Origin of the sequence: Blautia sp. HCP28S3_G10, from assembly GCF_052065235.1 — a bacterium.
Taxonomy (GTDB): Bacteria; Bacillota; Clostridia; order Lachnospirales; family Lachnospiraceae; genus Blautia_A.
In genome coordinates, this window is record NZ_JBQHUL010000028.1 from 1 (window position 1) to 49473 (window position 49473).

At 41.1% G+C, this 49473-nt stretch carries 44 protein-coding genes, 1 tRNA gene and 1 pseudogene; 36 read left to right on the forward strand and 10 right to left on the reverse strand.

Annotated features, from left to right (window positions below; genetic code table 11):
* Positions 1–169 precede the first annotated feature (169 nt).
* On the reverse strand, positions 170–718 hold the full coding sequence (locus tag ACTNB8_RS11505; protein ID WP_118696293.1) for a helix-turn-helix domain-containing protein: 549 nt from the start codon (positions 716–718) through the stop codon (positions 170–172).
* 395 nt (positions 719–1113) lie between these two features.
* Between ACTNB8_RS11505 and ACTNB8_RS11510 the strand changes: the two genes are divergently transcribed.
* The 6 genes from ACTNB8_RS11510 to ACTNB8_RS11535 all read left to right on the forward strand — a co-directional run bounded on the left by ACTNB8_RS11510 (position 1114) and on the right by ACTNB8_RS11535 (position 5034).
* Positions 1114–1299 (forward strand): AlpA family phage regulatory protein, encoded by a 186-nt coding sequence (locus tag ACTNB8_RS11510; RefSeq protein ID WP_015560978.1) that lies wholly within the window; start codon positions 1114–1116, stop codon positions 1297–1299.
* Between the two features lie 89 nt (positions 1300–1388).
* Entirely contained in the window at positions 1389–2576 is a 1188-nt protein-coding gene (locus ACTNB8_RS11515) for a tyrosine-type recombinase/integrase (RefSeq protein WP_441054796.1), read from the forward strand.
* Positions 2576–3367, forward strand: coding sequence for an ATP-binding protein (locus ACTNB8_RS11520; RefSeq protein WP_441054798.1), 792 nt, complete (start codon positions 2576–2578; stop codon positions 3365–3367). Before ACTNB8_RS11515 ends, ACTNB8_RS11520 begins: the two co-directional genes overlap by 1 nt.
* A gap of 188 nt (positions 3368–3555) precedes the next feature.
* Positions 3556–4356 (forward strand): hypothetical protein, encoded by an 801-nt coding sequence (locus ACTNB8_RS11525; protein WP_441054800.1) that lies wholly within the window; start codon positions 3556–3558, stop codon positions 4354–4356.
* A tRNA-OTHER gene (locus ACTNB8_RS11530) sits at positions 4342–4440 on the forward strand. The genes ACTNB8_RS11525 and ACTNB8_RS11530 overlap by 15 nt, the downstream gene beginning before the upstream one ends.
* A 42-nt stretch (positions 4441–4482) precedes the next feature.
* Entirely contained in the window at positions 4483–5034 is a 552-nt protein-coding gene (locus ACTNB8_RS11535) for a hypothetical protein (RefSeq protein ID WP_117860672.1), read from the forward strand.
* 703 nt (positions 5035–5737) lie between these two features.
* Here the strand turns inward: ACTNB8_RS11535 and ACTNB8_RS11540 are convergent.
* Positions 5738–5896 (reverse strand): annotated as a pseudogene (locus tag ACTNB8_RS11540) (helix-turn-helix domain-containing protein); the annotation flags it as partial.
* A 373-nt stretch (positions 5897–6269) separates the two neighbouring features.
* On the opposite strand from ACTNB8_RS11540, the gene ACTNB8_RS11545 reads away from it, so the two are divergent.
* From ACTNB8_RS11545 to ACTNB8_RS11555, 3 genes are all read left to right on the forward strand, one after another.
* Positions 6270–6518 carry a type II toxin-antitoxin system prevent-host-death family antitoxin gene (locus ACTNB8_RS11545; protein WP_021905858.1) on the forward strand — a complete coding sequence of 83 codons (249 nt, stop codon included), beginning with the start codon at positions 6270–6272 and terminating at the stop codon, positions 6516–6518.
* Between the two features lies 1 nt (position 6519).
* Entirely contained in the window at positions 6520–6819 is a 300-nt protein-coding gene (locus ACTNB8_RS11550) for a type II toxin-antitoxin system RelE/ParE family toxin (protein ID WP_441054803.1), read from the forward strand.
* Between the two features lie 348 nt (positions 6820–7167).
* Complete coding sequence (locus ACTNB8_RS11555; RefSeq protein ID WP_441054805.1) at positions 7168–7593, forward strand: MFS transporter; 426 nt, start codon at positions 7168–7170, stop codon at positions 7591–7593.
* Positions 7594–7729: 136 nt separating this feature from the next.
* On the opposite strand, the gene ACTNB8_RS11560 is transcribed toward ACTNB8_RS11555, so the two are convergent.
* Positions 7730–9112 (reverse strand): MATE family efflux transporter, encoded by a 1383-nt coding sequence (locus ACTNB8_RS11560; protein WP_441054807.1) that lies wholly within the window; start codon positions 9110–9112, stop codon positions 7730–7732.
* Positions 9113–9419: 307 nt separating this feature from the next.
* Positions 9420–10244 (reverse strand): putative hydro-lyase, encoded by an 825-nt coding sequence (locus ACTNB8_RS11565; protein WP_441054809.1) that lies wholly within the window; start codon positions 10242–10244, stop codon positions 9420–9422.
* Between the two features lie 184 nt (positions 10245–10428).
* Here ACTNB8_RS11565 and ACTNB8_RS11570 point away from each other — a divergent pair, with 184 nt between their 5' ends.
* The 15 genes from ACTNB8_RS11570 (at position 10429) to ACTNB8_RS11640 (ending at position 29649) form a co-directional block, all read left to right on the forward strand.
* Complete coding sequence (locus tag ACTNB8_RS11570; protein WP_441054811.1) at positions 10429–11253, forward strand: TrmH family RNA methyltransferase; 825 nt, start codon at positions 10429–10431, stop codon at positions 11251–11253.
* Between the two features lie 48 nt (positions 11254–11301).
* On the forward strand, positions 11302–12531 hold the full coding sequence (pepT, locus tag ACTNB8_RS11575) for a peptidase T (RefSeq protein ID WP_441054813.1): 1230 nt from the start codon (positions 11302–11304) through the stop codon (positions 12529–12531).
* Between the two features lie 172 nt (positions 12532–12703).
* Positions 12704–13765: a CDP-glucose 4,6-dehydratase gene (gene rfbG / locus ACTNB8_RS11580; protein ID WP_441054815.1), complete on the forward strand. Its 1062-nt coding sequence runs from the start codon at positions 12704–12706 to the stop codon at positions 13763–13765.
* A 322-nt stretch (positions 13766–14087) separates the two neighbouring features.
* Positions 14088–15428 carry a lipopolysaccharide biosynthesis protein RfbH gene (gene rfbH, locus ACTNB8_RS11585; RefSeq protein WP_441054817.1) on the forward strand — a complete coding sequence of 447 codons (1341 nt, stop codon included), beginning with the start codon at positions 14088–14090 and terminating at the stop codon, positions 15426–15428.
* Positions 15429–15456: 28 nt separating this feature from the next.
* Positions 15457–16773, forward strand: a complete 1317-nt coding sequence (locus ACTNB8_RS11590) for a phenylacetate--CoA ligase family protein (RefSeq protein ID WP_441054819.1) — start codon at positions 15457–15459, stop codon at positions 16771–16773.
* A 58-nt stretch (positions 16774–16831) separates the two neighbouring features.
* Positions 16832–17956: a lipopolysaccharide biosynthesis protein gene (locus tag ACTNB8_RS11595; protein ID WP_441054821.1), complete on the forward strand. Its 1125-nt coding sequence runs from the start codon at positions 16832–16834 to the stop codon at positions 17954–17956.
* Positions 17957–17974: 18 nt separating this feature from the next.
* Positions 17975–19342 carry a phenylacetate--CoA ligase family protein gene (locus ACTNB8_RS11600; RefSeq protein ID WP_441054823.1) on the forward strand — a complete coding sequence of 456 codons (1368 nt, stop codon included), beginning with the start codon at positions 17975–17977 and terminating at the stop codon, positions 19340–19342.
* Positions 19339–21180 carry a thiamine pyrophosphate-binding protein gene (locus tag ACTNB8_RS11605; RefSeq protein ID WP_441054825.1) on the forward strand — a complete coding sequence of 614 codons (1842 nt, stop codon included), beginning with the start codon at positions 19339–19341 and terminating at the stop codon, positions 21178–21180. Before ACTNB8_RS11600 ends, ACTNB8_RS11605 begins: the two co-directional genes overlap by 4 nt.
* A 12-nt stretch (positions 21181–21192) precedes the next feature.
* Positions 21193–22125, forward strand: a complete 933-nt coding sequence (locus ACTNB8_RS11610) for an NAD-dependent epimerase/dehydratase family protein (protein WP_441054827.1) — start codon at positions 21193–21195, stop codon at positions 22123–22125.
* Positions 22122–23105 (forward strand): glycosyltransferase family 2 protein, encoded by a 984-nt coding sequence (locus tag ACTNB8_RS11615; protein WP_441054829.1) that lies wholly within the window; start codon positions 22122–22124, stop codon positions 23103–23105. Before ACTNB8_RS11610 ends, ACTNB8_RS11615 begins: the two co-directional genes overlap by 4 nt.
* Positions 23102–24949, forward strand: a complete 1848-nt coding sequence (locus tag ACTNB8_RS11620; RefSeq protein WP_441054832.1) for a glycosyltransferase 87 family protein — start codon at positions 23102–23104, stop codon at positions 24947–24949. Before ACTNB8_RS11615 ends, ACTNB8_RS11620 begins: the two co-directional genes overlap by 4 nt.
* Positions 24950–25134: 185 nt before the next feature.
* Positions 25135–25662, forward strand: coding sequence for a ribosome hibernation-promoting factor, HPF/YfiA family (hpf, locus tag ACTNB8_RS11625; RefSeq protein ID WP_441054834.1), 528 nt, complete (start codon positions 25135–25137; stop codon positions 25660–25662).
* Positions 25663–25723: 61 nt separating this feature from the next.
* Entirely contained in the window at positions 25724–26935 is a 1212-nt protein-coding gene (locus tag ACTNB8_RS11630) for a GNAT family N-acetyltransferase (RefSeq protein WP_441054836.1), read from the forward strand.
* Positions 26936–27147: 212 nt separating this feature from the next.
* On the forward strand, positions 27148–28197 hold the full coding sequence (locus tag ACTNB8_RS11635) for a DnaJ C-terminal domain-containing protein (protein ID WP_441054838.1): 1050 nt from the start codon (positions 27148–27150) through the stop codon (positions 28195–28197).
* Positions 28198–28464: 267 nt separating this feature from the next.
* The gene (locus tag ACTNB8_RS11640) at positions 28465–29649 is read left to right on the forward strand and encodes a CDP-alcohol phosphatidyltransferase family protein (protein ID WP_441054840.1); all 1185 of its coding nucleotides are present in this window, start codon (positions 28465–28467) and stop codon (positions 29647–29649) included.
* A 1-nt stretch (position 29650) separates the two neighbouring features.
* On the opposite strand, the gene ACTNB8_RS11645 is transcribed toward ACTNB8_RS11640, so the two are convergent.
* Both ACTNB8_RS11645 and ACTNB8_RS11650 read right to left on the reverse strand, forming a co-directional pair.
* Entirely contained in the window at positions 29651–31156 is a 1506-nt protein-coding gene (locus ACTNB8_RS11645) for an ATP-binding protein (RefSeq protein ID WP_441054842.1), read from the reverse strand.
* Positions 31153–32562: a vWA domain-containing protein gene (locus tag ACTNB8_RS11650; protein WP_441054844.1), complete on the reverse strand. Its 1410-nt coding sequence runs from the start codon at positions 32560–32562 to the stop codon at positions 31153–31155. The genes ACTNB8_RS11645 and ACTNB8_RS11650 overlap by 4 nt, the downstream gene beginning before the upstream one ends.
* Before the next feature lie 246 nt (positions 32563–32808).
* Here ACTNB8_RS11650 and upp point away from each other — a divergent pair, with 246 nt between their 5' ends.
* The 4 genes from upp to ACTNB8_RS11670 all read left to right on the forward strand — a co-directional run bounded on the left by upp (position 32809) and on the right by ACTNB8_RS11670 (position 36335).
* Entirely contained in the window at positions 32809–33438 is a 630-nt protein-coding gene (upp, locus tag ACTNB8_RS11655; protein ID WP_296156460.1) for a uracil phosphoribosyltransferase, read from the forward strand.
* Between the two features lie 26 nt (positions 33439–33464).
* Positions 33465–34097: an endonuclease III domain-containing protein gene (locus tag ACTNB8_RS11660; RefSeq protein ID WP_296156458.1), complete on the forward strand. Its 633-nt coding sequence runs from the start codon at positions 33465–33467 to the stop codon at positions 34095–34097.
* Positions 34098–34194: 97 nt separating this feature from the next.
* The gene (locus ACTNB8_RS11665; RefSeq protein ID WP_441054847.1) at positions 34195–35115 is read left to right on the forward strand and encodes a ketopantoate reductase family protein; all 921 of its coding nucleotides are present in this window, start codon (positions 34195–34197) and stop codon (positions 35113–35115) included.
* Positions 35112–36335, forward strand: a complete 1224-nt coding sequence (locus ACTNB8_RS11670; RefSeq protein WP_441054849.1) for an endonuclease Q family protein — start codon at positions 35112–35114, stop codon at positions 36333–36335. Before ACTNB8_RS11665 ends, ACTNB8_RS11670 begins: the two co-directional genes overlap by 4 nt.
* A 324-nt stretch (positions 36336–36659) precedes the next feature.
* Here the strand turns inward: ACTNB8_RS11670 and ACTNB8_RS11675 are convergent, their stop codons facing one another.
* Genes ACTNB8_RS11675 through ACTNB8_RS11690 form a run of 4 tightly spaced genes read right to left on the reverse strand, consistent with a single transcriptional unit; the run spans position 36660 to position 41907 of the window.
* Positions 36660–37838 (reverse strand): thiolase family protein, encoded by a 1179-nt coding sequence (locus ACTNB8_RS11675; protein WP_441054851.1) that lies wholly within the window; start codon positions 37836–37838, stop codon positions 36660–36662.
* Between the two features lie 50 nt (positions 37839–37888).
* Positions 37889–38632: a 3-oxoacyl-ACP reductase FabG gene (gene fabG / locus ACTNB8_RS11680; protein WP_441054853.1), complete on the reverse strand. Its 744-nt coding sequence runs from the start codon at positions 38630–38632 to the stop codon at positions 37889–37891.
* A gap of 40 nt (positions 38633–38672) precedes the next feature.
* Complete coding sequence (locus ACTNB8_RS11685; RefSeq protein ID WP_441054855.1) at positions 38673–40256, reverse strand: acyl CoA:acetate/3-ketoacid CoA transferase; 1584 nt, start codon at positions 40254–40256, stop codon at positions 38673–38675.
* 46 nt (positions 40257–40302) lie between these two features.
* The gene (locus ACTNB8_RS11690) at positions 40303–41907 is read right to left on the reverse strand and encodes a class I adenylate-forming enzyme family protein (protein WP_441054857.1); all 1605 of its coding nucleotides are present in this window, start codon (positions 41905–41907) and stop codon (positions 40303–40305) included.
* Positions 41908–42179: 272 nt separating this feature from the next.
* Between ACTNB8_RS11690 and ACTNB8_RS11695 the strand changes: the two genes are divergently transcribed.
* From ACTNB8_RS11695 to ACTNB8_RS11730, 8 genes are all read left to right on the forward strand, one after another.
* Positions 42180–42938, forward strand: a complete 759-nt coding sequence (locus ACTNB8_RS11695; RefSeq protein WP_441054859.1) for an SDR family oxidoreductase — start codon at positions 42180–42182, stop codon at positions 42936–42938.
* 15 nt (positions 42939–42953) lie between these two features.
* The gene (locus ACTNB8_RS11700) at positions 42954–43829 is read left to right on the forward strand and encodes a branched-chain amino acid ABC transporter permease (RefSeq protein WP_296156418.1); all 876 of its coding nucleotides are present in this window, start codon (positions 42954–42956) and stop codon (positions 43827–43829) included.
* Positions 43830–43834: 5 nt separating this feature from the next.
* Complete coding sequence (locus ACTNB8_RS11705; RefSeq protein ID WP_441054862.1) at positions 43835–44845, forward strand: branched-chain amino acid ABC transporter permease; 1011 nt, start codon at positions 43835–43837, stop codon at positions 44843–44845.
* A 4-nt stretch (positions 44846–44849) separates the two neighbouring features.
* A complete protein-coding gene (locus tag ACTNB8_RS11710; protein ID WP_441054864.1) occupies positions 44850–45578 on the forward strand; it encodes an ABC transporter ATP-binding protein in 729 nt (242 codons plus the stop codon).
* Entirely contained in the window at positions 45578–46297 is a 720-nt protein-coding gene (locus tag ACTNB8_RS11715; RefSeq protein WP_441054866.1) for an ABC transporter ATP-binding protein, read from the forward strand. The genes ACTNB8_RS11710 and ACTNB8_RS11715 overlap by 1 nt, the downstream gene beginning before the upstream one ends.
* Before the next feature lie 64 nt (positions 46298–46361).
* Entirely contained in the window at positions 46362–47624 is a 1263-nt protein-coding gene (locus ACTNB8_RS11720) for an ABC transporter substrate-binding protein (RefSeq protein ID WP_441054868.1), read from the forward strand.
* A gap of 172 nt (positions 47625–47796) precedes the next feature.
* Positions 47797–48813 (forward strand): LacI family DNA-binding transcriptional regulator, encoded by a 1017-nt coding sequence (locus ACTNB8_RS11725; RefSeq protein WP_441054870.1) that lies wholly within the window; start codon positions 47797–47799, stop codon positions 48811–48813.
* Between the two features lie 37 nt (positions 48814–48850).
* Positions 48851–49324 carry an acyl-CoA thioesterase gene (locus ACTNB8_RS11730; RefSeq protein ID WP_441054872.1) on the forward strand — a complete coding sequence of 158 codons (474 nt, stop codon included), beginning with the start codon at positions 48851–48853 and terminating at the stop codon, positions 49322–49324.
* Positions 49325–49473 lie beyond the last annotated feature (149 nt).

Here is a 49473-nt window from a genome sequence, read left to right on the forward strand (position 1 = left end):
GCCATAACTTATCCTCCGTAATTGTAGTGAAATAGTCTAAATATCTTTCGCCTACAATTATAGAGGGAAACAGAGTGTTAGGAAATCCGCAGGAATATTTGGCGCTTACTGTTTTTTGTCTTGTGGTACTAAAATGGTACTAAAGTGAGCTGTGCGTGAATAGTTTCATTTACGCCTGAGGCCATGTTATTTTCCACTCAAAATATTCATTAGGAGAAATCTCTCCACTATTTAATTTCGTTTTCATTTCACACCATTCCGAAAGGAAATCATTTACCAATCCATATTCAAAAGTTAATGCGACAGGTGAACCTGTACTGTCATAATCATCTTCGTTGTAAGTTGGTCTGGCAGCCTCGGAAGATTTTGCAGGTGTCATTGCAGTCAGATGAATCAGGTTGCCGGGAGCTGTGTACTCTGGGAATCTTGTACCTTTTCCACGTGCCGGGAGAGATGTGGCACTTTCTTCAAGCCAGAAAAGTGTTTCAATGATATCTTCAGCAGCACCAAGGCTGTAATCAGAGATTGCCTTGTAATTGCAGCGCAAAGCATCAGCAAGCTTTAGAATCATATCTTCACCGGGAATGCGGGCACCGGTTTCATACTGGGATATGCGGACAGACATATTTTTGCCTTCAAAGCCAAGTGCACCGCCAAGCTCATCCATTGTCATTTTACGGAATACCCGTATTTTCTTTATTCGTTCACCAATTGTCATAGTGTAGTCACCTCCGTTTATCTGTCCCTGATGGACTGTTAAAGACAGTATAACACGGAAAAAATGAAAATGGAAGTTTTTCTATACAAGAACATTAGAAAAATTTCTTGACAATTCAATACCACACGGTATAGAATAATATTAATTCAATTATCTATACGATATGGTATTGAAAAATAGTTAAATGAGCGGTACCAGAAATCTAACAGGCATTTGCCATGACATTCATAGGAATCGAGCGAATGTAGACACTCCCCCAAGCGGACCGAGTACCTCGAGCAGGAGCGGGCGGTATTACAGGAGATTATCTCAGGTAAGGAGGCTGGTAGTGACATCAGCAGAACTGGTATGGAGAAACGCCAAAACAAATATTTAAAGGAAAGGTGGTGAAAGGCATGAACGAAAAGTTTTTAGAAGTAGGAGATGTGATGCAGATTCTTGGAATTTCAAGATCAGCAGCATACAAGCTTATGAGACAGATCAATAGTGAACTTGAAAAGAAGGGTTACATTGTTATCCGTGGAAAAGTAAGCAGAAAATATTTTGAAGAACGCATTTATGGTATGAGTGATGCAGGATAAGCAACAGGTAAGAAGATTGTGACAGAGGCAGGTGCAGAAGCGATACGGCTTAGGCATCTTCTTCATATGGAAAGAAGGAGATGATGAATATGCCAGCTTATAAAGACAGTAAGACAGGCACCTGGTTTGTCAAATTCTATTGTAAGGACTGGACTGGGGAAAATAAACAGATAAAGAAGAGAGGATTTGCAACAAAGAGGGAAGCACTTGATTATGAGCGTAATTACAAAATACGGCAGGAGAATAATCTGGATATGACATTTGGAGAGTTCTGGAAGCTGTATACAGAGGATGTGAAAAATTATGTCAAACTCAACACATGGCTTACCAAAGAACACATTGTGGATACAAAGATACTTCCATATTTCAGGAATCTTAAGATGAATGAGATTACACCGGGAGATGTACGCAAGTGGCAGAATGAGATGGTAGCATTCCGTTATGAGAATGGGAAATGTTATTCCCAGACTTACAAGAAGACAATGCACAACATTTTAAGTGCGATATTCAATCATGCATGCAGGTTTTATAATCTGAAATCAAATCCGGCAAGACAGGCCGGAAATATGGGCAGGGAAGAAAAGAAGGAAATGCTTTTCTGGACAACTGAAGAATATAAGAAGTTTTCAGAAGCGGTGATTGATAAGCCGGTTTCATTTTATGCATTTGAAATGCTGTACTGGACGGGAATGAGATTAGGTGAGCTGCTTGCACTTACGATGGAAGATTTTGATTTTGAAAAGAACACAGTCAGAATAAATAAATCGTATCAGCGGCTGCAGGGGCAGGATGTTATTACAACACCGAAAACACCTAAGAGCAACAGAACAATCAAGTTGCCGAAGTTCCTTGCCGAAGAAATGCAGGAATATTTTGCAATGTTATATGACCAGACACCAACAGACAGGATATTTCTGGTAACAAAGAGCTTTCTTCATCATGAGATGGAGCGTGGCTGCAAGTTATCAGGTGTGAAGAAAATCAGAATTCATGATCTTAGGCATTCGCACATTTCACATCTGATCGACCTCGGGTTTTCCGCAGTTGCAATAGCTGACAGGGTTGGTCATGAGAGCATTGATATCACATATCGTTATTCGCATCTGTTTCCGTCAAAGCAGGTGGCAATGGCGGACAGACTTGATGCTGTCAATGCAAGCTTTGAGGATTGCGAAGAGCAGGATGATGATGTAGAAATCATGCAGACAGAGGAAACAGCACCTATTCCAGATTGTTTTGTACAAGATGGAATGGACTTACTAAAGCATCAGGAATAGTGGATGCACTTGATGATAAGGAATATACTGGCAGTCTTGTCACATTGTTGCAGGCAGGAACTGATTTTGTGAGAAATAATTCCAAGAAAGCATGGCGTAAGGTTGGTGACGGCAGAATTGAAATGCCTGATTATCCGGATAGAGCAGTGCTTGAAGGTGTAGTAAATGCATTGATTCATAGAAATTATCTGGAGATAGGTAGTGAAGTCCATATAGATATGTTCGATGATAGAATTGAAATATATTCACCTGGTGGAATGGTAAGTGGAATATCTCTTGAGGGGAAAAATCTATTGAAAATTCCGTCAAAGCGAAGAAATCCGATATTAGCTGATATATTCAGCCGTTTAAAATATATGGAGCGTAGAGGTAGTGGATTTAAGAAGATATTGGCAGATTATGAGGGACAAGTAGAATTTGATGAGACCAAGATGCCAGTCTTTGATGCAGATAATGATGATTTTACATTGACTTTGTATAATCTGAATTATGGCACTAATTATGCAACACAGGTGAATGAAAATGTCATAGAAAATGTCATAGAAAATGTCATAGAAATTTCGGAAGAAAAAATGAAGCAGTTAATGCCAGAGTATTCTAAGAAGAAGCTTACTAAAGCATGTGAGATCCTAAAAATGATTTCCGAAAATCCGAATATTTCTATTGATGAATTAAGAATAGCCTTAGATGTCACAGATAGAACAATTGCTAGATATATATCAGAATTAAAGGATAAAGGTATCATAGAACGAAAAGGTCCAGATAATGGTGGTAAATGGAAAATTAAGTAAGTGAATGACAGTAAATATGGCACTCAATGTGACACCCAAACTTTTACTCAAGAATATTCCGAAGTTAGTCTCAACGAAGTCTCACGAGATTTGAGACTGAGGAGGTTCAAAATCATGGACATAAGCAAAAGGAATTGGAAATTATTTCGAGAAAGATTATCAGGCAGGTTTATTAGGAAATAGATAAAATGTATGAGAAGAATGCACTAAATAATTTTAAAGATGTATTGGGAAAATATTGTGCAATTAATCAGTTTGTTGAATTGTCAAAAAGGTGTTTTTTGGTTGAACATCAAAACGAGATACAGAAAAGGGATACATTTGTGAAGTTAGCAACAGAATATGCAGTAACTCTGACAAATTATGATGCAGATTCGATGGTTTGCGAAATATGCAGAAGTTATATTGTTAATGTTCATTTGTGTTTTGAAACATTTTTGAAAGATGTATGCCGGCAGATAAATAAATACGGAAAGAATGAATATAAACCGAGAATTCAAGAAGAGTCATATTTATCATGTGCAGTCAGAAATATTTGTGGTAATAACTTATCTGATGATATGAAACCTTTGTATGAGTTATGTGAATACTATCGACTGATAAGAAATACTTCGGTTCATGATTTCTGTGAGGTTGATTCTCATGAAAAAGAATATCGTAAATTACAAAAGTATAATTTTAAGACCGAGGCTAAATTTTCAAAGCTAGTAGCACCAAATAAATATGAAGAAATATCATTCGATGATTTTGTTATGTTTTCTAGATCTTGTGTTGAATTGGCAACATACATTTTTGAGAAAATGGCTTATGATTATACTAAAATAGCTTTGGATATTCCAGATAAGCAAATAAGTAAATGGCGGAAATATAGTAAAAACCGTCAAGAGAAAGCGCTTTGCTCGTACATAAAGACCTTGTATAAGGTGGATGAAGAGTTCATAGAGCAAATACCAAAACTTCTTAACATGATTATTGACCCGATAGTCTAATGGTAGGGCGTCCCCCTTCATAAGTGCATTTGCAACAGTGCACTTATGAAGGGGAAAGATGTGGTTCGAATCCACATCGGGTCTTTTTATAGATATTACTAACGAAAACGCAGGAGAGAGGTGTTAATGATGGCGAGTTCTTATTATCAAAACTTAATTAAACGTGTTTTAGAAGCATCTACAACGGATAATTGGGAAATAGCAGTGCGGGAATGGGATATTGTTGATTGTGAAGAAGATGAGGAACATGCATCAGAATGTGTATGTGGAAAAGAGAATCTGAGATACTTATTTACGATTAGAAATAGAGAAACAGGTAGAAGTTTATACCCGATAGGATCTTCTTGTATAGAAAAATTTGAGCGAGATGATTTAGATTATGAAGTAGATGTTCAAATGGATATGTATCGTTTAGCGCATGCTATGGAAAGAGGAGAACGAATAGAATTAACTTCAAAGTACTTTTCGAAGAAATTACTATATGCATTGTATGAAGAAGGAGCATTTGCACCCAATAAATATAATAGGTATGATGGAACAAATGATTATCAGTTTATGTTGGATATGTTCAATAAAAGAAATAAGAGTGAGATTACAGAACAGCAGCATAGAAAGATAAGAGGTTTGATAGCATATTCTATCAAGCCATTTTTAAGAGAACGACTAAAATATAAGTGAAGTTTATATAAATAACAATAGAAACAAATAGTAATTTAGCAAAAGGCATGATTTATCAGATTTTTACTGACGATTGTGTAGCAGAAAGTAAAGTATACCTGAGCAGACAAGTTAAGAGAAATCTTGCAAAGGCAATCGATTTTATTCAGTACATAGAAATTTTGTGGTACTGCCCATTAGTACCACAAAATTTCTAGTTGCAGAAACATCGTCTGGAGATTATAATTTCCATAGGTGGACTTGCAAACTATCAGATGATTATTCTCTGAATAGTAAACGAACCTGCAAGCCACCGGAACTACACACAATAATGAAAAAATGCAATGGTACTGGATTGGTACTAAAAATATGTGAAACGAAAAATAATGTGTGGAAAAGGTGTGAGATATCAATACAAGATAGTATAGATAACTGTATTGGAATAATCTGAATCAAACCAGAATCTGCGAATTCGAATAATAAAAATTTTCTGGAATTCCTTATAAACAGGGCATTTCAGAGCAAATAAAGTTCTATTTGATAACAAATTGATAACACGAGAGATTTTGGCATTATTTATCCGGAATCTTGTGGTTATCAGGTAATATGTGTGAAACCAACAAAAAGGTCTTACTGAATTGAGTGAAATCAATTTGGTAAGGCCTTTTTCGTTGGTTTTTTATTTATCGTTTTTGGGATAATTATACCGCCACTGATCATATTCTTACTGAGTGATTTCTCCGGATTTTAGCTTTTCAGCTTGTTTCTGCCATGCATGGAACATATCAAACATAGAAAGGTAGGTGGTTCCCTTGGATTTGTCCAGCTGGAGGCAGAGTTCTCCGTTAACCTCACCAATATGAAGTCCGTAAAGGTCTTCTAATGCAACAGTTCCTGTTCAATATATGTCCTGTTGGACAGGGTTAAATGTTTTGGATTATGTTCGTTTATATGGTAATCCTTTCCAACAGACAGATAACCATGTGGAATTGTATCAAAAACTATGTGCAAGAGTAAATTCCAGATTTGCCATTTGGGATTCAAAAAACTGGAATTTAAAATTTCACTTTACGGCTGTGAAAAATATATAGAAATAGAAAAGCTGTAAAATTTTACGTTGAATTTTACGACTTTTTGTGTATAATAAAAGTAATAGAAGCAATGTGAATACGGACTGCATAGTAGGTTGTGTTCATGAGCAAGAAGTCAATGCGAATGCGAATGTCCGCTTTATCAAGGAAAGGAGCTGAAAAAATATGGCAAATATTTTACCAGTGTCTGATTTAAGAAATTATAATGAAGTTTTGAAAAATTGTCATAAAGGAGAACCGGTATATCTGACCAAGAATGGCAGAGGACGTTTTGTAGTTATGGATATTGAAGACTATGAGCGTGATCGTGCAGAGAAAAAGCTTCTCTTGAAGCTGCAGGAAGCTGAAGAAGCAGTGAAAGATGGCGAAGGTTGGCTGGATCTGGACGAACTGAAAGCACTTGTGGGGGAATAAGATGTTAAAACTGCGGATTAATCCGATTGTTGTAAAGGATTTGAAAAACATCCGAGATTATATTGCTGAAGATAACGAAGAATATGCAGCAAAGACCATAAAGGAAATTTACGGTAAATTTGAAAACCTTCAGATGTTTCCTGGAATGGGGTCGGATCTCTCCAAACGGGTCAGCTTTCGGACAGATTATAAATATGCGATATGGGAAGATTATGTGATTATCTACAAGGTCAATAACGAATATGTAGAGATTTATCGTGTAGTTAACCGATATCAGAATATCACGAGAATCTTTGATTGATAACAGAGATATGATAACAAATTGATAACACCATTCAGTACAGTCTATGGACTTAGGATAGTGGAACATATATAGAAAGGCTGCCCGAGAACGATTGATAAATGCACAAGACGAACTGAAAGAATACAAGAAACATAAAACAATTTATGTAGGAGACATCGAAAAAGAATAGATAAAATGTTGAAAAAGACATCCGATACCTAACATTTAAGATATAACTCTTAACAAAAAGGTATAACGGATGTCTTTTTTGTGCGATATACTTGCATCAACGAACATAAGGAACAAGTGCACAGGTTTCTTCACTCAGATAACAAATAAACAAAGGCGTATTAGAGGAGGAGAATCATGGGAAATCAAAAAGAAACTCAGAAAAATCCGCAATATAAATATGCGTCTACAAGAGAAAAATTGTGTTTTGGAATTGGGGCAATCGGCAAAGATGCGATTTGCAATTTGGTAGGAGCATTTTTAATGCTTTATTTTACAGATACTTTGTATCTGGCACCGGCATTTGTCGGCGTACTGTTTTTTGCAACAAGAATATGGGATGCGATTAATGACCCGATGATGGGAATGATTGTTGACAATACACATACACGTTTTGGTAAATTCAGAATCTGGCTTGTAATCGGAACATTGGTAAATTCAGTTGTATTTGTTTTGCTATTCCACAGTTTTAACCTGTCAGGAACAGTATTATACGTATATGTATCTGTTATGTACATCTTATATGGAATCAAATATACATTCAGGGCAGTAGAAAGAAAATAGGAAGAATGTGCGAAAGAAACTGGAATAGCGGTCCAGAGAGAATCTGATATAACGGATATAGAAAAAGCGGTTCAGCTCCGAAGTTACGATAACTCCGGTATACTGATCCGCTTTTGCTTTTTGGAGAGAATATTTACTACTCCGGGATTTTCTGAATAATAGTCCTGTTAATAACAATCAGGAAGATCACAGATACGATCAGAGAAAACACCTCTGCAATAGGGAAAGACCACCATACTGCGTGAAGGCCGCCGAGTTTTGACAAGATATAGGCAGCAGGCACAAGTACAACCAGCTGACGCATAATTGATACAACCATACTGAAAATCGCTTTTCCGAGGGACTGGAACACAGTTCCTGCAATGATACAGAACCATGCGATCAGGTAATGGAAGCCAATGATGCGGAGGGCCGGAACACCGATTGCCAGCATGTCTTCTGAAGCACTGAAAAATCCGAGAAGAACCTGCGGAATTCCCTCAAAGGCGAGGAAGCCAATAAAAGTAAAACAGAATGCAATCAACATACTGATCTTAACAGTCTGAAGCATACGCTTTCTGTGGCGGGCACCGTAGTTGTAAGCAATGATCGGTGTGATACCATTGTTCAGACCGAATACAGGCATAAAGAAAAAGCTTTGAAGTTTGAAGTATACACCGAATACAGCTGTGGCTGTAAAGGAAAAATTTACCAGTATCAGGTTCATGGAATAAGTCATGACAGAACTGATGGACTGCATAATAATGGAAGGTACACCTACTGCGTAAATAGTTCCGATTATTTTCAGATCAGGGTGGAATCCTCTGAGAGTAAGGTGCACTTCGGGGTTAAATTTGTGATTGCAGATACCGGCAACTATACAGGCAACGCATTGTCCGATAACTGTAGCAACGGCGGCTCCTGTTACGCCCATTTTTGGAAGTCCGAATAATCCGAAGATCAGGACTGGATCCAGAATGATGTTTGTGATGGCACCGCAAAGCTGAGATGTCATGCTGAAAATGGTTTTTCCAGTGGAGGTAAGCAGACGCTCGAAGAAGAACTGGGCAAAAAGTCCAAAGGAAAAAATCATAACAGTACTCAGGTAGTCAATTCCGAATTTCAGAAGTTCAGGATTGGAACCATGTGTCTGACTTGCATAAAACGGTCGTACAGCAGTAAGCCCCAGAATCAGGAACAGCAGATAACTCAGGCAGTAAAGAAAAGAAGCATTTCTGGCTGTCAGATCAGCTTTTTCGAAGTTCTTTTCGCCCAGAGATTTGGACAGCAGTGCATTCATACCGACTCCTGTACCGGCGCCGACAGCGATTAGCAGTGTCTGAAGCGGGAATGCCATGGAAACTGCAGTCAGAGCATTTTCCGACAGCATTGCAACGAAGACACTGTCCACGATATTGTACAGTGCCTGTACAAGCATGGAGATCATCATGGGCAGCGACATGTTCAGAACAAGCTTGCCAACAGGCATAGTCCCCATTTTGTTTTCTGCAATGGGAGCAGTGTTTGTATCTTGTTTCATACTTCCTCCAATATGTGATTTTGATAATGTTTTTCAATAAACATGCTAACATGAATGAATTATATATGCAATGGATTAAGAAAAAGAGTTGGCTGAGCAGACTGAACAAAGCAAATGTCAGTTATTTCTGCCGGAGCCTCAGCAAAAAAAAATGAATCCTGTTCATTGCTGAAAGCGAGCACAAAAAAGACAGCTGCCTGGAAAACCAGAGAGCTGTCCTCAGCCGGAAAATATATCCGTTCCAGATACAGGGCAAGACGAAAAACCCTGGGGAAAAGAGCCTGATTAATTTCAGGCTTTTTTTCAGTTATTCACCTTTTTTCTTCTTTTCCAGATAATCATTCAGTTCTGCATTCAGGATATCTGTGATAAACATATGTCCCGGAGCATGAGTGATCACGATCGGAGGTTTGGCATTTTCAACAGCTGCCTGAGGTGTTACACCACATGGCCAGAAAACCGGAATCTCGCCTTCATAAATATCAACAGCTTCGCCATAGTCTGGTTTCATGACATCTTCAACACCGACTTCTTTCGGGTCGCCCATATGTACAGGTGCGCCGTGAACGTTTGGCATCTGGAAAGTGATGTCGTAGGCTTTTTTTGCATTTTCAGGAGTCATTGGCCGCATGGAGCAGACCATCGGACCGGAAAACGGGCCAACAGGAACAGTCTGGATGTTGGTTTTGAACATAGGTACATTTCGTCCCTGAGCAATATGGCGGATTTCAATTCCTTCTTTCATAAGAGCCTCTTCGAAAGAGAAAGAACATCCGATGAGAAAACCTACATAGCCTTCTTTCCAGTATTCAGAAGCGTCAGTGATCTCTTCTGTAAAAACGCCGTCTCTGTAGATACGGTATTTGGGAATATCAGTACAGATGTTACCGCCCTCGCCCATGTCGTGAGTTTCAGGAGTACCTTTGATAATTTCAAGAATCGGACACGGAAACGGGTTCTTTTTGGCATATTCTTCAAAATCAGCGGCATATTCCGGAGGAAGGATGACCAGGTTTGCCTGAGCGTAGCCACGGCACATACCAGCGGTAGGAAAATCGATAACGCCGTCACGGATCAGCTTACGAACTTCAGCGGGTGACATGTTTACATAAGGTGTGATATCAAAAGCCATAATGAATACCTCCTGTTTTGCACTTTAATGTATTAATGATATAAATTATATTATACATAAAAAAAGAAAAAATTGCAATGATAAGAAACGTTACATATAGTATACTAATGTTGCTGTGAACAGTAACGCTATTGTTGGTATGAGATTTGGAGGGAAAAGCCCCCAATTACGACATGGAGGAAAAATGAGTAACATTATAAAGATAACAGATTTGAATCTGCCGGAACTGGACATATATGCCAGATGTACGGAAAATCAGCTCCTGCATTATTATGAACCGGCAGGAGGACTTTTTATAGCGGAGAGCCCGAAGGTAATACAACGTGCACTTGATGCAGGATGCGTACCGGTTTCAGCACTTGTTGAAGATAAACATATAGAAGGAGAAGCTGTGGAAATACTCAGACAGTGCGGAAACATCCCTGTATACACGGCTTCCTTTAAAATCCTGACCCAACTGACCGGATACAAACTTACAAGAGGGATGCTCTGTGCCATGAAGCGTCCGCAATTGCCGAAAGTGGAAGAAATCTGCAAAGATGCCAGAAGAATCGTAATACTGGAAAATGTTATGAACCCAACAAATGTGGGTGCGATTTTTCGTTCTGCGGCAGCACTTAACATGGATGCAGTAATATTGACAGCAGGATGCAGTGATCCCCTGTACCGTCGGTCTGCCAGAGTAAGTATGGGAACAGTTTTCCAGATTCCATGGACAAGCCTGGACAAAAAAATTTCCTGGCCTGATCCGGGGATACATACGTTGAAAAAACTGGGATTTAAAACCGTGGCTTTTGCGCTCAGAAATGATTCAGTCAGTATTGATGATCCTGTGCTTATGCAGGAAGAAAAACTGGCAGTGATCATGGGAACAGAAGGCGAAGGGCTGACGGAAGAGACAATGGCGGCCTGTGACTATACAGTAAAAATTCCCATGTCACACGGGGTGGATTCACTGAATGTTGCGGCTGCAAGTGCAGTTGCATTCTGGCAGCTGGGAAACAGATGATTATGAACATTGAATTGGTATACATATGATTTTCAGGAGGAAAAAAGAATGGATATTGTTGAAAGATTTTTAAGATATGTGCAGATAGATACGCAGTCAGAAGATGACAGAGAGGAATTTCCAAGTACGGAAAAACAGCGAAATCTGGCAGTTTTGCTGAAAAAGGAACTTATGGAAATGGGGGCAGCCGAGGTTCGTCTCGACGAACATTGCTATGTTTATGCAAAAATCCCTGCGAATACAAATCATAAAGTTCCGTCGATTGGTTTTATTTCTCACATGGATACAGCGCCTGCTTGTTCAGGAACCGGGATTTCACCACAGATCCATCGAGGATATGATGGCGGTGAAATTATTCTGAACAAAGAAAAAAATATCAAAATGAGTCCGAAACAGTTTCCTGAACTCCAGGATTATGTGGGGAAAGACCTCATCACATCAGACGGAACGACCCTTCTCGGTGCAGATGACAAGGCCGGTGTTGCTGAAATTATGGCAATGGCAGAGTATTTTCTGACACATCCGGAATTGAAACATGGGGATATCTGTATTGGATTTACTCCAGATGAGGAAGTGGGACGTGGCGCAGATTTTTTTGACCTGAAAGGTTTTGGCGCAGAAGTGGCATATACTGTGGATGGAGGTGCACTTGGAGAGATCGAGTACGAAAACTTCAATGCTGCTTCAGCAAGAGTAAAGATACATGGTGTAAATATCCACCCCGGTTCAGCGAGAGGTCAGATGAAAAACTCCCTTCTGATCGGAATGGAATTTCAGCAGATGCTGCCAGTGTTTGCAAATCCTGCATGTACAGATGGATATGAGGGATTTTTCCATTTGGATTCCATGAGTGGAAATGTAGAAGAAACAGTGATGGACTATATTATCCGTGATCATGACAAAAAGAAATTTCAGGAGAAGAAAGATCTCGTAACAGCTGCTGCAGAATATATGAACAAAAAGTACGGCGAGGGAACAGTGGAACTGATTATGAAAGATTCTTACTATAATATGAAAGAAAAAATCGAGCCGCATAAATATCTTATTGAAATTGCACAGAACTCCATGAAAGCTGTAGGAGTAGAACCTGTGACGCTGCCGATCAGAGGCGGTACAGACGGAGCGAGACTTTCCTATGAGGGACTTCCGTGCCCGAACATCTGTACAGGTGGACTCAACTTTCACGGAAGATATGAGTATGTCTGCATTCAGTCCATGGAAAAAATTTCAGAGATGCTGATTGAGATTGTGAAGGAATTCGTTACTGTTCACAGGTAATATCCCGAAAGGTGTTTTGACATGAATATTGACCAAGTTGCTGTGAACGGAGTGAACAGTAACAGGAATTCCTGAATATAGAGCAGAAATGAGTGACTTTGTAGATAAAAAAGCGTATAATAAAATTAATATTGACCTTTTTTCAGGAAAAGACAGGAGAGCAGAAACAGAAATGAAAAATTTTGATCTTACTTTTTATAAAGGTAAAAAAGTTCTTGTAACAGGACACACAGGATTCAAAGGTTCCTGGCTTTGCCGTATGCTTCTTGACCTGGGAGCAGAAGTAACAGGATATTCACTGGAACCACCCACAGAGCCAGCGCTTTTTACACTGACTGAGCTTGGAAAACAGATGAACTCAGTTATCGGAGATATCCGCGATCTTGACAGACTGATGCAGGTGTTTCAGGAAACCAGACCGGAGATCGTACTTCATCTGGCTGCACAGCCTATAGTGCGGGAATCATACAAAAATCCTGTATACACTTACGAAACCAACGTGATGGGAACAGTAAATATTCTGGAATGTATCCGTCAGACGGACACAGTAAAATCATTCCTGAATGTGACTACAGACAAAGTATATCATAACCGTGAATGGGAGTGGGGTTACCGTGAAAATGATCCCCTTGATGGATATGACCCATATTCCAACAGCAAATCCTGCTCAGAACTTGTGACACACAGCTACAAAAATTCATTCTTTGCAGACAGAGAGATAGCAATATCTACGGCAAGAGCCGGAAATGTGATCGGTGGCGGTGATTTTGCCACAGACCGTATTGTACCGGACTGCATCCGCGCGGCACTTGCAGGAAAACCCATCCAGGTACGCAATCCACACTCCACACGTCCATATCAGCACGTACTGGAACCACTGTATGCATACCTGATGATCGCAGCCCGTCAGTACGAAGACAGGAAATATGAAGGCTACTACAACGTAGGCCCCGGAGATGAAGATTGCGTGACAACAGGTGAACTGACAGAACTTTTCTGCCAGACCTGGGGCGAAGGCCAGACCTGGGAAAACCACTACGCAGGAGGCCCCCATGAGGCAAACTTCCTGAAACTTGACTGCTCCCGCTTACGTCAGACCTTCGGATGGAAACCAGCCTGGGGCGTCAGAAAAGCAATCCAGCAGACTGTAGCCTGGACAAAATCCTGGCAGGCAGGCGAAGACCTTAACCAGGTCATGACCACCCAGATCCATGACTTCCTGATGACTGAATAAAAACCATGCCAGAGTGCGCTTACACCAGACGAAATAGAAATACACTTCCCCATACAAACTAACCAAAACTCGCAGTCTATATTTTCATACAAACACGAAAAGTTAGACTGCTTATGGGTATTAATGTGTATCACTCATCGGGGAGAACAATTTATTTGTATTACCAACTTCAGGTGGAAGCAATTGTTTTCGAGTACACAAACCTCATAACTTTGAAGCCGTTTGTGTATCCGAAAACAATGACTTACACCGTGAATTATATAATATAAATCGAATATCACATACCGTAAATTATGATACAGATACAAAAAAGGAGAACCACATGTTTGAAAATATGACCGAACAACAGGCAAAAGACCAGATCCTCGATATGGTCGACAACTACTGCCAGAAATACCACAACAACCAGAAACCCTTCCACGAAGGCGACCGAATCCCCTACGCATCCAGAGTCTATGACTCAAAAGAAATGATGAACCTCGTAGACAGTGCACTGGAATTCTGGCTCACAGCAGGAAGATACGCAGATCAGTTTGAAACAAACTTTGCAAAATATCTCGGAATCCGTTTCTGCTCACTCGTAAACTCAGGATCATCAGCAAACTTACTCGCATTCATGGCACTGACCTCACCACTTCTGAAAGAACGCCAGGTACTCCCGGGAGACGAAGTAATCACAGTGGCAGCAGGATTTCCGACAACCGTAGCACCAATGATCCAGTATGGCGCAGTACCCGTATTCGTAGATGTGACTATACCACAGTATAACATCGACCCTTTGAAACTCGAAGAAGCAGTATCCCCAAAAACAAAAGCAGTCATGCTTGCACATACACTGGGAAATCCGTTTGACCTGAAAGCACTGAAAGACTTTTGCCAGAAACATAATCTCTGGCTGATCGAAGACAATTGCGATGCACTTGGATCTGAATACGAGATCGACGGACAGAAAAAACTTACAGGAACCATCGGAGACATCGGAACTTCCAGTTTCTATCCGCCACATCATATGACAATGGGTGAAGGCGGAGCAGTTTATACAGACAATCCGCTTCTTCACAAGATTGTCCGCTCTCTCCGTGACTGGGGACGTGACTGCAGTTGTCCATCCGGAAGAGATAATCTCTGTGGACATCGCTTTGATAAACAGTATGGAGAACTTCCGTTGGGATACGATCATAAATACGTTTATTCTCATTTCGGATATAACCTGAAAGCTACAGATATGCAGGCAGCAATCGGATGCGCACAGCTGGAAAAATTCCCGGGCTTCGTTGAGAGAAGACGTCATAATTTCGCACGCCTCAGAAAAGGCCTGGAAGGAACTGAAAAATACTATATTCTTCCGGAAGCATGCCCGTCATCAGATCCGAGCTGGTTTGGTTTCCTTATGACATGTAAAGAAGGAACAGACCGTAGCAAAGTAGTTCCTTATATTGAAAACAAAGGTGTACAGACCAGAATGCTCTTTGCAGGAAACCTTACAAAACATCCATGCTTTGACCAGATGCGTGAAAAAGGAACCGGATATCGTATTGCAGGAAGCCTTGAAAACACAGATCGTATCATGAGAGATACTTTCTGGGTAGGCCTTTATCCGGGAATGACAGACGAAAAAATTGATTATATGGCAAAAGTGATCCGCGAGGCAGCAGAACAGTAATTCCGAAGACAGTAACGGAGGAAACAAAATGGAATTTGATGAAAAATTACGCTGGTATGGGTTCTGGGCGAAAGACCGCCTGGAAGGCGGAAAGATCCGCAGATATTATGATGAGATCAAAGACAGCTACCGAAAAGGAACCCCTGTGGAACATACACAGGAAAAAATCCGAAAACTGATCGCTCATGCAGCACGAACAACAGAATTCTACAAAGATTATCCGGAGGACACACCGCTGGAAAAAATGCCGGTCATGAACAAAGACGCATACCGTAATAATTACGAGGCATGTCAGTCCAGTGTGTACAAAGAAGCATCTGATAACCGAATCATGTATACAAGCGGTTCTACAGGAACACCGTTTGCAATGATTCAGAACAGAAACAAAATACTCCACAACACAGCTGCGAGTATTTTTCTCGGGGCTGCAGGCGGTTATTATATCGGAATGAAAAATGCATTTGTCCGCATGTGGGTAGGAGATCATGCAAAGAAAAGCAAACTTTCACAGATTGCAGAGAATCTGATCATGATGGATTGCTCCAATCTGGATGATAAGAAACTTGCCGAAATGGTATCCGTCATCCGGGACAAAAAAGTCAAGGTCCTGATCGGCTACTCAGCAGCTCTTGGAGAAATCGGACGTTTTGTTGAGGAGCATAATGTAGATACCAGCGATTTCTGCATAAAAGCAATCCTTCCTATTTCTGAGAGCATGCCCAGTGAAGTTCGCAGAAAACTGGAAAAACAGTTCCGCTGTACAGTACGTTCCTGGTATTCCAACGAAGAAAACGGAATTATGGGAATACAGAGAGAAGAAGATGAAAGCTATCGGATCGATACAGAAAGCTATTATTATGAGATCCTGAAACTGGACAGTGACGAACCGGCAGAACCAGGTGAACTTGGAAGAATCGTTATCACAGATCTTTATAATTATGCAATTCCACTGATCCGCTATGATAACGGCGATCTTGCTGTTTATGAAAAAACAGAAAAAAACGGCAGGGTAAAATTTTATCTGAAAGAGCTATATGGCCGTAGAGGAGATATGATCTATGACTGCAAGGGCAGGATTGTTTCACCATTTGTACTCCTGAACGGACTTTCCATGGCAAAGGGGATTAACCAGTACCGTTTTATCCAGGAAGATGTGACCAGATATAAACTGTGGCTGAATGGAAACAAAGAAAAAATCGACGAAAAAGCCATTCTTGACTTTATTTCTCCATATTTTGGAGAAGAAGCTGAGATCACAGTAGAATATGTAGATGAAATTCCGGTGCTGAATTCCGGAAAACGTAAATCATTTGAGAACAGGTGTGAGAAATATAATAAAAAATAATTCAAACCAAAAACGAATTGTATCAAACACAGCATATACCATAGGTGGTGCGCTGCTGATGAATGGTGTCCTGCAGATTATCGTATATCCTCTGCTGAACCGGATCATGGGCAGTGACCAGCTTGGTGAGCTGCTTTATCTTATGGGGCTGGTAGCGATTCTCTGTCCGTCTGTAGGACAGGCTTTAAATACCAGCCGCCTTGTTGTACGCAGGGATTATCAGGTAACAAATGGAGATTATAATATTCTGCTTCTTGCGTTTGGCGGGATCGGAACCCTTGCAGCATTGATCACTGCAAAATCTTCCATGACATCACCGGCCGTTATCCTTTGGACAGTTATTCTCCTGATGACGACTATTTTCCGGTATTATGGTGACGTGGAATACCGTCTGAATCTTAATTATCAGAAATATTTTGTTTATTACAGTGTACTTACTCTAGGATATCTGGCAGGTTTTGGCCTCTATTTCCTTACAAAAAACTGGTTTCTTGTATTTGTTACAGGTGAGGCAGCAGCCATTATTTATCTGGCAGCGACAGGAACTGTATTCGGAAAATTTTTCCAGACAAGCCAGTGGTTTGGAAAAGCTTTTCAGAGAGGCGGATTTCTGGTATTTTCTTATCTTATTACGAATCTTACATTAAACATAGACCGCCTTGTACTCGAAAACCTCATCGGTCACCTTGCAGTTACCCAGTATTATGTGACATCTCTGATCGGTAAAACTCTGGTGCTTCTGGTAGCACCTGTAAATACCATTATCATATCGTATCTGACCCGTAAACAGGAACGTATGAACCGCAGACAGTTCCTGATGTTTACCGGCATCGGATGTGCGGTCAGCTTTATGTTCTTTATCTGTGCTCAGATCGGAACGCCGATTTTTGTAAAACTGTTTTACGGAGATCTTTATGAGTCAGTAAAAGGAATGATCACTGTGGTTAATTTAAGTCAGATTCTTGGTGTATTATCTGCTTATCTGTTTATTGTGGTCCTTACTTTTACAGAGGAAAAATGGCAGCTTTTTCTGCAGATTTTCCATCTTGTGGTGATTATGGCACTTGTATTGATTTTCACCGGAAGCGGTGGCATAATGGGGTTTGCAGAAGCAGTACTGATCGCCAATGCGGTGCGTGTGGCGGCAGTGATTCTGCTGGGACTTATTAAAGCCGGCAGATGATTATGAAAGGAAGAAGAAATGCAGGCAGGAGAAATTTTGAGACGTACAGCTTTTAATACTCTGGACAAACTTCAGGGTGGGAAGCTGGAAATGATTAAAAAAGTAAACAAGCGGGAGATTATGGAAGGCGTAACAGAAGAATATGTGCAGAGACGCATTGATACTCTTCTGGATCATACGAAAAAACATTCCGCATACTATAAAAAATACGAGAATGCTTCAGACATTACAGAGTTTCCTGTAATGACAAAGATGGAATATAACCAGAACAAAGACAGCATCCTCTGCGATACATATCAGGACAGAAAAGACAGCCTGTTCCGTCTGAGTACCAGCGGTTCTACAGGAGCACCGTTTACTGTACTATGTGACGGCGACAAAATGAACCGGGTAAATATGAACTTTATTTCTTTTATGGAACTGAACGGGTTCCGTATGGGAATGAAGCGTGGCGAGTTTCGTGTATGGATCCCGGGCAAAAACGTGATATCCAAATGGAAATCTTTCAAAAATAATCTCATTATGATTGATATTTCCAATATGGGAGATGAGGCTCTGGCAGGAATCTGTGAGAAGATTCGACGTGAAAAAATCCAGGTACTTGTTGTCTATTCCAGTGCACTGACTGTACTTGCTAATTATCTGAAACGTAAGAATGTGGACATCAGCAAATGGGCTGTGGAGATGGTTTTTGCCATGGGAGAAGCGCTTCCGCAGGCAACTTATGATCTTGTAAAAGAAATCTTCGGATTTTCTCCGGTACGTTCTTATGGGAATAACGAAAATGGATTCCTTGCGTGTCAGGTTGGAGAAGAAGACCGCTATACAGTGGATCTTTATAATTTTTATATAGAAATGCTGGAACTTGATTCAGATAAACCAGTGAAACCTGGTGAGCTTGGCAGGATTGTTGTGACAGATTTTTATAATAAAGCATTTCCGATGATCCGTTACGATACAGGCGATACCGGTATTTATCAGGAAGTAATTGATGAAAACGGAAGAAAGCACGGTTACTTTACAGAAATATACGGAAGAAGAGGTTCCATGATGTATAACTGTGCAGGGGAGCCGCTTTCTATCCATGTATTCATGAATGTTCTTATTAATCTGGAAGGCGTTGTTCATCAGGCAAAATGTATCCAGTGGGAAAAGAAACGTTATCAGCTGTTTCTGAATGCTGACCGCAGTAAGATCAATGAAAAGGAAGTTGTGGATTCCTATCGGAAATATCTTGGCGCAGAGGCTCAGATCGATGTGACATATGTAGATGAAATACCGATCGAGGCATCAGGCAAACGTCTGGTATGCGAACAGAAATGTCCGGAGTATATTACACAGCCCAAAACAGAAGAACAGAACGGGCAGGATGGAGAAAATAAATGAAACAGAAAGTTGCCGATTATATAGCTGATTATATTGCAAAATGGGGAATTCGTGATGTTTTTACAGTGACCGGAGGCGGAGCCATGCATATGAATGATGCTTTCGGGCATCATCCGGGTCTTCATTGTACTTATCAGCATCATGAACAGGCATGTGCAATGGCAGCAGAAGCATATGCGCGTGTGGATAACCGGATGGCAGCTGTCTGTGTGACGACCGGTCCGGGAGCAACCAATGCTATCACAGGAATTCTGGGAGCATGGATGGATTCCATACCGATGCTTGTTTTTTCAGGACAGGCAAGATATGCAACTACAGTTCCTGCTTCAGGTCTCAGACTTAGAAGTATGGGAGTTCAGGAGTGTAATATCGTTCCTGTTGTGACTCCGCTGACAAAATTTGCACATATGATCGTTCATCCTGAAAATATCCGTTATTATCTGGAAAAGGCTCTCTATATGGCTGTAAACGGAAGACCTGGTCCGGTGTGGCTTGATATTCCTCTTGATGTGCAGGGCGCAGTCATTGAAACAGATGAGCTGAATGGTTATAACCCTTCCGAAAATCCGGAAGAAAAACCGGCAGAGATTCCGGACGGTATCATAGAACAGATACTGAATAAAATAGAAACTTCTGAACGACCTGTTCTGACTCCGGGAAATGGCGTACGTCTTGCAGGTGCGATCAATGATTTTCACAGGCTTGTTGAGATTCTGGGAGTTCCTGTAGTGACGGGAATGAGCAGTGTAGATGCGCTGGAATCTGAGAATCCGTATTTTGTAGGAAGAAGTGGTGGAACAGGAAACCGCCCGGGAAATTTTGCAGTCCAGAACAGCGATGTACTGCTTTCCATAGGTAACCGCCAGGGTTTTGCACAGACAGGATTTCAGTATCAGGACTGGGCAAGAGAGAGTTATACAATTCTGAATGACATTGATGAAAATGAACTTCGTAAACCGAATCTTCATGTAAGCCTTCCGGTGTGCGGAGATGCAGGAGAGCTGATACATAAACTGATACAGGGCGCAAAACGCAGAGGTGCAGACGAAAATCATCCGCTTTTCAGAAATGAAAAGTGGAGAGAACAGTGCGTTCTCTGGAAGGAAAAGTATCCGGTAGTTACAGAGAAACATTATGAAACAGCAGAAGAAGGCTGCACTAATATCTATGCTTTTTATGAGGAACTTTCCAGGGCAATGAAGGAGAATGACCTTCTGACAGTCAGCGTGGGAACGTCGAGAGTAGCAGGAAGTCAGGCATTCCGTGTAAAAAAAGGCCAGAGATTTATCACAAATCCAAACACAGCTTCTATGGGATTCTGCCTTCCGGCTGCAACAGGTATCTGTGTGGCAGCAAACTGGAAACCGGTTGTCTGCGTGACAGGTGAGGGAAGCCTGCAGATGAACATTCAGGAATTTCAGACGATCATCCAGAACAGACTTCCGATTAAGCTGTTCGTGATAAATAATCAGGGTTATCATTCCATACGGCAGACGCAGCAGAATTATTTCCGCCCCCCGCTTGTGGGTGTCGGTGCTGAGAGCGGGGATTTAAGTTTCCCAGATCTTAGTAAACTTGCACCTGCTTATGGATTTCCGTACAGATCCATCCATAATTCTGTAGAACTGGCAGGTACCATCAGTGATGTGCTTAAAGAAGAAGGTGCCTGTGTATGCGAAGTATTTGTTACGAAACTTCAGAAAACAGAACCGAAGACTTCCGCAAAGAAACTTCCTGACGGAAAAATGGTTTCTGCACCACTGGAAGATATGTATCCGTTTTTGCCGGAAGAAGAACTGAAAGAGAACATGTACATCCCGCTTCCGAAGCGGATGTGACGGGAGAAATTTATGGAACGAATTGTTGTAACAGGAGCCACCAGTATGATCGGGTCGGCTCTTATTGAAGAATGTATCAGACATGATGTGGAAGTTTACGCCGTGGTGCGTATGTCATCAGGTAAACTCGGAAGACTTCCGAAGAGTGAAAAAATCCATCTGGTTGATGGCAGTCTGGACAGACTTCAGATGCTTCCGGAGCAGATTCCGGAGAAATGTGATACGTTTTATCATATTGCATGGGGGAACACCGGAGAAAACCGAAACCGCAGTGCAGAACTTCAGAGCAGAAATATTTCCTACACTCTGAAAGCTGTACAGGCAGCACAGCAGCTTGGCTGTAAACGTTTTATCGGAGCAGGTTCCCAGGCAGAATATGGTCCTCTTGACCTGGATAAAATTTCCCCGGACAGTCCGGTAAATCCCACAACACCTTATGGGGCAAGTAAACTTGCTTCGGGATATCTTGCTTCCATGCTTTGTCATGAACTGGGGCTGGAGTGTATCTGGCCAAGGATTTTCAGCGTTTACGGTATTCATGAAAAAGAAACGACCATGATAGCCGCAGGACTTCGCAAGATGCTGGCAGGTGAACAGACGGAATTTACCCCTGCAATGCAGAGATGGGATTATCTTTACAGCAAAGATGCAGGACGTGCATATTACCTGATCGGTGAAAAGGGAAAAGACGGTGAGATCTATTGTGTGGGAAGTGGACAGGCAAGACCACTGAAAGATTATATCCTCAAAATGGCTGAACTTACCGGAGCACCGGAACCGGGAATCGGGGCAAGACCTTACCCGAAAGGGGCAGTGATGAATCTCTGTGCAGATATTGAATCACTGAACAGAGACACGGGATTTGTTCCTGAATATACATTTGAAGAAGGAATAAAGGAAACCATTGGCTGGCTGAAAGGTCAGACTACAGGAGATACAGAATGAAGAAAAAAATATCGGTGGTGATTCCCACCTATAATGAAGAAGCGAATGTGGTTTCTCTTTCCAAAGCCATTATTGAAGTAATGGAAAGAGATCTCAGTAATTATGACTATGAAATACTTTTTATAGATAATCATTCCAAAGATAATACCAAAGCCCTGCTTCGGGGACTTTGTGCAAATAATAAAAAAATCAAGGCAATCTTTAATGCCAAAAACTTCGGGCAGGCGAGATCACCGGTATATGGTATGAAACAGGCGTATGGTGACTGTGTAGTAAGAATGTGCGCTGATTTTCAGGATCCGGTGGAAATGATACCGAAATTTGTAAAAGAATGGGAAGACGGACACAAGATTGTTATTGGCATAAAAAGTGCCAGCAAAGAGCGTAAGGGTATGTACTGGATCCGTTCCTGTTATTATAAACTGATCAACAAGATCACAGATATTGATCACATTGAACAGTTTACAGGATTTGGCCTTTATGACAGGAAATTTGTTGACGTTGTACGTGACCTTCATGATCCAATGCCGTATCTCAGGGGAATCATTGCGGAACTGGGATTCGATTATAAGGCGATTGAATATACTCAGCCAAAGCGCCGTGCAGGCAAGAGTAAAAATAATTTTTACAGTCTGTATGATTATGCAATGATCGGCATTACATCATATTCCAAGGTGGTAATGCGTCTGGCGACTTTTGCCGGATTTATTATCGGTGGGTTAAGTATGATAGCTGCGATTGTCTATTTGGTGTTGAAACTGATGTACTGGAACCGTTTTTCGGCGGGTGTTGCACCTATGGTGATAGGAATGTTTTTCCTCGGTGCTCTGCAGCTCTTCTTTATAGGTTTCCTGGGAGAATACGTTCTGAGCATCAATACACGTGTCCTTGACAGACCGCTTGTTGTAGAAGAAGAGCGTCTGAATTTCGATGAAGAAGAGTCGGACAGTGAAAAGAAAGCACAGGGGAGAAAAGTATGAATTCAAGATCAGATAAAAAAAAATCCGGCTTTTTTGCAGTAAGAAAAGCGCAGTGGAAATCCATGAAATTATGGAATGGAGATGAACTTTGCAGGCTGGACTGGATCTTAAGTTTGCTGATCCTGGCAGTGCTGTTTGTTACCTGTGTGCATTCTGATGTGAAACTTACCGGAAACCGTTCTTTTCTGATGTATAAACATTTCGCGGATTTTTATGAGGCCAGTTACAGGCAGTCCGGCGGATACTGGGCGAATTATCTTCCGAGCACTTTTATTGCCTATGCAATATGGAACCTGCCGCTGTATCTTACAGGACATGCACCGGAGGCAATACTTACCAACAGCTTTGTGAATATGATGTGGTACAAATTTCTTCCGGTTGTCCTGTATTTTGTGACGGCACAGCTGATGTACAGAATCGGCATGAAACTTGGTTTTGGAGAGAAAAAATCTCTTCTCTGTAAGTTTGCTTTCCTTGTATTTCCAATGGGAGTTTTCAGCCAGTTTATATTCAGTCAGTACGATATTTTTACAGTATTTTTTATGGTCCTGGGGCTGTACCTCTATCTTGAAGGAAAAATATGGCAGTTTGCACTTGCTTTTGGTATGGCCGCAACATTTAAATATCATGCAGTACTTTACTTCCTGGTACTGATCCTTCTCCGGGAAAAAAAGATCCGAAATCTGCTCCGTTATGCGATGATCATGGCAATTCCGCTTATGGTGGAAATCCTTCCAAACCTTGGTTCGGAAGCATTCAGACGGAATGTGTTTGGATTTGGAGCGCTTGATTATGTAAAAAAACCGTTTGCACTTGGCTTTTTCAGCGGCATCAATCTTCTTGCGGCAGTAGCGGCATTTGTGTTTGTGTGGGCATATCAGAAGAAGGTTGAGGAAGAAGAAGCTCTTGCATCATGGGCAATTTTTTTCTGTGTGGCAGTGAGCTTTTCAATCTTCGGATTTTCCACATGGAATCCGCAGTGGATCCTTCTTATGGCGCCGTTCCTTGTGTTGAATATATTTATGAATCAGAATGGAAATCTTCTCCTGATGATCACGAATATTTTCATGGTGGCAATGTATATTTTCTGCAGCCAGAGTATGGTGGATGAAAGAGTTCTTAACGGCGGAATCCTGAAATATCTTCTTAAAGACAGGACATTTGCAGTGCGTATGTGGGATCTTTACAGGTTTCATGACCAGGAACTTCTCTGTACGGCAATGTGGATCGTACTCCTTCTTTATGTAGTGTTCGGACATCCAAGATACCACAAAAACAAAGGCAGCGTTATTTCAAAAGGCCTTATATGGCAGATAAGAACAGCTTTTGTTATCGGAGTTGCAGCCTTTGTAGTTCCAATGTCTGTCTGTGCAGCGGGCGTTTTTCAGGGGAAGGTCGTATTCACAGATAACAGCCGCCAGAATATGGAGATGGATAATATAGTCATGCTGAACAACGACTGTCCGATCGTGCAGGAATTTAAGGCGGACGGAAAAGAACTGTCCAATATAAAAATCCGCACTTATGTGGAATCCGGCGCAGGGCTTTATAATATGAAAGTCACCATCCGGGAAGAAGAATCCGGAGAGGTTATTTATGAAAGTGAAGGCGATACCTATAACCTCACAGAAAACACAGGACTGTATTCATATCTGAGACATTCAGTGGAAGTTGGACCTGGAAAAATCTATCAGCTTGAGATTACCAGTGATGCACCGGAAAACAGCGGAATCGGTTTCTACTGTCTTGATCAGAAAAAGGGAAAAGAACTTCTCTTAAGTCCACAGGAAGATGGAATGGAAGAAAAAAGAAGTCTGCAGATGTGTATTACAGGTGTGGAATGAAAACAACAGGATTTCTGTGAACAGAGAATACAATAACAAATAAGCAGAAAATTATATAAAAATTCTGTAAAGTTGTGTTAATTTTCAGCAATGTGTGTTATAATGGGTTCATGAACAACGAACTCACTAATAATCAGAGAAAGTTGTTTCGGAATACCCAAATAAACAGCAAAGGGGATGGATGTATGAAATTTATAATCAGCGGAAAAAACATCACAGTTTCTGAGGGACTTAGAACAGCAGTGGAGGACAAACTTGGTAAACTGGAAAGGTATTTCACTCCTGACACCGAAGTTGTAGTAACTTTAAGTGTTGAAAAAGAAAGACAGAAAATTGAAGTTACAATCCCGATGAAGGGAAATATTATCCGATCTGAACAGGTAAGCAACGATATGTATGTATCTATCGATCTTGTAGAAGAAGTTATCGAACGTCAGCTTCGGAAATACAAAAATAAAATCGTAGACAAAAAACAGGCTGCGGCCAACTTCCAGAAAGCGTATATCGAAAAAGATTACGAAGATGAAGAGGAAGTGAAAATCATCCGTACGAAGAAATTTGATATCAAACCAATGTATCCGGAAGATGCATGTGTACAGATGGAATTACTCGGACATAGCTTCTTTGTATTCTGCAATGCAGAAACCGATCAGGTTAATGTAGTTTACAAGCGTAAGGGAAACACATACGGACTCATCGAGCCGGAAATCTGAAACAACAATCCCACCCTTCTTCAGAGGGGTGGGATTTGCACCGTCAAAAAGGAATTTTATCATGAATAATAAAAAGAATCTTAAAATGAAACCTGTAGGCAGCGAATATATGGAACAGTACAATGCGCTGCTTCGTTATGTATTTCAGGTAACTGAGCAGGAACTCAGTTCTATAGGCTGGCAGGAGAGAGAAATTATCCGGGCAAAATTTCCAACAATGGAAAAAGCAGATGTTATCGGGTGGTTTGATAATGATACCCTGGTTTCACAGGTAGCTGTCTATCCTATGAAGGTACGAATCTTTAACAGGACATACTCGATGGGTGGACTCACCGGAGTGGGTACTTATCCGGAATATTCCAATATGGGCCTGATGCACAAGCTTCTTGAACAGGCACTGAAAAACATGAAAGCAAGAGGTCAGGATATCTGTTATCTTTATCCATATTCTATTCCATATTACAGAAGAAAAGGCTGGGAAATCATATCTGATAAAATATCCTATGAAATTAAAGACTATCAGCTCCCGAGAAATCATCAGGTTCCGGGAGATGTGCGGCGTGTGAAGACAGAAAGCGATGAGCTGAAAGAGACTTATGAACGCTATGCAATGCGTACGCACGGTGCTATTCTGCGGGATGATCTTGCATGGAATGAATACTGGTTGTGGGATTCTGATGATATCATGGCGGCAGTTTATTATAATGAAAAAAATGAGCCGGATGGATATGTGATTTACTGGATTGCAAATGAAGTATTTCATATCAAGGACATGATCTTTAATAATGAAGATGCACGTACAGGTCTCTGGAATTTTGTTTCTGCACATTTTTCCATGATCAATCAGGTAGAAGGAGATACATATACAGATGAGCCGCTAGCTTTTCTTCTGGAGGATGCCAGCATTAAAGAAGTGATTTCCCCGTATTTTATGGGAAGAATTGTTGACTTTGTTTCATTCGTGGAGAAATATCCTTTTAAACCCAGTGTTCTGGACAGAGAGTGGAAATTTACCCTGATCGATCCGGTTATGGAATGTAATCAGGGAAGCTTTCATCTGACTATTTCGAGGGAGGGCCAGGGTCAGGCTATGCGTATCATGGAACCCTGTGAAGATAAGATCAGTATTCAGACAATGACTACTATGCTTATGGGATATAAACGACCGGAATATCTGGCAAAAATCGGTCGGATCCAGGCAGCAGAGTGGACAATTGATATGCTGGAAGATGCTATAGAGCAGCAGACACCGTACATATCTGATTATTTTTAACATAATATATAGCAAGAATTCTCCTTCCTCTACAGGTTGGAGATGAATTGCATGAAACAATATATGAAAAAAGTGTGATTTATTTATATATTTTGTTTCGGGTGTTGACAAGATAATTAACAAGTGTTATATTACAAATAGAACAAGAAAGGTGGAAGGGATGCGGACTTGATACTGCATCTCTTTTTTCATAGTAAAGCGGAGGTGGCATTATGGCTAAGAGAGATTATTATGAGGTTCTTGGAGTCGGAAGAAACGCCGACGCAAAAGAAATCAAACGTGCATACAGAAAACTTGCCAAAAAATATCATCCGGATATGAATCCGGGAGACAAACAGGCAGAACAGAAATTCAAGGAAGTTACAGAAGCATATAATGTGCTCAGTGACAGCGAGAAAAAGAAACTGTACGATCAGTATGGTTTTGCAGCTTTCGAAGAAGGCTTTGGCGGAGCTGGCTCACATGGCGCAGGTAGCCAGGGCGGATTTGGCGGTTTCGATGGAGGCTTTAACTATAATCAGGGTGGCAATGGAGGTTTCCACGAATATCACTTTGAAGGCGGTAATATGGATGATATGGAAGATATTTTTGGAGATCTGTTTGGAAATATGTTCCATGGACAGAAAAGCAGTGGTTTTGGCGGAAGCGGATTCCACAGTCAGTATGGAAGCAATTTCGGAGGCAGAAATGCCAGTGCAAAAGGCAGTGATCTGAGGTCAGAGGTGAGCGTTAGTCTTGAGGAAGCGGCATTTGGCTGTGAACGTATGATAAGGCTTTCGGATCCGTCAGGCAGCGGCGCAGTTCAGACACTTAAAGTGCACATACCGGCAGGTATCGAAAATGGAAAGAGTATTCGTCTGAAAGGCAAAGGAAATCCGGGATTCAACGGTGGACCGGCGGGTGATCTTTTCCTGAAAGTCAATGTGGCAGAAAAACAGGGATTTGAACGAAAAGGCATGGATATTTATACTACGGTTGAAGTGCCTTTTACAACAGCAGTATTTGGCGGAGAAGCCAGAGTATCGACGTTATATGGTGATGTGATCGTCAGAATACCTGAGGGAACACAGTCCGGCAGAAAAATCCGTCTGAGAGGAAAAGGAATCGTTTCAATGAAAGATTCATCTGTGCACGGAGATCAGTATGCTGTTGTACGGATCAAAGTTCCGGCAGATCTGAGTCCGGAAGCAAAAGCAAAACTGAAAGAATTTCAGAATATATACCAGAATGATCAGAAGAAAAGAAGAGGAAGCGTAGCATAACAACGCTTCCTTTTTCAGTTTTTTCTTATTTTTCCTTAAGACTTTATTAGATTCATGAGAAGATATTGTGAAAAATTTATAAAATGAGATATTTTCGGCATTTTATGGATTGATTATCTGAAATGATAGGGTTATTATAAGGGTCAGAAAAATAATGTTCCAGTAATGTTTTTTCCGGTTTGACCGGAAGTATGGAAAGGTGATATTTTGAATTATCTGAAGAAATCAAAACATTTGTGGATTATTCCGGTGTATGGGATTTTTTATATGTTATCATTTATGCTTATGGAGAAAAGCGATGTAAAGATCCATCTCATTCATTCTCTTGCAGATGACCGGATTCCATTTTGTCAGTATTTTATTATTCCCTATGTTCTGTGGTATTTTTTCCTGATCGGGACAGTTATTTATTTTGCGTTGTTCTGCCCGAGCAAAAAGGAATATTATCAGTATCTGGGAACGCTGGGAATTGGTATGACGTTATTCCTTCTGATTTCCTATATTTATCCGAATGGACAGAACATGAGACCCGACCTGACCGGTGATGGTATATTTATCAGTGCAATACGTTTCCTGTACAAAATAGATACGCCTACGAATATTTTTCCAAGTATGCATGTATTTAATGCAACTGCAAGCTGTGTGGCATTGTTCCAGAATGAGAGATGCCGCAGAAACAGGATTTTTACAGTTGCACAGATTGTTCTTACAGTATCGATCGTATTGTCCACAATGTTCCTGAAACAGCACAGTGTTGCTGATGTTATGACAGCTCTTATATTGAATATTCTGTGCTATCAGCTGTTTTACAGGATCATTCCTGCAAGACGGGCGAAACTGGAAAAGATTCTCACGCGAAAAGAAATATTTACAGTGCCGAATCTGCTCAGCAGTCTCAGGCTTTGTCTGGCAATTGCATTTCTCGGAATCTGTCAGAGATATGGTTTCAGAGAAAACAGAAGCCTTCTTGTAATGATTATTCTTGTAGCAGCGGTAACTGATCTGGCTGATGGAAAAATTGCAAGAACATTTCACCAGGTAAGTAAAGTTGGAAGGGCACTGGATCCTCTTGCGGATAAGGCAATGCAGGGTGTAATGATCGCCTGCCTGATGCCTTATTATCCGCTTGCCGAGCTTGTTCTTCTTCTGCTTTTTGTGAAAGAACTGATGACTATGGCAGCTGGCTGGAAGGTCATCATGGAAACAGAGGCTGACCTTGAGGCACAGTGGCACGGTAAACTGAATACGGTAGTTACTTATATTGTTGTATTGATCCTGACGGCAGGAGCAAGACTTCCATATTCCACAGCAAATGTACTGATTGGAGCGTGCGCGGTGTGCATGATCATGTCTTTTGTTATGTATATGTCAGACTTTCGCAGGATACTTGCTGCAAATGGTCTGGTGAGAAGCAGTGTTCAGAGCAGATATGACGGTGGATGGATGCAATGATCTACCGGAGTTCCTGAATCTGGTCAAGAAGTTCCTGACGTCTGTTCTGGAACTGTAATCTGTCACAGTGGCGGAAATATGCATCACAGCCACAGTCACTGATAAATTTTACAGCAGCAGTATTTCGTGAAAGATCTGCCGTGAGGAAAAGAAGTTCCGGTCCGTTACCGAAGGCATTTTCTATAAAATCAAATCCGAGTTCCAGAGCGTGAGAAGTTCTGGATTCCTGATCCTGTTGGATCAGCAGATATTTATTCTGTTGATCCAGCAGGATTTTTTTTATGGAATCAGGAGTACACAGATGGGCCTGGCGTATTTTGTATATGCATTTGTTCAGAATTTGTATCAGCTGCCCGGAGATTTTTTCCTCTGACGGAGAAATAAGGCTCTTTTCCTGCTGTATCTGAAGGGCATGTTTCCGGGCATTGGTAAACTGTTCCAGAGTTTCTCCACGGTCAAGGGCAGAAGAAACCTGCGCTGTAAGTTCTGAGAACTGTCTGTTAAACTGTTCATTACTTATGTACTCAGAAAAATATGTGTTTAATCCTTCCAGTATCAGCCCGCAGACAGTGATGCGTTCATCGGAAGAGGCATTGCGGGAAAGCTGGATACAAGTTCTGGCAGTATCCGGATCCAGTTGTCCTGATAAGAGCTCTGTAATATGATAATCCTGCTGATAACGGGCATACAAGCCATAATACGCAGCAAAATCTTCCGCAATTTCAGAATCCTGAATATACTGAAGGATCAGATCTTTTGTGACAGGGTACTGTAAATTTTCGTAGCCATACAGGATTGAAGAAAGATCTTCCCATCCTCTTGCAGTTGCAAAATATAGCTGACCGGAATGATTTTTCATGTGATAAAAATACTGTGGTTTCAGACTCAGATAAGACAAAATGACAGGGTGAATATCATGGCTGTAGGCATATTCCTTCCAGATATTCAGGTCCGGTTCTACATCAATTCTTTTTATACGGTCGAGGGTTACGATATCAAACTCTCTTGCTGAAGGGTTATATTCAGGAGGATTTCCGGCAGCAACAATAATCCAGCCTTCCGGAACAGAATGAGTGCCAAATTTTTTGTTCTGAAGAAACTGCAGCATGGTTGGAACCAGTGTTTCAGAAACGCAGTTAATCTCATCAATAAAAAGGATTCCTTCTTTGAATGCATTCTTTTCAATGGATTCATATACAGAAGCAATAATTTCACTCATAGTATATTCTGTGACGGAATATTCTTTTCCCTGATAATTTTTGTGGCTGATAACCGGGAGACCAACTGCACTCTGGCGTGTGTGATGAGTAATGGTATAGGCAACAAGACCAATACCGCATTCTTCGGCAATCTGTTCCATAATGGCAGTTTTTCCGATACCCGGAGGTCCGATAAGAAGGACAGGGCGCTGGCGCACAGAAGGAAGAAGGTAATGACCGTTATGGTCTTTTTGAGTATAAATATGGACTGTTCGCATGATTTCTGTTTTTACATCTTTTATATTCATGAGTTTTTCTCCATTTTCGAATCCAAGGTAAGCCTGATCGCCCAGTCAGGAACTTTCTGGTGTGATTTTTTTTCATTATAAAATACAAAGGCAGTTCGATAGTCTGTAGGATTTTCCGGGTAAATACCGTCACCATCTGTAAAATAAAGAAGGCCTTTCAGTTTCTTGAGCTTTCTGTCTGAACGAAGTTTTTCAACATACTGAAAAACCGGGCGGAAGTCTGTGCCGCCTCTTCCGTGTATGCTGAGATTTTTCATATAATTTTTCCAGTCGTTTTCGCAGGTTATATGTGTTACTTCCTGTATAAAACTGTCGCACTGGATGATATAAACATTCATTTTGCGGAAAAAATTTTCGTGGTTGCTTAGAATGCCATAGGTTTCTTCCATAAACCTGCGGACTGTTTCTACAGAGCAGGAACCGGAAGTATCAATAGCGATAACAAGCTCCTCAAGCCGGTTGACTTCTTTATATTCCAGATACTCTATGAGCGGTATGTTTCCATAATGTTCAAGACCATAAAGGTACGGAATGTAATCAAAGCTGGCAGTGTCGGTCTGAAGTTCTTCTCCAGGATGTGCAAAAGCCTTCAGAAAATGCGTGAAATCGTGAGTTTCCGGATCAGAGACAGAAAGTTCGTATTCCTGATCACCGGGGGAGGTTCCACGGCTGTTTTTTCCATAACTTCCTGATCCGGAGGAGGCAGAAAGTGAATGCAGGGTCAGAGAAATTTCAGAGAGAAGATCATCAGTGGGAACGGGGTTCCAGAACTGGTGATCGTCCCAGAAAGTGGAGAAACTGGTTTCTTCCTGTCCTGAAGTTTCTGTATATTTTCTGTAGAATTCATCTGGTGAAGCAGGTGGATATTTATGCTGAAAAAACTGTTCGACTGCAGTGTCACAGGCGGTTTTCCACTGTAACCGGTCAGATGGCTGTTCTATGACAAGGTGCAGAAAAAGACAGTGACAGAGTGTGTGCAGCAGAAAATATTCCAGTTCCTCCGGTGTATTTTTGTATGTATGAATGATAAAATCCGGGCAAAAATAAATGACAGAACCATCCGTTCCTGCTGTCTTAGTTTGTGAAGATTCCTGAAAAGAAAAATGCCACAGGAGATTTCGCAGGTGAGGATATTTTACGGAAAGCTGTTCCCGTGACAGATCCCAGATATCTTTATACAATGAGCCAGAAGAACTGTGCTTTGGAGATACCGGAACGTTATGTTTTTGCTGCAGGAACCAGACAAGGATTTCCAGATGCCCTGTATGGGAAGCTTCTGTGATAAAAGCATCCAGAAGCTGAGGCGTAAGTGTGGAAGTACTGCAGAGTTCTTTTATTTCTGCGAGATTTCCTGTCCGGATCAGCTGTATTACAGCAGGACGGAAACGCAGCTTCTGTTGATTCATGAATGCCTCCTTTCTGGATATGAGCAAGCTCACTTGGTCAAAATCCATTCCAAATCATCTTCGGTGATGAGATTTTGTCCCGTATGTCTCGGGATATTACCTGTGAACAGTTACCTTTTAACCCTTGGTATCAGTGTAACATTTCCAGACCTGTTGTCAATAAAAGAGAAATAGGATATAATGATGGAAGTAAAAAAAATAAAAACGGCAATAAAAACAGCTAAGATAAATTATATGGAGGGTTACATGGAAAACGTATTTATTATGGATCATCCGCTGATCCAGCACAAAATTTCAATGCTTAGAAACAAAGATACAGGAACAAACGAATTCCGTAAACTGATCGAAGAGATTGCTGTACTTATGGGATTTGAGGCACTGAGAGATCTTCCAACAGAAGATGTAGAAGTTGAGACACCGATTGAAACATGTATGACACCAATGATTTCAGGAAAAAAACTGGCAGTTGTTCCGGTTCTCCGTGCTGGTCTTGGTATGGTGAACGGGATTACCACACTTGTACCATCCGCAAAAATCGGACATATTGGTCTTTACAGAGATCCTGTAACACATGAACCCCACGAATATTATTGCAAACTGCCTGACCCGATCGACCAGAGACTGATCGTACTGACTGATCCGATGCTTGCAACAGGCGGATCCGCAATTGCAGCTGTTGATTTTATCAAGAAACACGGCGGCAAAAACATCAAATGTATGTTTATCATTGCTGCTCCGGAAGGTCTGGAAAAACTCCGAAAGGCTCATCCGGATGTACAGATTTACATCGGACATCTTGACCGTGAACTGAACGAAAATGCGTATATATGCCCTGGACTTGGAGATGCAGGTGACCGTATTTTCGGTACAAAATAATTATCTCAATCGGAGGTAATACACCAATGACAAAAAAACAGCTGGCGCTGGAAGTTATAGACAGACTGAAAAAAGAATATCCGGATGCAGATTGTACGCTGGATTATGATCAGGCGTGGAAACTGCTTGTCAGCGTGCGGCTGGCGGCACAGTGTACAGACGCAAGAGTGAATGTTGTAGTAGAAGATCTATATGCAAAATATCCGGATGTTGCATCACTGGCAAAAGCAGAACCAGAGGAAATTGAAGCAATCGTACGGCCATGCGGACTTGGCAAAAGCAAGGCGCGGGATATCAGTGCCTGTATGAGGATTCTTCATGAACAGTATCATGATAATATTCCAACAACATTTGAAGAACTTCTGAAACTTCCAGGGGTTGGACGCAAGAGTGCAAATCTGATCATGGGAGATGTATTTGGAAAACCGGCAATTGTCACAGATACTCATTGTATTCGTCTCAGTAACCGTATTGGTCTTGTGGATAATGTGAAAGATCCACGTAAAGTTGAGATGGCATTGTGGAAAATTATTCCGCCTGAAGAGGGAAGTGACTTCTGCCACCGTCTTGTATATCATGGAAGAGAAGTCTGCACAGCAAGAACCAGTCCGCATTGTGAGCGATGCTGCCTGGAAGATATCTGTCAGAAGAATATATAAGATGGCAGAGCCGGAAACTTTGAACAGTTACAAAATAATAATTCCCTGTGACTCCCCGTTTTATGACGGGGAGTTGCACATTATCAGGAGAAAATATATGAAATATGCAATTATAGGAGCCGGGGGAACCGGCGGCACACTTGGCTTTTATCTCACAAAAGCGGGAAAAGATGTAACACTGATCGCAAGGGGAAAACATCTTGAAGCAATACAGAAAAACGGACTTACCATGGAACGGCTCTGGGATAAAAACACAGAGACCCTCTCTGTGAAAGCCAGCAGCGAAGAGGAATATCAGGAAACGCCGGATGTTGTACTTCTCTGCGTAAAAGGTTATTCAGTAGAGTCTACAATACCGCTGATAAAGAAAATAGCAGGAAAAGATACGGTGGTTATTCCGATTCTTAATATTTACGGAACCGGGGGAAAACTTCAGAAACAGCTTCCGGAGCTGACTGTCACAGATGGCTGTATTTATGTATCTGCAAACATAAAAGAGCCGGGAGTACTTCTCCAGCATGGCAGTATTCTTCGGGTTGTCTTTGGTACACGGACACCGGAAGAAGAAACAGAAAAGATGCATGAGATTGCAGCAGATATGAAGTCGGATGATATTACAGTAATTTTATCTGATGATATAAAAAGAGATGCGATGACTAAATTTTCCTACGTTTCACCAGCTGGAACAGCCGGTTTATACTGCAATGCAGTAGCGGGAGATTTCCAGAAAGAGGGAGAATCAAGGGAAGTCTTTAAGGAACTTATCAGGGAGATTGTTGCTTTATCCCATGGAATGGGAATTGAATTTCAGGAAGATCTCGTAGAAAGAAATATGAAAATTTTATCCGATCTGCCGCCAGAAACAACCACTTCCATGCAGAGGGATGTACTGGCACATCATCAGTCCGAAATGGATGGCCTTGTATATGAAGTTGTACGTCTCGGCAGGAAGTACGGCGTTTCACTGCCGACATATGAAAAAGCAGCAAAGTATTTCAGGGAGCACGTTGAACAGTGAAGTATATAGCAGATCTGCACATTCATTCTCATTATTCAATGGCGACAAGCAAAGATCTTGTGCCTGAGAAACTGGATCTCTGGGCGCGAAAAAAAGGAATTGCCCTTGCAGGTACAGGAGATCTCACACATGAAGGCTGGCGCAGAGAATTATATGAAAAGCTTGAAAAAAAAGAAAACGGTTTTTATCAGCTGAAGAAGGAATACCGGGAATCAGGAAGTGGAAAATGGACAGATGCATATCCACAGTTTGTGGTTACAGGAGAGATCAGTTCCATTTACAAAAAGAACGGAAAAACAAGAAAAGTTCACAATGTGGTTATCTTTCCTGATCTTGAGTCAGCAGAAAAACTTGCCGCCAAATTGGAAAAAATAGGAAATATTCATGCAGACGGCAGACCAATACTGAAACTGGACTGCAGGGATCTTGTGGAAATGGTGAAGGATTCCTGTGAAAAGGGAATGGTAATCCCAGCTCATATCTGGACACCGCATTTTTCTGTATTTGGACAGAGATCAGGATTTGATTCGCTGGAAGAATGTTTTGAAGATATGACTCCGTATATTCATGCTCTGGAAACAGGACTTTCCTCTGATCCGGATATGAACAGAACCTGGTCTGCCCTTGATGAATATCAGCTTGTATCCAGTTCCGATGCACATTCACCATCTAAGCTGGGAAGAGAAGCTACACTTTATGAAAGTGAGTTTTCTTATGACGGACTGAGAAATGCAATTGAAACAGGAGAGGGCCTGGCAGGGACAATTGAGTTTTACCCGGAAGAAGGCAAGTATTATGATGACGGACACAGAAAGTGCCATTTCTGTGCTGCACCGGATCAGGCAGTGAGCCTGAATAATATATGCCCTGTCTGCGGTAAAAAAATGACTATGGGAGTAAACCACAGAATTTATGAACTGGCAGACAGGAAACAGGAAACAGAACACCGTAAAGATTATTTCGAAAGCCTTGTCCCGCTTCCGGAGATCATTTCCGAAGTGACAGGTGTGTCCACTTCAAGCAAAAAGGTAAATGGCATTTATGAAAAAATGCTGGAAGAATTTGGAAGTGAATTTGATATCCTGAGGCGGATTTCTCTTGCAGAAATCCAGAAGGCAGCAGGTGAGAAGATCACAGAAGGAATCCGGAATTTAAGGGAGGGAAATGTGACACGCATACCGGGATATGACGGTGAGTTCGGGAAGATACGGGTGTTGTGAAGAAAAAATATAAAGCACCTGCATCGAAAAATAATAAAATCAATTAATCCGATGCCTAAATTGGCATATATTAAAAAATTTTGCATCGAAAAAAGGGAAAAATATCCAAATCGATGTTCAAATCTCAATATATGGCGAAATTCGGCATCGAGAACAAGAAAAATTGATTAAATCGATGTCAAATATTTATAACAGACAAAATTACAGCATTGATATGAATTTTGTCCATAGGCAAAAGGCAGAAATCGTATGGATTTCTGCCTTTCATTATAGGAATTTATCTGTGGTAAAAAAAGGGAGATTAGTTAATGTCAGCTTTTGATATCAGCATTTGGTGAAATACATGGAAATACCCTGTCCACCGCCGATGCACATGCTGATCATTGCATCTTTCTTGTCTGTCCTCATTAATTCATAGAGAACTTTTACGGTAAGGACGCAGCCTGTTGCACCGATTGGATGTCCGATGGAGATACCGCCGCCGTAGATGTTGACTTTGTCTTTATCAAGACCAAGGTCTCTTCTTACAGCATAAGCCTGGCTGGCAAATGCTTCGTTAATCTCGAACATGTCGATATCTTTCAGGTCAAGACCAAGTTTCTTGGCCAGTTTTTCGCTGGAGAATTTCGGAGAGTAGCCCATCAGTTCAGCATCAAAACCTGCAACTGCGAAATCAACGATTTTCAGTTTTGGTGTAACACCAAGTTCTTTGGCTTTGTCTGCAGACATAATAACAACTGCAGCAGCGCCATCGTTGAGGCTGGAAGAGTTGCCGGCGGTAACAGTTCCGCCTTTTACGAAGCATGGACGGAGTTTTGCCAGTTTTTCAAGGGTCTGGCCTTCTCTTGGACCTTCATCTGTATCAAAAACAGTTACATTACCTTTGCGGTCTTTTAATTCAACAGGGAGAATTTCATCTTTAAATTTTCCTGCTTTGATAGCTGCTACGGCACGCTGATGACTTTCCAGAGCAAATTCGTCCTGCTCTTCTCTTGTTACGTTGTATTTCGTTGCCACGTTTTCTGCAGTTACACCGTTATGGTTTCCATCCAATGGCCAGGTCAGGATATCGATGACTCCATCCTCGAATACTTTGTGTCCCATACGCGCACCCCAGCGGGCATCTTTTACATAATACGGAAGCTGAGAAATATTTTCTGCACCTCCGGCAACTACTACATCAGCCTGTCCTGTCTGAATTTCCATAACAGCGTCAGCAATGGACTGTAAGGAAGAACCACACTGTCTGTTTACAGAATAAGCGGTTGTTTCTTTGGGCATGCCGGCTTTCAGGCTGATCGCTCTTGCTACAAATCCGTTTTCTGCAATCTGTCCAACCTGTCCGATAATAACTTCATCAACGTCTGCAGGCTGGATTCCTGCACGGTTAACAGCTTCTTTTACAACCATAGCACCCATATCAATGGCAGAAACACCTTTCAGGCTTCCACCGTAACTTCCTACAGGGAGACGTACACCACTTACAATTACTACATCTTTCATTACTCTTTTTCCTCCATATTTGTGATAAAATTCAGTCTGAATCAGTTTTATTAAACGATCATTCCGCCGCCAACGTTGATAACTTCAGAAGTGATATAAGCAGCTTCGTCAGATGCAAGGAAAGCAACCATGTTTCCAACATCAGAAGGTTTACCTGCATATCCCATAGGAATTCTCTGCATCATGCTGTCCCATGCAGCGCCGTCATTTACTTCTTTCAGTTTAAGAGTCATATCTGTTTCGATGAAACCAGGGCAGATAACATTGCAGGTAATGCCTTTGCGTGCGCTTTCACGTGCAGCAGTTTTTGTAAGACCCACAACACCTGCTTTTGCAGCAGCATAGTTAGCCTGACCGATATTTCCAAGCCAGCTTCCGGAAGAGATGTTGATGATACGTCCGCTTCCCTGTGCACGCATATGTTTCAATGCTTCCTGTGTTCCGAAGAATACACCTGTAAGGTCTACGTCGATTACCATCTGCCAGTTTTCTACAGGCATTTTGTGGAGCATACCGTCACGGTTGATTCCTGCGTTGTTTACCATGATATCCAGAGTTCCATATGTGTCGATGGCGTATTTTATCAGAGCCTGTACTTCTTCCTGTTTGGAAACATTTACTGCGAAAGCAGAAGCAGTGCCGCCTTTTGCCACGATCTCTGCAACTGTATCATCTGCTGCAGCCATGTCTGCGATAACTACTTTGGCGCCTTCTTCAGCAAGTTTCATTGCGATTCCTTTTCCAAGGCCACGTCCGGAACCGGTTATGATTGCTACTTTGTCTTTTAATCTCATGATAATCCTCCTTGAATAATCCTTTATTTATATTGAATTTTTAATGGTTACGAATAAGATCTTTTAGTCCATATGGAATTGCTTCTGAGAAGATCGCCGGATTCATTTCTTTCAGATTTTCGCTTATGACAGGTTTGAATTCCATCAGGTCAAGAATCTGAGTCTGAAGATCAATTCCAGGTGCAATTTCTGTAAGTACAAGTCCCTCAGGACGGAGTTCAAATACAGCACGCTCTGTAACGTAGTGCATTTTCTGCCGCTTTTCTCTTGCAATCTTTCCGTTGTAGGAAATCTGCTGTACTTTATTTACAAATTTGATGAGGCTGCCTTCTTTGTTAATGTGGAGATGTCCGTCTTCAAAAGAGCAGTCGAGTCCTTTTCCTGTGAAGGAAGAGCAGAAGACAACATGTTTGGCATTTGTTGTGATATCAATAAAACCACCGGCGCCTGTAGGATTCGGGCCAAGTTTTGTTGCGTTAACATTTCCGTCAGGATCAATTTCGCCTGCGCCCATGTAGGTCACGTCTACACCAGCACCGTTGTAATAGTCAAACTGGTCATCGTGCCTTAATAATGCAAAGTTGTTTTTGGCGATACCAAAATCAACACCGCCCATAGGAATACCGCCGTAAATACCGGATTCTACGGTAACAGTAACGTCATCACCGACACCTTCTTCAGAAATGATAGGTCCTACAACATCATTCGGAATACCGGTTCCGACATTCAGAACATCATCTACATGAAGTTCCATCAGGGCACGGCGTCCGATAACTTTACGAAGATTCATAGGAAGGGCGTCAGAATCAGAAACGGGTACTTTAATATCTCCACAATATGCAGGATCAAAAGCAAAACTGTGCGTCTGACGATGATCTTCCTCCGGATTCGGACACATAACAACTGCATCAATAAAGATTCCCGGAACAGTAACACGTTTACAGTGAAGAGAACCGGCTTTTACTTTGTATTTGGCCTGGGCGATAACCTTGCCGCCGAATTTCTTGCAGGCCATAACAGCGGAGAATACTTCCAGCTGCATAGCTTCTTCATCTGTAGTAAGGTTTCCCATTTCATCTACGTAAGTTCCACGGATAATACAGTAGTCAAGCGGAATCGGTTTATAACGCATGTATTCTTCACCGTCGATCGTGACAACATCAACAATGTCAGGTGCATCTTTTGTGATGGCATTCATTTTTCCACCATCAATACGGGGATCAATGAAAGTTCCAAGTCCTACTTTTGTGATTTTTCCAGGTTCACCACCAGCCATGCTTCGATACAACTGTGCAAACTGCCCCTGTGGGATGCAGTAGGCAAGAATTTTATTTTCTGCAATAAGCTTCATCATACGTGGCTGTAATCCCCAGTGACCACCAATGATGCGGTGCAGCATTCCCTCATGTGAAAAATGCTGAATACCTCTGTCTCGATCGCTTTGTCCACAGGAATGAACCAGTGTAAGATGATTTGGACTTCCTGTTTCGAGAAAACGATTTTCGATGGCTTTTAGAATAGTTTCAGATGCGGAAACCAGAGTCATACCTATTGTTGCGATGGTACTGTCGTCTTTTATCATAGCTGCGGCTTCTTCACCGGTTAAAAATTTTGGCTTTTTCATAGTGCCCTCCTGTCTTATTTATTGATTTTGACTCGTAGCTGTGAGGTTACTGAACAGTTACGAACATTTTTCGAATAGCACGTTTATTTACCTTTCCGTTAGGCGTAAGTGGAATTTCATCAGTGATAAGTATCCGCTTCGGGATTTTGTATTTTGCAATTTTTTTGTGGAGCAGTGCCTGGATCTTCGCTTCGTCCAGATTGCTTCCAGGATCAAGCTTCACAAGAGCTGCTGCGACTTCACCGTAAACTTCGTCCGGAATACCTACAACGGCTGCTTCATTTACACCTTCCAGTTTATAAATCTCATTTTCTACATCAAAGCTGCAGATTTTTTCTCCGCCGCGGTTGATCATGTCTTTTTTTCGGTCTACTACGAACAGATAACCTTCTTCATTGAAATATCCCAGATCACCGGTTCCGAGCCACCCGTCTTTCAGGGAAGGAGTATCTATTTTATAATAAGAAGTAAGAACTACATTACCGTAGATCCATATCTCGCCAATCTCGCCGTCTTTCAGCGGATTTCCGTTATCATCACGGATTTCGAAAACAGTTCCTGGAACTGGAAATCCGGAAGATCCAATGTAAGGACTGGTACTTGCATCACCTGGGAAAATAGTAGCCGGAGATGTGGTTTCCGTGAGTCCGTACACTGTATGAAATACAGAATGTGGAAGCCAGTTATGTATGGCTGTCAGTTTTTCTTTTGGCATATTGCTGCTTCCGCATGCGAACTGTTTCAGCGTTGGAAGAGACGGAAAAGAATCCTTTTCTTCCAGAAGCATGGAAAATACTGTAGGCGATGCGTGCAGAAACGTAACATTATGATCTTTTACACACTGAAGTACCCGCTTTGCGTTGAAAATTTTGTGCAGATACAGGGTTCCTCCGCAGTGTACAAACAGACCAAGGAGCGCAACCATTCCTGTAACATGATAAATGGGAATAGGAATCACAGAAACATCATCGCTTGTGATGTTCAGGATTTTCTGATAAGTGGTCACGGCGTTCATAATATTGTAGTTTTTGATTACGACACCCTTGCTCTGAGAAGTTGTGCCTGAAGTGAACATGATGATCGCATCATCAAAAGGATCATTGAATACAGGACTTTCACTGTCAGACTGATAAGCTTCCAGTCCGTAACCTTTTTCAATATCGGAACAGGCAATACGGTGAATGCCCTGAGTTTCAAATTCTTCAAACCAGCCATAAAAGTCCTGATCACAGATAATACAGCTCACGTCGGCTTTTTCTATCAGAGAATCGACTTCCTGTTTTTTATATTTGCTTGGAAGAGGAACGGTTACGGCTCCAAGTTTTAATAATGCGAGAAAAGCTACGCAGAATTCCAGACAGTTGTACATCATCAGAGCAACGTGGCTGTTTCTTTTAATGTGAAGTTCCTGATGAAGATAAGAAGCAAAAGCATCTGTCTTTGCCAGCAATTCTGTATAAGTACAGGGGCGATCGTAGTTATCTACGATTGCTGTTTTGTCTGGAAAGGAATTTGCTGTGTTGCGCAGGGTTTCGTAAAGACTGCTAACTGTATTTGAGTATAAAGAAACAGTTCTGTTAAAAACCGGCAACATTGTGTCTGTCATATCATATGAAAAGATACCTTTCCATAAATCGTTTCCGGAATGCATAGGCGCCTCCTTTGAGAAATCGGTTTCGTTATATGAGTTATATTATTGCATTGGGAAAATAAAGTCAATCTGTAGAATTGCACGAAAATAAAAACAAAAATTAGTAAAAAATAACAAAGTAAATAAAAAAGACAAAATGATAGTTGATTTCTATGTGCGAAACGACTATAATCACATTATCAACAAACGAAAACGCTTTCTGCCAAAAAAAAGAAATCATGAATCTCAATATGAAAACGTTATCTGAAAAAGAAGGGAGGATACGAGTAGATATGGAACTTGACTTAACAGGTAAAAAAGCCATTGTAACAGGTGGTGGACGTGGATTATGCAGAAGTATTGCGGAAGCATTACATGATTCAGGTGCCGAAGTTATTCTGGTTGGCAGTTCTGGATCAGCAGTGCAGGCAGCGGAAGAAATGAATGTACATGGTGCAAATGTATATGCAGTAACAGGAAATCTCGGAGACAGACAGGAAATTACATCTATATTTAATAAATGTATGGAACTGTTTGATGGAAGAATAGATATTCTTGTTAATGGTGCAGGGGTTCAGTTCCGCAGTGATGCAGTTGATTTTCCGGCTGAAGAGTGGGAACGTGTATTATCCATTAATCTGAGTGCAGTGTTCTATTTATCACAGATGGTTGGAAGGGTAATGATTGAACATAAATATGGGAAAATTATCAACATTGCCTCTATGACTTCTTTTTTTGGTAGTGAACGTATTCCGGCATATACCGCATCAAAAGCAGGAATTGCTCAGCTGACCAAAGCTCTTTCAAATGAATGGGCGAGATCAGGTGTAAATGTAAATGCGATAGCACCTGGTTATATGGCAACAAAACTTACGCAGGATATAAAAGAGAAAAATCCGAAACAGTATCAGGAAATAACTTCCAGGATTCCCGCAGGCAGATGGGGAACTGGTGATGATCTGAAAGGTCTGGCTGTATTTCTGGCTTCTGATGCATCAGCGTACATTTCTGGGGCAGTCATTCCAGTCGATGGAGGGTATTTAGGAAAATAAGGAGGGAAAACTGTAATGAATACTGGAATTTTAATACAGGCGATTGTCAACGGTATCATGGTTGGCGGAATTTATGCCATGATCGGTATGAGCCTTAATATGATTTTCGGTGTTATGAAAATCGTTAACTTCTGTCAGGGTGAACTTTTGATGGTAAGTATGTATATTACATATCTGTTTTACTCTGAACTTGGTATAGAACCATTTATAGCGATTCCGCTGGTTGCAGTGATTATGTTTGCACTGGGTGCTCTGATCCAGTCCACACTGATCACAAGATCTATTAAAGAGGATGGAGACCAAAACGTACTCTTCCTTACCTGCTGTCTTGGAATTTTTCTTTCAAATACAGCATTGTTACTTTTTAAATCAGATTACCGTACAGCTGAGAGTGTTTTCTCAAACAAAATTGTTACTATCGGAAATATGAATATTAGTGTACCGAAATTACTTGGTTTTGTAGTTCTCTGTATCACAACAGTTCTTATTTTCCTTATGCTGTATCATACAAAAATCGGTAAACAGATTCGTGCAACATCTCAGAATGCTATTGGTGCACAGGTAACTGGTATCAAAACAAAAGTTGTTTATGCATGTACATATGGCCTTGGCGCAGCAATTGCAGGTATTGCAGGTGCATGTCTGATGTCATACTATTATGTATATCCGGCAGTTGGTAATATCTACGGAACCCGTTCATTTATCGTTGTAACTATGGGTGGTCTTGGAAGCGTTGTAGGTGCTTTCTTCGGTGGAATTGGTCTTGGAATCATGGAAACAGTTGGTTCAGCAGTAGTTGGTGCAGCTTTTAAGGATACTCTGGTATTCATAGTATTCATTTTGATTTTGGTAGTAAAAGAAAATCTGAATATTAAAAAGAGAAAGGGGTAAGTGAGATGAAAAGGAAATTTGGAATCCGTCAGATATTAGTGCTTGCATTAATTCTGATATGTGCAATCGTTCCGAGTTTTGTAAAAACACCATATATGTTGGGTATTTTTGTAACTACTTTCTATATTGGCTGTGGAACTCTGGCATGGAGCGTACTTGGAAGCCTTACCGGCGAAGTTTCTCTTGGACATGCAGGTTTTATGGGACTTGGTGCTTATATAGGAGCGCTTCTTATGAATAACCACCACATTACACCGTGGGTTGGAATGATTATCGCATTTGTATTTGTAGGACTTCTGGCAGCCTGCCTTCTGGCTCCGTGTTTTGTCCTTTCTGGTTCTTATTTTACACTTGTAACAATTGCATTTTCAGAGGCATTCAGAAATCTTTTTACAAACTGGGATTATGCAGGAAAAGGACAAGGTATCCTGGTTCCTCTGAAAGAACAGGGAATATATAGTATGCGTTGGGCATCAAAAATTCCATACTATTATATAGCGCTGATCATGTTTGTTCTGTTTTATATTATTCTTCGCAAGATTGACAAATCAAAACTCGGATATGCATTAAAGACTATCAGAGAAGATGAAGAAACTGCAAATGCAGTAGGAATTAATCCTTTTAAATACAAATTCATTGCTACATTCATCAGTGCAGGTCTTATCGCAGTAGTTGGTGTATTTTATGCAAACTATATCGGATATATCAATCCTGATATTATGAAACAGTCACAGGCACTGAACTATGTAATGCCAGCTATCATCGGTGGAATCGGAAGTATTACAGGACCTCTTTTAGGTGCAATTATTCTGACACCTTTATCAGAATTTCTGAATGCATCTCTTTCCAGTATCGCAGGTGGATTAAACCTGGTTGTTTATGCAGTGATCGTAATTGCAGTTATTGTTTTCCGTCCAACAGGTATTATGGGCTGGTATGATCACAGCAAATTTAAGAAAAATGTTAATGCAAAATTAGACGCTGTTGACGCAAAACTGTTTGGAAAGAGGGGGTGAGAAGATGGCAGAACTATTGGAGATCAAAAACCTTTCAAAAAACTTCCACGGACTGAAAGCGGTAAGTGATGTAAGTTTTACTGTAGAAAAAGGCAGTATTACAGGAATGATCGGAAGTAATGGTGCAGGAAAAACAACTGTATTTAATATGATCAGTGGTGTTCTGACACCTTCCAGCGGTTCCATTATTTATCAGGGAAAAGATATTACCGGAACAAAAGCATGTAAATATACCGGAATGGGAATTGCAAGAACTTTCCAGATTATGAAGCCACTGAGAAATATGACAGTTCTTGATAATGTTGTTTCCGGTGCTATTTTCGGAAGAAAACATCTCGGAACAGCAGAAGCAAGAGAATATGCAGCAGAAATTCTTGAATTTACAGGACTATACGACAAAAAAGATCTTTATCCAAAGGATATGGGTACTCCGTATAAGAAACGTCTGGAAGTAGCCAGAGCTCTGGCTACAGATCCGGAACTCCTTCTTCTTGACGAAGTTATGGCAGGTCTGAATCCTACAGAAACAGATGAAGCTGTAGAACTGTTCAGAAAGATCAATGATCAGGGAACAACAATCCTTCTGATCGAACATATCATGCGAGCTGTTGCAAATCTTTGCCAGAAAGTTGTTGTTATGCATCATGGTGAAAAAATAACCGAGGGTACACCTGAACAGGTTATGAACGATCCATACGTAATTGAGATATACCTTGGAAAGGAGGAAGACTGATGGCTGAAAATTATTTCCAGGTAGATAAGATCAGCGTTAAATATGGTGATATTCAGGTTCTGTGGGATATCAGTTTTGAGGCTGCAAAAGGTGAAATTATTGCGCTGGTAGGAAGTAATGGCGCCGGAAAAAGCACAGCAGTAAAAGCTACCAGCGGACTTGTAAAAACATGCGGGGGAAAGATTACATTTGATGGTCAGGACGTTACGGGCGGAAATTGCAGAAGTTTTATCGACCACGGCATTATACTCTGTCCTGAAGGTAGACAGCTTTTTCCACAGATGACAGTATATGAAAATCTGGAGATGGGTGCCTGCAGTAAAGAAGCAGAGGCAAAGAAAAAAGATACGATCGAAAAGATTTATACATGGTTTCCGAAACTAAAAGAAAGATCCAAACAGCTGGCTGGAACTTTGTCAGGTGGCGAACAGCAGATGGTTGCCTTTTCAAGGGGTATGATGGGGTTACCTAAATTGTTAATGATGGACGAACCGTCACTTGGTCTTGCGCCTACGATCGTAGATGATATTTTCAAAATCGCAAAACGTGTTGCAAACGAATCAGGCCTTACGATCGTGCTTGTTGAACAGGATGTAAGAAAAGCACTTAAATTGGCGAACAGAGGCTATGTACTTGAAAATGGTGTTATCAACATCAAGGGAACGGCAGAAGAACTGCTGAACAATGATGAAGTAAAGAAGGCATATCTGGGAATTTAAAAATTTAATATGTATTTTACCCGGAATTGGGCCGGGCGAAAATAAAAAAATGGAGGGTTTTTATATGAAGAAAAAGGTAGTAGCAGTCACAATGGCAACAGCAATGATGGCTTCCTCACTGGCAATTGGAGGAGCAACAGTTTATGCGGCAGATGATCCGATCGTAATTGGTGCTGTATATCCAATGACAGGAGATCTGGCTGACTCCGGTAAGACAATGCAGCAGGGAATCGATATGGCTATTGAAGAAATCAATGAGGCCGGTGGAATTGACGGACAGGAAGTTCAGGTAATCTACGGCGATTCCAAGGGTGATTCCGCTACAGGTATGACAGAAGCAGAAAGACTTATCACACAGGAAGATGTTGATGTTCTTATCGGCTGCTATCAGTCAGGTGTTACTGTAACAGTTGCTCAGATCGCTGAGCAGTACGGTGTTCCGCTTATCACAGCAAACGCTACATCCGATGCTCTTACAGCAAACGGATATCAGTACTTCTTCAGACTTGCACCGACAAACATGATGTTTGTACGAGATATGGTTGACTTTATCAAAGATGCATCTGAAAAAGACAGTAATGTTGCAGGCAAATCCGTAGCTGTATTCACAGACAACTCTGAAGTTGGACAGCAGACATGTGAATGGGCTAAATACTGGGCAGAAGAAAACGGTATTGATTATCTTGGAGAAATTCTTTATACATCAGGTGCTGCAGACCTTTCCTCAGAAGTTCTTCAGCTGAAATCCATGAATCCGGATGTAGTTATCGCAGACAGCTATGTATCTGATGCAATTCTGTTCACAAAGACTCTGAATGAGCAGGGTTACAATCCAAACATGATCATCTGTAAAGGTAACGGATTTACAGAAGCCGCTTATCTTGATGGTGTTGGCTCACTGGCAAACGGAATCGTTGTTGCAACAGAATTCGTTGTTGGTTCCAAAGGACAGGAAGTTACAGACAAATACAAAGAAAAATACGGTGAAGATATGAACGGTCATTCCGCAGAAGCTTATACAACTACATGGGTTCTGATCGATGCATTTAAGAACATCAAAGAAGCCGGTGGCGAAATCGGAAGAGATTCCATCAGAGATGAACTTGCTCAGATCAAGATTGACAAAGAGTTCTCAAACGGCCAGGAAATTATTCTTCCATACGATACAATTTCCTTTGAGGAAGATGAATTTAATGGAAGTCCATATCTCAATCAGAACCTTTCTGCAACTCTGACTGTTACACAGATTCAGGATAAGCAGTATACACCAATTTGGCCATATGACATCGCAGGAGCAGATCTGGTTTACCCGGCTGAATACAAATAAGAATAATAAAATATATGTTTATTAAAAAGTAAGCTGAACAGGTGAAATCATAATACAGATTTGGTAGAGTGGTTTCACCTGTTTTTTGTTGTAAATACAGGGTATTACGGGCAAAAACAGGTTGATTTTAGAAGATGGATAATGTAAAATTTAAATAAAAGAGGTTTAATGTATGAAAAACGGCAAATATAGTATTTCTGATGTAGCAGAAATGCTGGGCGTTTCAAAGTCAACAGTTTCCCGTGTGATTAATGGAAATACAGGCGTTGGTCCTGAACTTCGAAAAAAAGTTATGGATTTTGTAGAAGAAATAGGATATCAGCCAAACACAATTGCGCAGAGCCTGAGTAAAGGACATATGAATATTGTTGCATTGATATTGGGAGATGTAAGAAACCCGTTTTATGCAGAACTTGCATTTAAAATTCAACAGATTTTAAATAATCAGGGTTATATGGTAATGACACTGAACAGCGAATACAACATTGAACGTGAACTTGAATTTTTAGGATTGACTGAACAGTTTAATTTTGCCGGTCTGATTTTGATAACAGCTCAGGAAGAAAAAATTGAAGAGAAATTAAAAATGATGGATATCCCTAAAGTTTTGGTTAACAGGATTCTGCCTTCGTATACAGGTGATTCTGTCCTGATTGACAACTTTCAGGCGGGGTATCTGGCAGTTATGCATCTAATCGAACTGGGACACAGACATATTGGATTTATTAAGGGTCCAGGAGTGTCTTCTGCGTCCAGTCAGCGTTTTGCAGGATACAGGCAGGCAATGCAGAATTATGGGCTGCCATTTGAAGAGAATTTTGTATTTGAAAGTGATTTGAAATTAGAGACAGGAAGAAGTCTGGCTGATGCTTTTTGCAAACTAGAAAAACATCCAAGTGCAATGGTAATAGTTAATGATATGACTGCGATTGGTTTTATGGATGGCTGCAGAAATGCAGGAATCCGTATTCCAGAAGATCTGTCAATCGTAAGTTTTGATAATATTGCAATGGCGTCCATGTATGGTATTGAACTGACGACAATCAGTCAGCATGTAGATGAAATGGGCGAAAAAGCGGCGCATCTGATGTTGAAACAGCTCAATGACAGAGATGCGAAGCCGGAACGTATTATCATGGAACCTACATTAATTGTTCGAAAAACGACATGTGAGCATACGGAAAGTTAATTTATAATATTATCAACAGAAAGTGGTGGCATAATAAATGCGTAAAATGAAGCGGGTGGAAGATTCCCGAACAGAAAATACATATCTTATCATGAAAAAACATATTAACTGCTACGGCAGGCTTTTTGGTGGTGTGCTGATGCAGTGGATTGATGAGATGGCAGGAATTGTAGCCCGTCGTCATGCTGGCACTATTGTTACAACTGCCTGTGTGGATAATCTGAATTTTAAGGCGGGAGCTTATCTCGGAGATGTGGTTGTACTGATCGGGAAGATGACATATGTTGGCCGGACTTCTATGGAAGTCAGAATCGATACTTATGTAGAAGATGCTGATGGAACCCGTAAGATTATTAACCGTGCGTATGAAGTTATGGTAGCACTTGATGAGAATGACAATAAGGTGGAAGTGCCGGGACTGATCGTAGAAACAGAAGCTGAAAAGGCAGAATGGATTGGCGGTGAAAAACGATACGCATTACGTAAAGAACGGCGAAGAGAAGGATATTGAGAAATAATGATGAGGCTGCAGGAAGTTCCTGCAGCCTTCAGACTGTAGACAAACTTGGTGTTGGGTGTTATGCCCAGCACCATTTTTCTTTTAAAACTTCTTTTCTTTTTATTTTTTTCAAAATCAACAAAAATCTGGCTGTATTCCAG

Excerpts from the sequence above, each read along its gene's own strand:
- ACTNB8_RS11505 (WP_118696293.1), bottom strand. The coding sequence starts at position 718 with ATGACAATTGGTGAACGAATAAAGAAAATACGGGTATTCCGTAAAATG.
- ACTNB8_RS11510 (WP_015560978.1), top strand. The coding sequence starts at position 1,114 with ATGAACGAAAAGTTTTTAGAAGTAGGAGATGTGATGCAGATTCTTGGA.
- ACTNB8_RS11515 (WP_441054796.1), top strand. The coding sequence starts at position 1,389 with ATGCCAGCTTATAAAGACAGTAAGACAGGCACCTGGTTTGTCAAATTC.
- ACTNB8_RS11525 (WP_441054800.1), top strand. The coding sequence starts at position 3,556 with ATGTATGAGAAGAATGCACTAAATAATTTTAAAGATGTATTGGGAAAA.
- ACTNB8_RS11535 (WP_117860672.1), top strand. The coding sequence starts at position 4,483 with ATGATGGCGAGTTCTTATTATCAAAACTTAATTAAACGTGTTTTAGAA.
- ACTNB8_RS11545 (WP_021905858.1), top strand. The coding sequence starts at position 6,270 with ATGGCAAATATTTTACCAGTGTCTGATTTAAGAAATTATAATGAAGTT.
- ACTNB8_RS11550 (WP_441054803.1), top strand. The coding sequence starts at position 6,520 with ATGTTAAAACTGCGGATTAATCCGATTGTTGTAAAGGATTTGAAAAAC.
- ACTNB8_RS11555 (WP_441054805.1), top strand. The coding sequence starts at position 7,168 with ATGGGAAATCAAAAAGAAACTCAGAAAAATCCGCAATATAAATATGCG.
- ACTNB8_RS11560 (WP_441054807.1), bottom strand. The coding sequence starts at position 9,112 with ATGAAACAAGATACAAACACTGCTCCCATTGCAGAAAACAAAATGGGG.
- ACTNB8_RS11565 (WP_441054809.1), bottom strand. The coding sequence starts at position 10,244 with ATGGCTTTTGATATCACACCTTATGTAAACATGTCACCCGCTGAAGTT.
- ACTNB8_RS11570 (WP_441054811.1), top strand. The coding sequence starts at position 10,429 with ATGAGTAACATTATAAAGATAACAGATTTGAATCTGCCGGAACTGGAC.
- pepT (WP_441054813.1), top strand. The coding sequence starts at position 11,302 with ATGGATATTGTTGAAAGATTTTTAAGATATGTGCAGATAGATACGCAG.
- rfbG (WP_441054815.1), top strand. The coding sequence starts at position 12,704 with ATGAAAAATTTTGATCTTACTTTTTATAAAGGTAAAAAAGTTCTTGTA.
- rfbH (WP_441054817.1), top strand. The coding sequence starts at position 14,088 with ATGTTTGAAAATATGACCGAACAACAGGCAAAAGACCAGATCCTCGAT.
- ACTNB8_RS11590 (WP_441054819.1), top strand. The coding sequence starts at position 15,457 with ATGGAATTTGATGAAAAATTACGCTGGTATGGGTTCTGGGCGAAAGAC.
- ACTNB8_RS11595 (WP_441054821.1), top strand. The coding sequence starts at position 16,832 with ATGAATGGTGTCCTGCAGATTATCGTATATCCTCTGCTGAACCGGATC.
- ACTNB8_RS11600 (WP_441054823.1), top strand. The coding sequence starts at position 17,975 with ATGCAGGCAGGAGAAATTTTGAGACGTACAGCTTTTAATACTCTGGAC.
- ACTNB8_RS11605 (WP_441054825.1), top strand. The coding sequence starts at position 19,339 with ATGAAACAGAAAGTTGCCGATTATATAGCTGATTATATTGCAAAATGG.
- ACTNB8_RS11610 (WP_441054827.1), top strand. The coding sequence starts at position 21,193 with ATGGAACGAATTGTTGTAACAGGAGCCACCAGTATGATCGGGTCGGCT.
- ACTNB8_RS11615 (WP_441054829.1), top strand. The coding sequence starts at position 22,122 with ATGAAGAAAAAAATATCGGTGGTGATTCCCACCTATAATGAAGAAGCG.
- ACTNB8_RS11620 (WP_441054832.1), top strand. The coding sequence starts at position 23,102 with ATGAATTCAAGATCAGATAAAAAAAAATCCGGCTTTTTTGCAGTAAGA.
- hpf (WP_441054834.1), top strand. The coding sequence starts at position 25,135 with ATGAAATTTATAATCAGCGGAAAAAACATCACAGTTTCTGAGGGACTT.
- ACTNB8_RS11630 (WP_441054836.1), top strand. The coding sequence starts at position 25,724 with ATGAATAATAAAAAGAATCTTAAAATGAAACCTGTAGGCAGCGAATAT.
- ACTNB8_RS11635 (WP_441054838.1), top strand. The coding sequence starts at position 27,148 with ATGGCTAAGAGAGATTATTATGAGGTTCTTGGAGTCGGAAGAAACGCC.
- ACTNB8_RS11640 (WP_441054840.1), top strand. The coding sequence starts at position 28,465 with ATGTTATCATTTATGCTTATGGAGAAAAGCGATGTAAAGATCCATCTC.
- ACTNB8_RS11645 (WP_441054842.1), bottom strand. The coding sequence starts at position 31,156 with ATGAATATAAAAGATGTAAAAACAGAAATCATGCGAACAGTCCATATT.
- ACTNB8_RS11650 (WP_441054844.1), bottom strand. The coding sequence starts at position 32,562 with ATGAATCAACAGAAGCTGCGTTTCCGTCCTGCTGTAATACAGCTGATC.
- upp (WP_296156460.1), top strand. The coding sequence starts at position 32,809 with ATGGAAAACGTATTTATTATGGATCATCCGCTGATCCAGCACAAAATT.
- ACTNB8_RS11660 (WP_296156458.1), top strand. The coding sequence starts at position 33,465 with ATGACAAAAAAACAGCTGGCGCTGGAAGTTATAGACAGACTGAAAAAA.
- ACTNB8_RS11665 (WP_441054847.1), top strand. The coding sequence starts at position 34,195 with ATGAAATATGCAATTATAGGAGCCGGGGGAACCGGCGGCACACTTGGC.
- ACTNB8_RS11675 (WP_441054851.1), bottom strand. The coding sequence starts at position 37,838 with ATGAAAGATGTAGTAATTGTAAGTGGTGTACGTCTCCCTGTAGGAAGT.
- fabG (WP_441054853.1), bottom strand. The coding sequence starts at position 38,632 with ATGAGATTAAAAGACAAAGTAGCAATCATAACCGGTTCCGGACGTGGC.
- ACTNB8_RS11685 (WP_441054855.1), bottom strand. The coding sequence starts at position 40,256 with ATGAAAAAGCCAAAATTTTTAACCGGTGAAGAAGCCGCAGCTATGATA.
- ACTNB8_RS11690 (WP_441054857.1), bottom strand. The coding sequence starts at position 41,907 with ATGCATTCCGGAAACGATTTATGGAAAGGTATCTTTTCATATGATATG.
- ACTNB8_RS11695 (WP_441054859.1), top strand. The coding sequence starts at position 42,180 with ATGGAACTTGACTTAACAGGTAAAAAAGCCATTGTAACAGGTGGTGGA.
- ACTNB8_RS11700 (WP_296156418.1), top strand. The coding sequence starts at position 42,954 with ATGAATACTGGAATTTTAATACAGGCGATTGTCAACGGTATCATGGTT.
- ACTNB8_RS11705 (WP_441054862.1), top strand. The coding sequence starts at position 43,835 with ATGAAAAGGAAATTTGGAATCCGTCAGATATTAGTGCTTGCATTAATT.
- ACTNB8_RS11710 (WP_441054864.1), top strand. The coding sequence starts at position 44,850 with ATGGCAGAACTATTGGAGATCAAAAACCTTTCAAAAAACTTCCACGGA.
- ACTNB8_RS11715 (WP_441054866.1), top strand. The coding sequence starts at position 45,578 with ATGGCTGAAAATTATTTCCAGGTAGATAAGATCAGCGTTAAATATGGT.
- ACTNB8_RS11720 (WP_441054868.1), top strand. The coding sequence starts at position 46,362 with ATGAAGAAAAAGGTAGTAGCAGTCACAATGGCAACAGCAATGATGGCT.
- ACTNB8_RS11725 (WP_441054870.1), top strand. The coding sequence starts at position 47,797 with ATGAAAAACGGCAAATATAGTATTTCTGATGTAGCAGAAATGCTGGGC.
- ACTNB8_RS11730 (WP_441054872.1), top strand. The coding sequence starts at position 48,851 with ATGCGTAAAATGAAGCGGGTGGAAGATTCCCGAACAGAAAATACATAT.